The sequence below is a fragment of the Pseudomonas sp. N040 genome (assembly GCF_015637705.1).
GTDB lineage: Bacteria > Pseudomonadota > Gammaproteobacteria > Pseudomonadales > Pseudomonadaceae > Aquipseudomonas.
In genome coordinates, this window is the sequence record NZ_JADOBE010000002.1 from 231,454 (window position 1) to 287,616 (window position 56,163).

At 63.5% G+C, this 56,163-nt stretch carries 51 protein-coding genes and 1 tRNA gene (1 of these 52 only partly in view); 19 read left to right on the top strand and 33 right to left on the bottom strand.

Annotated features, from left to right (window positions below; all coding sequences use genetic code 11):
• Positions 1-42 precede the first annotated feature (42 nt).
• The 3 genes from ISX93_RS03935 to ISX93_RS03945 are packed head-to-tail and all read right to left on the bottom strand — an operon-like array spanning position 43 to position 3,124.
• A complete protein-coding gene (locus tag ISX93_RS03935; protein WP_195777405.1) occupies positions 43-1,260 on the bottom strand; it encodes an acyl-CoA dehydrogenase family protein in 1,218 nt (405 codons plus the stop codon).
• Between the two features lie 2 nt (positions 1,261-1,262).
• On the bottom strand, positions 1,263-2,348 hold the full coding sequence (locus ISX93_RS03940) for a phosphotransferase (protein WP_229732033.1): 1,086 nt from the start codon (positions 2,346-2,348) through the stop codon (positions 1,263-1,265).
• Positions 2,345-3,124, bottom strand: a complete 780-nt coding sequence (locus ISX93_RS03945) for an SDR family oxidoreductase (protein WP_195777406.1) — start codon at positions 3,122-3,124, stop codon at positions 2,345-2,347. Before ISX93_RS03945 ends, ISX93_RS03940 begins: the two co-directional genes overlap by 4 nt.
• Positions 3,125-3,362: 238 nt before the next feature.
• On the opposite strand from ISX93_RS03945, the gene ISX93_RS03950 reads away from it, so the two are divergent.
• Positions 3,363-4,709, top strand: coding sequence for a class II 3-deoxy-7-phosphoheptulonate synthase (locus tag ISX93_RS03950; protein WP_195777407.1), 1,347 nt, complete (start codon positions 3,363-3,365; stop codon positions 4,707-4,709).
• Between the two features lie 202 nt (positions 4,710-4,911).
• Positions 4,912-5,721, top strand: coding sequence for a ferredoxin--NADP reductase (locus ISX93_RS03955; protein ID WP_195777408.1), 810 nt, complete (start codon positions 4,912-4,914; stop codon positions 5,719-5,721).
• Positions 5,722-5,779: 58 nt separating this feature from the next.
• Here the strand turns inward: ISX93_RS03955 and ISX93_RS03960 are convergent, their stop codons facing one another.
• The 5 genes from ISX93_RS03960 to ISX93_RS03980 all read right to left on the bottom strand — a co-directional run bounded on the left by ISX93_RS03960 (position 5,780) and on the right by ISX93_RS03980 (position 11,489).
• Positions 5,780-6,184: a rhodanese-like domain-containing protein gene (locus ISX93_RS03960; RefSeq protein ID WP_195777409.1), complete on the bottom strand. Its 405-nt coding sequence runs from the start codon at positions 6,182-6,184 to the stop codon at positions 5,780-5,782.
• A gap of 48 nt (positions 6,185-6,232) precedes the next feature.
• A complete protein-coding gene (locus ISX93_RS03965) occupies positions 6,233-7,006 on the bottom strand; it encodes a hypothetical protein (RefSeq protein WP_195777410.1) in 774 nt (257 codons plus the stop codon).
• Between the two features lie 224 nt (positions 7,007-7,230).
• Positions 7,231-9,705, bottom strand: coding sequence for an arylsulfatase (locus ISX93_RS03970; protein WP_195777411.1), 2,475 nt, complete (start codon positions 9,703-9,705; stop codon positions 7,231-7,233).
• Positions 9,706-9,788: 83 nt separating this feature from the next.
• Positions 9,789-10,682, bottom strand: a complete 894-nt coding sequence (locus ISX93_RS03975) for a haloalkane dehalogenase (protein WP_195777412.1) — start codon at positions 10,680-10,682, stop codon at positions 9,789-9,791.
• Positions 10,683-10,724: 42 nt separating this feature from the next.
• A complete protein-coding gene (locus ISX93_RS03980) occupies positions 10,725-11,489 on the bottom strand; it encodes an SDR family NAD(P)-dependent oxidoreductase (protein ID WP_195777413.1) in 765 nt (254 codons plus the stop codon).
• Positions 11,490-11,607: 118 nt separating this feature from the next.
• Between ISX93_RS03980 and ISX93_RS03985 the strand changes: the two genes are divergently transcribed.
• Both ISX93_RS03985 and ISX93_RS03990 read left to right on the top strand, forming a co-directional pair.
• Positions 11,608-12,621: an AraC family transcriptional regulator gene (locus ISX93_RS03985; protein WP_195777414.1), complete on the top strand. Its 1,014-nt coding sequence runs from the start codon at positions 11,608-11,610 to the stop codon at positions 12,619-12,621.
• A gap of 47 nt (positions 12,622-12,668) precedes the next feature.
• Positions 12,669-13,070: a hypothetical protein gene (locus ISX93_RS03990; RefSeq protein WP_195777415.1), complete on the top strand. Its 402-nt coding sequence runs from the start codon at positions 12,669-12,671 to the stop codon at positions 13,068-13,070.
• Between the two features lie 400 nt (positions 13,071-13,470).
• Here ISX93_RS03990 and ISX93_RS03995 read toward each other — a convergent pair whose 3' ends face one another.
• From ISX93_RS03995 to ISX93_RS04005, 3 genes are all read right to left on the bottom strand, one after another.
• On the bottom strand, positions 13,471-14,685 hold the full coding sequence (locus tag ISX93_RS03995; RefSeq protein WP_195777416.1) for a winged helix-turn-helix domain-containing protein: 1,215 nt from the start codon (positions 14,683-14,685) through the stop codon (positions 13,471-13,473).
• An 8-nt stretch (positions 14,686-14,693) separates the two neighbouring features.
• Positions 14,694-15,188: a PaaI family thioesterase gene (locus tag ISX93_RS04000; protein ID WP_195777417.1), complete on the bottom strand. Its 495-nt coding sequence runs from the start codon at positions 15,186-15,188 to the stop codon at positions 14,694-14,696.
• Positions 15,189-15,266: 78 nt separating this feature from the next.
• Entirely contained in the window at positions 15,267-16,100 is an 834-nt protein-coding gene (locus ISX93_RS04005) for a crotonase/enoyl-CoA hydratase family protein (RefSeq protein ID WP_195777418.1), read from the bottom strand.
• A 102-nt stretch (positions 16,101-16,202) separates the two neighbouring features.
• Here ISX93_RS04005 and ISX93_RS04010 point away from each other — a divergent pair, with 102 nt between their 5' ends.
• Together ISX93_RS04010 and ISX93_RS04015 are read left to right on the top strand one after the other, a co-directional pair.
• Positions 16,203-16,796 (top strand): TetR/AcrR family transcriptional regulator, encoded by a 594-nt coding sequence (locus tag ISX93_RS04010; RefSeq protein ID WP_195777419.1) that lies wholly within the window; start codon positions 16,203-16,205, stop codon positions 16,794-16,796.
• A gap of 18 nt (positions 16,797-16,814) precedes the next feature.
• Positions 16,815-17,978: an aromatic ring-hydroxylating oxygenase subunit alpha gene (locus tag ISX93_RS04015; protein ID WP_195777420.1), complete on the top strand. Its 1,164-nt coding sequence runs from the start codon at positions 16,815-16,817 to the stop codon at positions 17,976-17,978.
• A 288-nt stretch (positions 17,979-18,266) separates the two neighbouring features.
• Here ISX93_RS04015 and ISX93_RS04020 read toward each other — a convergent pair whose 3' ends face one another.
• The 4 genes from ISX93_RS04020 to ISX93_RS04035 all read right to left on the bottom strand — a co-directional run bounded on the left by ISX93_RS04020 (position 18,267) and on the right by ISX93_RS04035 (position 22,181).
• Positions 18,267-19,811 (bottom strand): parallel beta-helix domain-containing protein, encoded by a 1,545-nt coding sequence (locus ISX93_RS04020; RefSeq protein ID WP_195777421.1) that lies wholly within the window; start codon positions 19,809-19,811, stop codon positions 18,267-18,269.
• Positions 19,812-19,814: 3 nt separating this feature from the next.
• Positions 19,815-20,999 carry a cytochrome-c peroxidase gene (locus tag ISX93_RS04025; protein WP_195777422.1) on the bottom strand — a complete coding sequence of 395 codons (1,185 nt, stop codon included), beginning with the start codon at positions 20,997-20,999 and terminating at the stop codon, positions 19,815-19,817.
• Positions 21,000-21,069: 70 nt separating this feature from the next.
• On the bottom strand, positions 21,070-21,702 hold the full coding sequence (locus tag ISX93_RS04030) for a c-type cytochrome (RefSeq protein ID WP_195777423.1): 633 nt from the start codon (positions 21,700-21,702) through the stop codon (positions 21,070-21,072).
• A gap of 245 nt (positions 21,703-21,947) precedes the next feature.
• Positions 21,948-22,181 carry a DUF1127 domain-containing protein gene (locus ISX93_RS04035; RefSeq protein ID WP_195777424.1) on the bottom strand — a complete coding sequence of 78 codons (234 nt, stop codon included), beginning with the start codon at positions 22,179-22,181 and terminating at the stop codon, positions 21,948-21,950.
• A 97-nt stretch (positions 22,182-22,278) separates the two neighbouring features.
• Between ISX93_RS04035 and ISX93_RS04040 the strand changes: the two genes are divergently transcribed.
• A complete protein-coding gene (locus ISX93_RS04040; RefSeq protein ID WP_195777425.1) occupies positions 22,279-23,130 on the top strand; it encodes a LysR substrate-binding domain-containing protein in 852 nt (283 codons plus the stop codon).
• On the opposite strand, the gene ISX93_RS04045 is transcribed toward ISX93_RS04040, so the two are convergent.
• The 3 genes from ISX93_RS04045 to earP all read right to left on the bottom strand — a co-directional run bounded on the left by ISX93_RS04045 (position 23,120) and on the right by earP (position 25,962).
• Positions 23,120-23,875: a sulfite exporter TauE/SafE family protein gene (locus ISX93_RS04045; protein ID WP_195777426.1), complete on the bottom strand. Its 756-nt coding sequence runs from the start codon at positions 23,873-23,875 to the stop codon at positions 23,120-23,122. The genes ISX93_RS04040 and ISX93_RS04045 overlap by 11 nt on opposite strands.
• A 334-nt stretch (positions 23,876-24,209) precedes the next feature.
• Positions 24,210-24,785 carry an elongation factor P gene (efp, locus tag ISX93_RS04050; protein WP_195777427.1) on the bottom strand — a complete coding sequence of 192 codons (576 nt, stop codon included), beginning with the start codon at positions 24,783-24,785 and terminating at the stop codon, positions 24,210-24,212.
• 43 nt (positions 24,786-24,828) lie between these two features.
• Positions 24,829-25,962 (bottom strand): elongation factor P maturation arginine rhamnosyltransferase EarP, encoded by a 1,134-nt coding sequence (earP, locus tag ISX93_RS04055; protein ID WP_195777428.1) that lies wholly within the window; start codon positions 25,960-25,962, stop codon positions 24,829-24,831.
• A 197-nt stretch (positions 25,963-26,159) separates the two neighbouring features.
• On the opposite strand from earP, the gene ISX93_RS04060 reads away from it, so the two are divergent.
• From ISX93_RS04060 to ISX93_RS04090, 7 genes are all read left to right on the top strand, one after another.
• Entirely contained in the window at positions 26,160-27,140 is a 981-nt protein-coding gene (locus ISX93_RS04060; RefSeq protein WP_195777429.1) for an AAA family ATPase, read from the top strand.
• A gap of 10 nt (positions 27,141-27,150) precedes the next feature.
• The gene (locus ISX93_RS04065) at positions 27,151-28,104 is read left to right on the top strand and encodes a DUF58 domain-containing protein (protein ID WP_195777430.1); all 954 of its coding nucleotides are present in this window, start codon (positions 27,151-27,153) and stop codon (positions 28,102-28,104) included.
• On the top strand, positions 28,101-28,595 hold the full coding sequence (locus tag ISX93_RS04070; protein ID WP_195777431.1) for a DUF4381 domain-containing protein: 495 nt from the start codon (positions 28,101-28,103) through the stop codon (positions 28,593-28,595). Before ISX93_RS04065 ends, ISX93_RS04070 begins: the two co-directional genes overlap by 4 nt.
• Complete coding sequence (locus ISX93_RS04075) at positions 28,582-29,586, top strand: vWA domain-containing protein (RefSeq protein WP_195777432.1); 1,005 nt, start codon at positions 28,582-28,584, stop codon at positions 29,584-29,586. The genes ISX93_RS04070 and ISX93_RS04075 overlap by 14 nt, the downstream gene beginning before the upstream one ends.
• On the top strand, positions 29,586-31,208 hold the full coding sequence (locus ISX93_RS04080; protein WP_195777433.1) for a vWA domain-containing protein: 1,623 nt from the start codon (positions 29,586-29,588) through the stop codon (positions 31,206-31,208). Before ISX93_RS04075 ends, ISX93_RS04080 begins: the two co-directional genes overlap by 1 nt.
• Positions 31,205-32,566: a BatD family protein gene (locus ISX93_RS04085; RefSeq protein WP_195777434.1), complete on the top strand. Its 1,362-nt coding sequence runs from the start codon at positions 31,205-31,207 to the stop codon at positions 32,564-32,566. Before ISX93_RS04080 ends, ISX93_RS04085 begins: the two co-directional genes overlap by 4 nt.
• A gap of 142 nt (positions 32,567-32,708) precedes the next feature.
• On the top strand, positions 32,709-34,325 hold the full coding sequence (locus tag ISX93_RS04090) for an arylsulfatase (protein ID WP_195777435.1): 1,617 nt from the start codon (positions 32,709-32,711) through the stop codon (positions 34,323-34,325).
• A 90-nt stretch (positions 34,326-34,415) separates the two neighbouring features.
• Here the strand turns inward: ISX93_RS04090 and ISX93_RS17285 are convergent, their stop codons facing one another.
• The 6 genes from ISX93_RS17285 to ISX93_RS04120 all read right to left on the bottom strand — a co-directional run bounded on the left by ISX93_RS17285 (position 34,416) and on the right by ISX93_RS04120 (position 41,961).
• Positions 34,416-35,888 carry a wax ester/triacylglycerol synthase domain-containing protein gene (locus ISX93_RS17285; RefSeq protein ID WP_195777436.1) on the bottom strand — a complete coding sequence of 491 codons (1,473 nt, stop codon included), beginning with the start codon at positions 35,886-35,888 and terminating at the stop codon, positions 34,416-34,418.
• Entirely contained in the window at positions 35,888-36,853 is a 966-nt protein-coding gene (locus tag ISX93_RS04100; protein WP_195777437.1) for an alpha/beta hydrolase, read from the bottom strand. Before ISX93_RS04100 ends, ISX93_RS17285 begins: the two co-directional genes overlap by 1 nt.
• Before the next feature lie 2 nt (positions 36,854-36,855).
• Positions 36,856-38,361, bottom strand: coding sequence for an acyl-CoA synthetase (locus ISX93_RS04105; protein ID WP_195777438.1), 1,506 nt, complete (start codon positions 38,359-38,361; stop codon positions 36,856-36,858).
• A gap of 29 nt (positions 38,362-38,390) precedes the next feature.
• Positions 38,391-39,815, bottom strand: a complete 1,425-nt coding sequence (locus tag ISX93_RS04110) for a wax ester/triacylglycerol synthase family O-acyltransferase (protein ID WP_195777439.1) — start codon at positions 39,813-39,815, stop codon at positions 38,391-38,393.
• Complete coding sequence (locus tag ISX93_RS04115; RefSeq protein ID WP_195777440.1) at positions 39,812-41,344, bottom strand: wax ester/triacylglycerol synthase family O-acyltransferase; 1,533 nt, start codon at positions 41,342-41,344, stop codon at positions 39,812-39,814. The genes ISX93_RS04110 and ISX93_RS04115 overlap by 4 nt, the downstream gene beginning before the upstream one ends.
• Before the next feature lie 527 nt (positions 41,345-41,871).
• Positions 41,872-41,961: transfer RNA gene (locus tag ISX93_RS04120), tRNA-Ser, on the bottom strand.
• A 216-nt stretch (positions 41,962-42,177) separates the two neighbouring features.
• Here ISX93_RS04120 and ISX93_RS04125 point away from each other — a divergent pair.
• Complete coding sequence (locus tag ISX93_RS04125; RefSeq protein ID WP_195777441.1) at positions 42,178-42,867, top strand: crotonase/enoyl-CoA hydratase family protein; 690 nt, start codon at positions 42,178-42,180, stop codon at positions 42,865-42,867.
• Between the two features lie 113 nt (positions 42,868-42,980).
• Here the strand turns inward: ISX93_RS04125 and ISX93_RS04130 are convergent, their stop codons facing one another.
• Complete coding sequence (locus ISX93_RS04130; RefSeq protein ID WP_195777442.1) at positions 42,981-43,667, bottom strand: hypothetical protein; 687 nt, start codon at positions 43,665-43,667, stop codon at positions 42,981-42,983.
• 283 nt (positions 43,668-43,950) lie between these two features.
• Between ISX93_RS04130 and ISX93_RS04135 the strand changes: the two genes are divergently transcribed.
• Positions 43,951-44,673: a lysophospholipid acyltransferase family protein gene (locus tag ISX93_RS04135; RefSeq protein ID WP_195777443.1), complete on the top strand. Its 723-nt coding sequence runs from the start codon at positions 43,951-43,953 to the stop codon at positions 44,671-44,673.
• A 64-nt stretch (positions 44,674-44,737) separates the two neighbouring features.
• Entirely contained in the window at positions 44,738-45,778 is a 1,041-nt protein-coding gene (locus ISX93_RS04140; protein WP_195777444.1) for an RNA methyltransferase, read from the top strand.
• A gap of 180 nt (positions 45,779-45,958) precedes the next feature.
• Here the strand turns inward: ISX93_RS04140 and ISX93_RS04145 are convergent, their stop codons facing one another.
• The 3 genes from ISX93_RS04145 to ISX93_RS04155 form a co-directional block, all read right to left on the bottom strand.
• Positions 45,959-46,468, bottom strand: coding sequence for a DUF1993 domain-containing protein (locus ISX93_RS04145; protein WP_195777445.1), 510 nt, complete (start codon positions 46,466-46,468; stop codon positions 45,959-45,961).
• 51 nt (positions 46,469-46,519) lie between these two features.
• Positions 46,520-47,491 carry an alpha/beta fold hydrolase gene (locus ISX93_RS04150; protein ID WP_195777446.1) on the bottom strand — a complete coding sequence of 324 codons (972 nt, stop codon included), beginning with the start codon at positions 47,489-47,491 and terminating at the stop codon, positions 46,520-46,522.
• Between the two features lie 219 nt (positions 47,492-47,710).
• Positions 47,711-48,541 carry an undecaprenyl-diphosphate phosphatase gene (locus tag ISX93_RS04155; protein ID WP_195777447.1) on the bottom strand — a complete coding sequence of 277 codons (831 nt, stop codon included), beginning with the start codon at positions 48,539-48,541 and terminating at the stop codon, positions 47,711-47,713.
• 166 nt (positions 48,542-48,707) lie between these two features.
• On the opposite strand from ISX93_RS04155, the gene ISX93_RS04160 reads away from it, so the two are divergent.
• Positions 48,708-49,313 carry a hypothetical protein gene (locus ISX93_RS04160; protein ID WP_195777448.1) on the top strand — a complete coding sequence of 202 codons (606 nt, stop codon included), beginning with the start codon at positions 48,708-48,710 and terminating at the stop codon, positions 49,311-49,313.
• 79 nt (positions 49,314-49,392) lie between these two features.
• Here ISX93_RS04160 and ISX93_RS04165 read toward each other — a convergent pair whose 3' ends face one another.
• The 5 genes from ISX93_RS04165 to ISX93_RS04185 all read right to left on the bottom strand — a co-directional run bounded on the left by ISX93_RS04165 (position 49,393) and on the right by ISX93_RS04185 (position 55,829).
• A complete protein-coding gene (locus tag ISX93_RS04165) occupies positions 49,393-50,829 on the bottom strand; it encodes an aldehyde dehydrogenase family protein (protein ID WP_195777449.1) in 1,437 nt (478 codons plus the stop codon).
• 148 nt (positions 50,830-50,977) lie between these two features.
• A complete protein-coding gene (locus ISX93_RS04170) occupies positions 50,978-51,817 on the bottom strand; it encodes an FAD/NAD(P)-binding protein (protein WP_195777450.1) in 840 nt (279 codons plus the stop codon).
• Positions 51,814-52,827 (bottom strand): 4Fe-4S dicluster domain-containing protein, encoded by a 1,014-nt coding sequence (locus ISX93_RS04175; protein WP_195777451.1) that lies wholly within the window; start codon positions 52,825-52,827, stop codon positions 51,814-51,816. Before ISX93_RS04175 ends, ISX93_RS04170 begins: the two co-directional genes overlap by 4 nt.
• A complete protein-coding gene (gene fdhF / locus ISX93_RS04180) occupies positions 52,814-54,907 on the bottom strand; it encodes a formate dehydrogenase subunit alpha (protein WP_195777452.1) in 2,094 nt (697 codons plus the stop codon). Before fdhF ends, ISX93_RS04175 begins: the two co-directional genes overlap by 14 nt.
• A gap of 217 nt (positions 54,908-55,124) precedes the next feature.
• On the bottom strand, positions 55,125-55,829 hold the full coding sequence (locus ISX93_RS04185) for a TetR/AcrR family transcriptional regulator (protein ID WP_195777453.1): 705 nt from the start codon (positions 55,827-55,829) through the stop codon (positions 55,125-55,127).
• A 167-nt stretch (positions 55,830-55,996) separates the two neighbouring features.
• Here ISX93_RS04185 and ISX93_RS04190 point away from each other — a divergent pair, with 167 nt between their 5' ends.
• Positions 55,997-56,163, top strand: the 5' end (the start) of a protein-coding gene (locus ISX93_RS04190) for a coniferyl aldehyde dehydrogenase (protein ID WP_195777454.1). 1,276 nt of this gene lie beyond the right edge of the window; 167 of the gene's 1,443 nt are visible here — the first part of the coding sequence; the start codon lies at positions 55,997-55,999; its stop codon lies off the right edge, out of view.

Here is a 56,163-nt window from a genome sequence, read left to right on the forward strand (position 1 = left end):
CCACCCTACGCCCACCCACGCCCACCGTACGAGTCTCGGCCTTTACTGGTAGCGCGCCAGTTCCTGCTTGGCGATGGCATTGCGGTGCACTTCGTCCGGGCCATCGGCAAAGCGCAGGGTGCGCGCCTGGGCATAGTGGAAGGCCAGGTTGAAGTCATCGGAAACACCCGCCGCGCCGTGCACCTGGATCGCCCAGTCGAGTACCTGCAACGCCATGTTTGGCGCCGCCACCTTGATCATGGCGATTTCCTTGGCGGCTACCTTGTTGCCCACGGTGTCCATCTTGTGCGCGGCATTCAGGGTCAAAAAGCGCGCCTGATCGATCAGGATGCGCGCATTGGCGATGCGTTCACGGGTTACGCCCTGCTCGGCAATCGGCCGGCCGAAAGCCACCCGGCTCAGGCTGCGTTTGCACATGGCCTCCAGCGCGCGCTCGGCCATGCCGATCAGGCGCATGCAGTGGTGAATACGCCCCGGCCCAAGGCGGCCCTGGGCGATCTCGAAGCCGCGCCCTTCGCCGAGCAAAATACTGGAAACCGGCACCCGCACATTGTCGAAGGTGAATTCGCCATGGCCGTGCGGTGCATCGTCGTAGCCGAACACCGGCAGGAAGCGCGTCATGCTCACGCCGGGCGCATCGATCGGAATCAGGATCATCGACTGCTGCTGATGGCGGTTGGGATTGTGCGGGTCGGTCTTGCCCATGAAGATCAGCAACTTGCAGCGCGGGTCAGGCGCGCCGGTGGTCCACCACTTCTTGCCGTTGATGACGTACTCGTCACCGTCACGGACGATGCTCGCCTCGATATTGGTGGCGTCCGAGGAAGCCACATCCGGCTCGGTCATGGCAAACGCCGAGCGGATCTCGCCGGCCAGCAACGGCACCAGCCACTGCTGCTTCTGTTCTTCAGTGGCGTAACGCTCCAGCGTCTCCATGTTGCCGGTGTCCGGCGCATTGCAGTTGAACGCTTCCGGGGCGATCCAGGAACGGCCCATGATCTCGCACAGCGGCGCATACTCCAGATTGGTCAGCCCTGCCCCGCGATGGGATTCAGGCAGAAACAGATTCCAAAGGCCGGCGGCGCGCGCCTTGACCTTGAGTTCCTCCATGACCCTGGTCGCCACCCAGGCATTGCCGGCGCGGCGGTTGGCCTCGACCTCGGCGTGATACACCGCTTCGGCCGGGTAGATATGCTCTTCCATGAAAGCCGTCAGGCGCGCTTGCAGATCCTGCACTTTGGCTGAGTAATCAAAATCCACGGTCAGTCTCCTTGCTGTTGGGCACAAGCCCAGGCGATATCGGCAATTTGTTCGGCTTTGCGCCCCATGACCACGGCGTCGTCACTGGAAGCATTGCCCTGCAGTCCGCGCGCCCACACACCATGCAAAATGGCGGCAATGCGGAACATGTTGAAAATCAGGTAGTACTCGTATCCGGGAATGTTGTCGCGACCGGTGCGCAGGCAATAGCTGTGGATGAATTCGGCTTCGGTGGGAATGCCCAGCGCGGCGAAATCCTCACCGCCCATGCCGCGAAATACATCGGCCGGCAGGCGCCAGGCCATCATCAGGTAGGCGAAATCGGACAGTGGATGCCCCAGCGTAGAAAGCTCCCAATCCAGCACCGCCAGGACCCGTGGTTCGCTCGGGTGCCACATCAGGTTATCCAGGCGGAAGTCGCCATGGGCGATGCTGGTTTCATCGCCTGTAGGCAGATGCCTGGGCAACCAGTCGATCAGCTTGTCCATCGCTGCAATGCGCGGTGCTTCGCTGGTGGCCAGGTAGTTCTTGGCCCAGCGCGCCACCTGGCGCTCGACGTATTGACCGGTTTTGCCAAAGTCACCCAGCCCGACCGCCTGATAATCGACGCTGTGCAGCGCGGCGATCACCCGGTTGATCTCGTCGTAGTGCGCCGCCCGCTCGGCTGGGGCCATGCCCGGCAGCGCCGGGTCCCAGAGAATGCGCCCGCTGATGTACTCCATCAGGTAGAAGGCGGTGCCAATGACCTCGGGGTCTTCGCACAGGCCATACATCTTCGGCACCGGCACATCGGTGCCGGCCAGCGCCTGCATCACCCGGTATTCGCGGTCGATCGCATGGGCCGACGGCAGCAGCTTGCCCGGCGGTTTGCGGCGCAGTATGTAGCACGTGCCGCTGTTGCAGCTGACCCGGTAGGTCGGGTTCGACTGGCCGCCCTGGAACTGCTCGACCGTCAGCGCCGCAGCATCGCCCTGAAAGCCCGGCACATGGCTGTTCATCCATTGCGCGAGCCCGGCAACATCAAAGGGATGCACCACGCCGACCAACTTGGCGCCCGGATTGACTGCTGGCTGCTCATTCATGCTCATACCGCCGTGCAGCCGCCATCGACTGCAATGGCCTGACCGGTGATGTAGTCGGAGGCCTGCGAAGCCAGCAGTACGGCGATGCCCTTGAGATCATCCTCGTTGCCGAGGCGGCCGGCCGGATTGAGGTCAATGTATTTCTGCTCGATCTTGTCCAGCAACCCGGCGGAAATCTTGGTCAGGAAAAAGCCCGGGCAGATCGCATTGACCTGGATGTTGTACTTGCCCCACTCCGCTGCCAGCGCCTTGGTGAAGTTGACCATGGCGCCCTTGGCGGTGTTGTAGCCAATGGTGCCCATGCCCCAACCGGGCGGATTGCCACCCAGACCGGCAATCGAGGCGATGTTGATGATCTTGCCGGCACGGCGCGGGATCATGCTGCGCTTGCCGATCTCGCGGCTGAGGAAATACTGCGCATTGATGTCCAGGTCCATCACCTTGTGCCAGGCCTCATCGGTCATGTCCTCGGCCGGCGCACCCCAGCTGCAGCCGGCGTTATTGACCAGAATGTCGACCTGGCCGTAGTGACCAAGGATGGTCTCCGCCAAGCCTGGAATGCCGGAAAAATCGGACAGGTCATTGCGTACCGTCAGGCACGGGATGCCGAGCTTGTCGAAATGCGCCTGCGCCTCGTCCAGTTCCGACTGTTTGCGCGCTGACAACGCAATGCTGGCGCCACGCTCACCCAGCGCCTCGGCCATCTGCAGGCCGATACCGCGGGAACCACCGGTGATCACAGCGACCTTGCCAGTCAAATCAAACAGTTGCTGAGTGTTCATGCATACGCCCTCTTGAAAAGATAAGTTCCGCATAGCGGAACCTTGTATTGATATGCGGAACATAGTACCGAGTACCCTTCCCGCCTGTAAATCACCGCCGGTCAAGAACCATCACCGGCAGGTTGGGTGAGTGGTTACGCGGTTGCAATGCAACGCCTCTATCGCAGCCATGCGCGCTTCCATCCCTGGTGATCGGTTAAGATGCCTGCCCGTCGTAAACGCCAAAGCCGAGAACCCCATGCCGCACACCTGGACCCCCGAAAGCTGGAGAGCCAAGCCGATTCAGCAGCAGCCGCAATATCCGGATGCAGCGCATCTGGAAAAGGTTGAAAGAACCCTGGCCGGCTTTCCTCCGCTGGTGTTTGCCGGTGAAGCACGGGAATTGCGCCGGCAATTTGCCGAGGTCAGTGAAGGACGGGCGTTCCTGCTGCAAGGTGGCGACTGTGCAGAAAGCTTTGCCGAGTTCTCCACCTTGAAGATCCGCGACACCTTCAAGGTGCTGCTGCAGATGGCGATCGTCATGACCTTTGCCGCCGGTTGCCCGGTGGTGAAAGTCGGGCGCATGGCCGGCCAGTTCGCCAAGCCGCGTTCGGCCAATGACGAAACCATCGACGGCGTGACCTTACCCGCCTACCGCGGCGACATCGTCAACGGCATCGGCTTCGATACGGCCAGCCGCGTACCCGATCCCGAGCGCCTGCTGCAGGCCTATCACCAGTCCACCGCCAGCCTCAATCTGCTGCGTGCATTTGCCAGCGGCGGCTTTGCCGACGTGCATCAGGTGCACCAGTGGAACCTCGACTTCATTGCCAACTCGGCACTGGCCGAACGCTACAGCCAGCTGGCCGACCGCATCGATGAGACCCTGGCGTTCATGCGCGCCTGCGGCCTGGACAGCGCCCCGCAACTGCGCGAAGCAAGTTTCTTCACCGCCCACGAAGCCCTGCTGCTCAACTACGAGCAGGCCTTCGTGCGTCGCGACAGCCTGACCGGCCAGTACTATGACTGCTCGGCGCACATGCTGTGGATCGGCGACCGCACCCGCCAGCCGGACGGCGCCCACGTAGAATTCCTGCGCGGTGTGGGCAACCCGATCGGCGTCAAGGTCGGCCCGACTACCAGCAGCGAAGACCTGCTGCGCCTGCTCGACATCCTAAATCCGGACAACGACCCCGGCCGCCTCAACCTGATCGTACGCATGGGCGCCGGCAAGGTCGGCGAGCACCTGCCGCGGCTGATCCGCACCGTGCAGAACGAAGGGCGCAAGGTGCTGTGGAGCTCCGACCCGATGCACGGCAACACCATCAAGGCCTCCAGCGGCTACAAGACCCGCGACTTCGCGCAGATCCTCGGCGAGGTCAAGGAGTTCTTCCAGGTCCACCAGGCCGAAGGCAGTTACGCCGGCGGCATCCATATCGAGATGACCGGACAGAACGTCACCGAATGCATCGGCGGCGCCCGACCGATCAGCGAAGCCGGCCTGGCCGACCGCTACCACACCCACTGCGACCCGCGGCTGAATGCCGACCAGTCGCTGGAACTGGCTTTTTTGATTGCTGAAACGCTGAAACAGGCACGTGCCTGATCCCCTTGTCGTAGCAACCCAGACGAAGCCACGGTGCAGCGTCGGGTTTGCTGCGCTGGCACCGGTTGAGCAGTCCGCAGCTCACAGCCGGTAGCAAAAACCCTGATGGATTTTTCTGCTGCACACCGCAAAATGACCAGACGCCACCCTGCGTTGGCGCAAGTGTTCACCGCCTTCCAAGGGTTAACCAAGAGGTGCACAAATGGTCGACACAAGCGATCCCGGGGCACAGGCCAAGGCGCCCAACCCCGAGGAAAAATGGACGGTCGAGAAAGTACTGTCGATCCATTACTGGACGCCGTCACTGGTTTCGTTCCGCACCACCCGCGCTAGCGGCTTCCGCTTCACGCCGGGGCACTATGCCCGGCTGGCCCTCGGTAGCGATGAGGCGCTGGTCTGGCGGCCCTATTCGCTGGTGTCTGCCACCGATGACGACTACCTGGAATTCATTGCCGTGCTGGTGCCGGGCGGTGCCTTCTCGCAGCATCTGGCGAAACTGGCTGTCGGTGACGCGATAAAAGTCGACAAAGCCTGCTTCGGCTTTCTCACCGTCAACCAGCTGGCGCCGGGGCGCGACCTCTGGCTGCTGGCCAGCGGCACCGGCATCGGGCCGTTTCTCTCGATCGTGCGCGACCCGGCGGTGTGGCAGGCGTTCGAGCATCTGATCGTGGTACATGGTGTGCGCCACTCCGCCGACCTCGCCTACCGCGAGGATTTTACCGCCCTTGCCCGGCAACCCCTGCTCGCCGGGGCCAGAGCGACACTCAGCTACTTCCCGGCGATCACCCGCGAGCCGGGTGCCAGCCAGCTGTCCGGGCGCATCCCGCAACTGCTGGCCAATGGCCGGCTGGAGCAGGCGGCGAACCTGCCGCTGAGCCTGGCCGACTCGCGGGTGATGGTCTGTGGCAATCCGGACATGGCGTTCGAGGTGCGCCAGCACCTGAGCGCGCTGGGCTTCGCCACCGGTCGCCGCGGGGTCCCCGGGCAGATGGCGTTCGAGAAGTACTGGTAGGGTGCTGCCGGCATTCTGTTGCGCCCGCGCCACCTGCCCGGCCAACCCCGGCAACTGCTCAGCGCTGGTGCTGGGGCTTCTCGCCGACCGGCAAACCGGCGTCCTTCCAGGCCCTGAAGCCACCCTCGACGTGGCTGACCCGCGTCAACCCCATGTCCTGCAAGGTCACGGCTGCCAGGCTTGAGCGCCAGGCCGACTGGCAATAGAGCACGAACTCCTTGTCCGAACCGAAGACCTCCTTGTAATAGGGACTCTCCGGGTCGACCCAGAACTCCAGCATGCCGCGCGGCGCGTGGAAGGCCCCCGGGATCATGCCCTCACGCTCCAGCTCGCGCACATCGCGAATATCGACGAACACCACCTCCGGATCGCCGTGCCTGGCAGCCGCTTCTTCGAGCGTCAAGGTGCGGATTCTGGCGCGCGCCTCCGCGAGTAATTGCTTGTAGCCTTTGGCGAGCGGCATGCGACTTCCTCTTTGCAGTATCCGAACAGCCTGATTGCTGCCTCGTGCCTAGCCTGCCACATGCATCAGCCATCCGGCGATCGCGTCCCAGGCCGCGGTCGTCGAGAGCGGCGCGCGCAGCAACTGCTGGACCAGCACGCCGGCGCCGGCCAGCAGATAGACCGGATGCGGGCGGCCGCGGCTGCGCCAGTCATGAATGATCCCGGCGATGATGAACAGGTCAACCAGCAACGCCGGTATCAGGGTAACGTCGACCGGCGGCACCGGCGCTGCTCCGCTTGCCAGCGGCGGTGCCAGAAAGGTCAGGAACCAGCGCGCGACCGGCGCGTCCAGCATCGAGGCGGTGGCCACCAGCATCAGCCGCTTGTGCACCTCCTTGTGCTGGATGTTGCCGATGGCCAGGGCAAACAGCACGGCGAAGGTGAGGATGCCGGACACGGGCACGATCATGAACGCCTTGCCTTCCTGCAGAAAACCCAGGGCCGCCACCCGCTCGGCCCCGGCCACCCCCACCATCAGGCCGAACAGCGTCATCGCCGTGGCCAGGGAGATACCGAGCAGGCCGATTTCCCGGTGGCGCAGCGTCCGTCCGCTCGCCACCAGCCAGGTCTGCCAGGCGTACAGCAGCGTCCACAGGAAGAACACGCTGGCATGGATGTGCACGATCGGCGCCGCCTGGAATGTGCCGCGCAGCAGTGGCACGAAATAGGTCGGGGTGAAGCCGAGGAAGGCGACCGCGACGAAACACCAGGCCGTCCAGACATGGAAGTAGCTGCCGCGCACCTGAACCGCAGCCTGCGCACCTGCTGTGATTGTTTTCATGCTCGATCCCCCGCCTTCGGCCAGCCTGCCACCACCTATGGGGCAGGCACCGCCGGGATTTGCCGGCAAAGCATCAGATGGTTTAGTTGCCCTTGCTGAAGATTGCAACGGCTCGCCGGCACCACGTCCGGCGAACATTGCCTGGCGCACCTCAGCGGTCAAACGGGCGGCGGGCCCGCCCTGCCGGGGCAAGGCTGTGCCACGACAGGGAGGATCCGGCCGGCCTACTGCGCCGCGGGAGGGTCGAGCTTGAAAGTCAGCTTGTCGAGCTTGCCGGTGAAGGTGAACGGCACATCGTAGCGGTATTCCACCATCGCCAATCCGGAACGCGTGTCCATACCGACATCGAAGGTTTCATCCTCGGGGAAGGTAATCGGCGTGCCGTGTTCCATTGAGTTGCGCGCCACTTCCTGACCGTCCACAAACAGCACACCGGTACCCGCCTTGCCCAGGCCAGGCTCAGCGACCTTGTAGTCGAAGACGATGGTGTGCTTGCCCGGGCTCAGCTCAGGTCCTTCCCAGACGGTGCGCTTGAGGTCGAGAAGGTTGTAGAGGAACACCACCTTGCCGCGACCGATGCCCAGTTCGCCCTTGCTGAGGAACAGGCCGTAACCGCCGAAGCGCCCGCCCTGGGTGACGATCATGCCCTCGGCACCGCCCTCGGGAATCTCGACTTCGGCGGTGATGCTGTAGGACTTGTTGAGAATGCTTGGCGCACTGCCGCCCGGCACGCTGGCCAACACGCCGGAGTAGGTAAAGTCGGTGCGCCCGGCAGTCAAGCTCGGCCGCGGCGTGTTCCAGCGCGCAAGGGTGGAGTTGTCCAGCGGCAACACGTTGTACTTGGCGGCCTCGACATAGAACAGGTTCTCCATCTGCTTGAGCTTGTCAGGCATCTTCGCCGCCAGGTTGTTGTTCTGGGTGGGGTCCTCCATCACGTTGTACAGCTCCCACTGGTAGCCGCTGATCACATCCGGTGCAGGCTTGGAGCTGAGCACCCAGGGTATGGTCACCGGGGTCGTGGCGGCCACCCAGCCCTCGTGATAGATGGCGCGGTTGCCGAGCATCTCGAAGTACTGGGTAGTGCGTCGGCTTGGCGCCTTGGCATTGGCCTTGTCCCAGGTGTAGGCCAGGCTCACGCCTTCGATTGGCTCCTGCTTGATCCCGTTGATGGTCTTGGGTTGCGTTATGCCGGTGGCTTCAAGAATGGTCGGCACGATATCGATCACATGGTGGAACTGCCGGCGGATAGCGCCCACATCAGTGATATGCCCCGGCCAGGAAATGGCCAAGCCCTGCGCCGTACCACCGAAGTGCGACGGCACCTGCTTCATCCACTTGAACGGTGTATTGAAGGCCCAGGCCCAGGCCGCCGAGTAGTGCGGGAAAGTCTTGTCCGAACCCCAGAACTCGTACCAGAGGAACTGGTCCTTGACCGGCACCTCGATGCCATTGAAGGAAGTGAACTCATTGGGTGTGCCATTGACCATGCCTTCGGCACTGGCGCCATTGTCGCCGCTGATATAGATGATCAGGGTGTTGTCCAACTGGCCAAGATCTTCGACCGCCTGCACCACGCGGCCGATCTCATGGTCGGTATACGCCTGATAGGCGGCGTAGACATCCGCCTGCTTGATGAACAGCTTCTTCTCTTCAAAGCTCAGCGAATCCCAGCGCGGCAACTTGGCGCCACCGTAGATGTCCTGACCATCCGGCCAGGGTGTCAGCTCGGCATTTTCCGGCATGATGCCCAGACGCTTCTGGTTGGCAAAGATGGTCTCGCGCAGCTTCTCCCAGCCCTGATCGAACAGGTGCATGGAGCTGATCTTGTCGATCCATTCCTTTGTCGGATGATGCGGTGCATGCACGCCACCCGGCACGTAATAGACGAAGAAGGGTTTATCCGGTGCCAACTCCTTGAGCTGCTTCATGTACTGGATGGCCTCGTCGGCCATGGCCGTTTCCAGGTTCCAGTCCGGGTTGCCCTGGAAGGGATAAATCGGCGTGGTGTTGCGGAACAGGTTGGGCTGCCACTGGCTGGCATCGCCACCGACGAAGCCATAGAAATACTCGAAGCCCATGCCGTTGGGCCATTGATCGAACGGACCGGCCTGACTGCTGGCAAAGAATGGCGTGTTGTGGTCCTTGCCGAACCAAGAGGTGGCGTAGCCGTTTTCCTTGAGGATGGTGCCGATGGTGCCTTTCTCGACCGGGATGATCGAGTCATAGCCGGGAAACCCGGTGGCGATTTCACCCACCACGCCAAAACCCACCGAGTGGTGGTTGCGCCCGGTGATCAGCGCCGCGCGGGTTGGCGAGCACAGCGAGGTGGAATGGAAGTTGGTATAGCGCAGTCCGTTCTGCGCGATGCGATCCAGCGTCGGCGTGGGAATCACGCCACCGAAGGTACTCGGTGAACCGAAGCCGTCGTCATCGGTCATGATCAGCAGCACGTTCGGCGCGCCCTTCGGTGGTACCACCCGTGGCGGCCACCAGGCCTTGGAGTCTGCCGCCTTTTGCTTGATTACCCCGCCGAACTTCGGGTCTGGCGGCGGCAGCTGCTCACCACTGATGGTGGTGGCGGCTGCAGCCGAGCCCAGCTCACCGTTGACCACCACTGGCTGCGCCAGACCCAACCCGCAGAAGAATAAAAACACAACCGATGAAACCGCGCGGATTGCCTTCAGCCTGAATCTGTTCATTTCAACAACTCCTTCTGCCGCTAGCGGGTGTCGCCGTTCGATCTTGTTTGGTGCGCAGAACTGAAGGTCCGAGTCTGAGCGCCTCAGGCGCGCCCTGTACAGGCTGCGATGATCAATCCGGCAAAGCCCTGCGGATCATCTTCCTGAATGAAATGCCCGCCACGCAGGGTTGGATGCTTCTGTTTCTGCGCCCCCGGAACCTCGCGGACAAACCGCTCGCCCTGACCACGGGTGATCGGGTCGCCGTCGCTGTAGCAGGTGATGAACGGCTTTTTCCACTGCTGATAGACCTTCCAGGCGGCGCGGTTCTTGGCCGCCTCCGGATCATCGAAACGAACCGGCACCAGGGAGGGATAGACGCGCACCGCCGACTTGAAAGTGGCATCCGGGAAAGGTGCGTCGTAGGCGGCCACCTCGGCCGGTGTCAGCTTGCGTTTGACGCTGCTTTGCAGGATGCGGCCAATCGGGAACCACGGGCTGAAACGGGCAAATTTTTCCCAGATACGCCAGGCCAGCGACATGGGCGCCTCGCCAGTGGGCAGGCCGCCATTGGAGAGCAGGACGCGGGAGAAGCGCTCGGGGTTTTCCGCCGCCAGACGCAAGCCGATCAACGAGCCCCAGTCCTGACAAACCAGCGTGATGTCACGCAGATCCAGGGCTTCAACCCACTGCAGTATCCACGCGACCTGCCCGGAGAAACTGTAATCGCCCTGCTCGGCCGGTTTGTCCGACTTGCCAAAGCCGATCAGGTCCGGGGCCAGCACGCGCAGGCCGGCCGCGGCCACCGGCGGGATCATGAAACGGTAGAGATAGGACCAACTCGGCTCGCCGTGCAGCATCAGCACCGGCTTGCCGTCGCGTGGGCCTTCATCGACGTAATGCAGGCGCAACCCGGGCTCGACCTCATGGTAATGCGGGGCAAAGGGATAGTCAGTCAGCTGGGCGAAGCATTCATCCGGGGTGCGTAAGACGTTCATCGATGGCTCCTTGCAGTTTGCGCTCGGTTGATTGATGGTTGATCAGTAATGGGCAAAACGCTCGGGCAAGTGACCTAGAAACGGCTTGACGAGCTTCCACGGAAACGCCGGCACCACGCCCGACTCGACTTTCTTCTCGATCAGGTCGGCCATTTCCCGTGCGGCCTGGCTGGCCGGAATGGCAAAGGGCATCTTGCTGATATCGACACCTTCGACGATATCGGTGGCAATGTAGCCCGGCAGAATGCTGGTGACAGTGATGCCCTTGGCACGCAATTCGATGCGGGCCGCCTTGAGGTACATCGAGAACCCGGCCTTGCTCGCACAGTAGGCGGCCTGCCCCGTCATTGGCTGCAAGGAAGCCAGCGAGGAAATGCCGATCACATGGCCTTTGCCACGGGTAATGAAGTGCTCGGCAGCAGCGGCCACAGTGGCAATCGCCCCGGACAGGTTGGTGGTAATCAGGTTCAGCTCTTTGGCCAGATCATTGGTACCGCCACCGATGTCAGTCATGTCGTTGACCCCGGCATTCACCACAATGCTGTCGACACCACCCAGGCGGGTGAACAGGGTCTGCAGTGCCGGGCTTACCGTATCGGTCTGGCAGACATCGAGAATCGCCAGCTCCACCTTCAACTTGTTATTGATGGTGGAGTGAATTTCTTCACGCAGTTCTTCCAGCAACGGCAAACGGCGTGCGGTCAGCCCCAGGTTGTGGCCACGCCGGGCCATTTCCAGCGCCAGTTCACGGCCAATGCCAGAAGAGGCTCCGGTAATGACAATCGTCGGTTTGCTGCTTTTGTTCATGGAGAAGTCCTCGGGTGCTGGGATTTGATAATGAGTCTGGGCTGTCACCCCACCCGGGTCGAGGACACTCGACGACAAAAAATGGACATTCGACGACAGTTACACGATGCTACTTCCCATGACTACGACGCCCCCCCTGCTTGTCCGAGCCCGCGCCCTTACCGGCTTCAGTGAACTGGTCACTGAACTGGGCGGCAACCCCGCAGCCTTGCTGCACGAGGCTGGAATTGATCTGCAGCTATTGGCTCGCCCCGAGTCCAGCCTCGGCATGGCCAACTTCCTCGGATTGCTCGAAAACGCCGCCGCGCAATTGGATGCCCCCGACTTCGGCCTGCAACTGACGCTGCATCAGGACTTCTCCGTACTCGGCCCGATTGCGCTGGTGGCTTCGCGCGCCGAAACCCTGGGCAGTGCCTTGATTTCGATTGCGCGCAATTTGCCTTACCACGTGGCGCGTACCTCGCTGAAGGTAGAAGACGGCCCGGAAGCCGGTCAGACCTGGCTGCGCTATTCCCTGCCGACCGAAGTTGGCAGCGGGTACCGGCAAACCGTGGAAATGTGCTGTCTGCTGGCAGTCAAGGCCATGCGCATGCTCAGCGGTGCACATGGACACGACTGGCGAGTGATCTTTGCCCATCCACCTGGCACGACCGCAGCCCGCTACCAGGCGTTGTTCGAATGTGCCGTGGAATTCCAGCAAGCGGGGCATGGCGTGATCTTTCCGCACGCGTTGCTGGAGCACCCGATCAACGGCAGCAACCCACAAATCTGTGCTGAAGCCGAACGCTTCGTAAGGCATCTGATCCGGCGCAACCCGCTGGACCTGGCGTGCCAGATAGAAGAACTGATTGCCCGGCAACTGGCCGCGGGCGGCTGCAGCCTGGCCGACATTGCCCGGCAACTGTCGATGCATGAACGCACCCTGCAACGCCGGCTGGATGATCAACAGATCCGCTTTGCCGACATCCTCGATCGCGTCCGCCAGCAGCAGGCGCGTGAGTATCTGCGCCAGCCGGCCCTGCCGTTACCGGAAGTGGCCAGCCTGCTCGGTTACAGCGAACAGCGTTCGCTCAGCCGCGCCTGCCGGCGCTGGTTTGGCACCACACCCGGCGCCTTGCGCGCACAGTCCTGATGGCCGCAATAGGCAAGCCCAACCGCCGCTGGCTATGATGTGTGCCCATGACCGTCGCCCTGCCCATTCGCAACCCCTGCCCGCCCGGCACCTGCATCTGCGGGCGTGATGCGTTGCTCGACGCACCCACAGCCGACCTGCGCAGCCTGCGCCTGACGCTGATGGAAGAGAAACGCCTGCTTGAGCGGCTGGAGAACATCCAGAGCCTGCAAGACCTGGAGCACATGCAGAGACGGCTTTTTGATCAACTGGGCATTCGCCTGGAGATCGCCCCGAAGGCCAGCGAAGTGCGCAGCCTGCGCGGCATCGGCATCCACATTCCGGAACGCCCCGGGCTCTGCCGCAAGATTCGCCAGTCCATTCCCGCCGCGGTGCGCAAAAGCCTGGAGAAACGCCCGGAGATTGTCTACCGGCTGCTGGATGCCCACGACCTGTTCCGCGACAGCTGAAAATTCCTGCATCGAAGCAGAACACTTTGCCCACAGGCGCTCCCCCATGGTGCATGGCAGACCGCCTCGGCGCCGGCTGAATTTTCAGATGAATTTGATAACGAATTGATAGTTATGGGCTTTCATGAATCGCACGAAAACTGGCACGCCCCATGCTATGTACTAACTGCCAGTTCCCGCAGCATGCAGTACGGGTTGCTGACTTAAAACCTGATCTGTCTTACAAGGAGAATCGCAATGGATACCAATGCCGCTAGCGCTCCCAGCGCAGACGTCACCCTGGTTTGTTCCCCGGCCTTCCTGCTGTTCCTGAACGACTATTTCGAATCGATGTACTTTGCCAATTAACCGTTTTCCACTGCGGGTTGCGCCATCAGGACGTGGCGCCCGCAGTGCGTTTTTACACAGTCCCGGTTTGTAGCAACGCGTTCAACCTTTGTCCTTCCGCCTTCCGGCAGTTGAGCTGCACATGCTGCAACCCCAGCCAATTCGCCAGGGCACGGAGTTGCCCGGCCAGCTCGAGCAGCGCTGTCTCACTCAAGCCCATTTCCTCTTCATGGACTGCATGTACGGCCAACACCCCCTTGGCTCGTTCGGCACGCAGATCGACACGCGCAACCAGTTGCCCGTCATGCATGAACGGCAACACGTAATAGCCGTACACACGCTTATGCGCCGGGGTGTAGATCTCCAGCCGGTAACGGAAATCGAACAGCCGTTCGGTGCGTTCGCGCGCCCAGATCAGCGAGTCAAAGGGTGACAGCAGCGCCGTCGGTTTGAGCCCGCGCGGCACTTTCGGCTCGCCACGGCACCAGGCGGTTTGCCGCCAGCCTTCGACCCGCACGGCCTGCAGTTCACCCGCTTCGGCCAGTTCGGCCAGACGCAGGCGGGTATCGGCAGCATCCAGGCGAAAGTAATCGCGCAGGTCCTGCTCGCTGGCCACGCCCAAGGCAGCGGCCGCATGCAGCAATAACTGCCGCTGGGCAGCGGCTTCATCCGGTTCAGCTTGTTCAAGGATGCGATGCGGCAGCACCCGCTCGGGCAGATCGTAGAGGCGCTCGAAGCCACGCCGCCCGGCCACCGTCACCTCGCCGGCGGCGAACAGCCATTCCAGCGCATGCTTTTCCGCGCTCCAGTCCCACCAGGGGCCAGCGCGCTCCGCGCGTTTGGACAAACTGCCAGCACCCAGAGCACCCTGCTCGCGCACGCACTGCAAAACCTGCCGAATCAGCGGCTGCTGCTCACGGCCGAACTGCGCCATTTCCTTGTAGATGCCCTGCCCGGCCGCAGCCCGGCGCATGCGCCAGCGCAGCAGCGGATAGAGCTGCATCGGCAGCAGCGAGGCTTCATGCCCCCAGTACTCGAACAAGCTGCGCTGGCGGCCGCTGCTCCAGGCCTGCAGGTCAAGCCAGTCCATGGGGTAGTCGCCCAGACGGGAGAACAGCGGCAGGTAGTGCGAACGCACCAGCGCGTTCACCGAGTCGATCTGCACGACGCCCAGTCGTTCGATCAGGCGCCGCACCGCCAGCGGTGTGGCGGCCTTGCTTCGGTTGCTGAAGCCCTGCGCAGCCAGCGCCAGGCGCCTTGCTTCGGCGCGCGACAGGTCAAGCGGCATGCGCCGGCTCAGGCCTGCCGACCGTGGGCGGCATCGGCCAGCTGGCTGGCATCCACGCGCACGAAGGTCGAATCGCCGATGGCAGTCAATTGCTCGCCGGCATACAGCTCGCAGATCACCCGGGTCTTGCGCCCGACCTCGCCTTCCACCCGTGCGCGCAGCTGCAGCGGCACGCCCATGGGCGTCGGCTTGAGGAAGCGGATGCCCAGATTGCCGGTCACGCAGTGGATCGGCGGCAGGCTGCCGGGTTCGCGATGTTCCGCGCGGTAGTGGTAGGCCATCGCCGTCCAGTTCGAATGGCAGTCCACCAGCATGGCAATCAGGCCGCCATAGACCAGATCCGGCCAGCCGCAGTACATGGGGTCGGGCAGATGCTCGGAAAGCACGTGCACACCGTCCTCGGCCCAGTAGCTGTGGATGTGCAGGCCATGCTGGCTGCTGCAACCGCAGCCAAAACAGACGCCTTCGGGCGCGGCGGCTTCTTGCAGGGAAATCGGGTGCATGCTGTTTCCTCGAAGGTTCAATGACCCCGGCATGCTAAGCGCCCGGCCAGCCGCGGACAACGCCCGCGCGCAAGCGCCTCACGGAATCGGCGCGCCGGAATCGCGCTCGCGCACCGCCTGGGCAAACCCGACATCCTCACAACGCGCCTTGAAACGCACGCCCTCCGGACTGTGGCGGGTAATGCCGTCAAACAGCGTGGCGAACATCTGCGTGGTCTCCAGCCCCATGTTGTGGAAGGCCTGGTTGATCATCAGCTTCTGCATCATCAATTGATTCTTCGGAATACCCTGCATGCGCGAAGTCAGTGCCTCGACCGCCGCATCCAGCTCGGCACCCGGCACGCTCTGGTAGACCAGCCCGAGGCGCTGGGCCTCGCGGCCGTCGATCAGGTCGCCCGTCAGCAGCATGCGCTTGGCCTTCTCCGGGCCCAGTCGATAGACCCACATGGCGGTGGTCGGACAGCCCCAGACCCGCGCCGGCGGATAACCGATCACCGCCTCATCGGCCATCACGATCAGGTCGCAGCACAGGGCGATGTCGCTACCGCCGGCCACGGCCGGGCCGTTGACCTTGGCAATCACCGGCTTGTAGCTGCGGAACAGGCTCATGAACTGCTCGGTGAATTTCTTCATCAGCGCGTAGTCGACCATCGGGTCCCAGGGCATCTCCTGGCTGCCATACACGCCACGCGGGTTCTCGGCAAAGTCCTTGAGATCGTAACCGCTGCAGAAACCGCGACCGGCGCCAGTGAGTACCAGTACATGCACGTTGTCGTCGGCATTGGCCCGCGCCACGGCGGCTTCGAGGTCGCCCGGCATGTTCTGGTCAATCGCGTTGAGGCGCTCGGGCCGGCTCAGGGTCAGGGTCGCCACACGGCCCTCGACCTGGTAATGCACGCTGGATTGGGACACGAAAGGCACTCCTGGGAAGAAATTACGAGGACAGGGCTTGGCCTGCGCCGGCAAATAAGTAAAATGAATTCACTTTTTAATCAAGTCCAATTTGCGACCGCCATGGCCAACCTTTCCCCCAAAGCCCGCAACACCCGTGGCAGCCTGCTGGAGGCCGCACGCAGCGAACTGCTCGAACAGGGCGGTGCCCTCGAGGTCAGCCGGGTGGCCGAGCGCGCCGGCGTGTCAGTGGGGCTGATCTACCGCTACTTCGGCTCGCGCGCCGGGTTGCTGGCGGCAGTCGCCGAGGACTACTACGACCGCTACCAGGCCCGGGTGATGGCCGCCGACCCGCTGCCGGAAAGTGCCGACTGGTGCAGCCGCGAAGAACAGCGGGTGCTGCGCGCCGTGCAGTTCGTCTACGGCGAACCACTCGCCGCGCTGGTGCTGGTCAGCCTGGCGCGCGAACCCGAGGTGGCCGCGCTGGAGGCGCGCTGCATCGCCGATAACGTGCGTCAGGGCGCCGACAATATCCGCCGCGGCCAGGCCGCCGGCCAGCTGGATGCCGCTCTGGATGCGCAACTGGTCTCGGCGATGATCCTCGGCGGCCTGCACCAGGCCCTGCTCGAAGCCCTTGGCCGCACCCCGCGCCCGCCCGCCGAGCAGCTGGCACAACAACTCTGGCATTTCATCCGTGGCGCGCTGGCGCCGCTCTGACCGACACGCGAGGCCACCATGCAGCACGCCACCCAGGTTGAACTCCTCAAGCGCACGCTCGCCCTGATGGAACATGGGATTTCCGACTGCGCAGAGACCCCCTCCTCGCTTAGCGCCAGCACCTACCTGGACGAAGCGCGCTTCCGCCGCGAACGCGATCAGATCCTGCGCCGCGAACCGCTGCTGGTAGCCCGCTCCAGTGAAATTCCCAACGGCCACTTCCTCACCCGCGACCTGCTCGCCCCGCTACTGCTGACCCGCGACAACGACGGCCAGCTGCGCGCCTTTCTCAACATCTGCAAGCACCGCGGCACCCAGCTGGTGAGTGACTTGAGCGGACCGAACCGGGTGTTCGTCTGCCCTTACCATGCCTGGTCCTACAACCCTGACGGCCAGCTGCGCGGCATGCCGCATGCCTATGGCTTCGAGGGCATCGAGCGCGGCTGCCTGAACCTCACCGAGGTGCCGGTGGCCGAACGCTGGGGCGCGGTCTGGGCCAGTCACACGCCCGGGCCGGCACTCGATCTGGACACCTTCTTCGGCGAGCAATTGCTGGCCGACTTCGCCAGCTTTGGTGTCGAGTCGCATGTGGTGTTCGACCCGCGCGACATCACCCGCCCGGTCAACTGGAAGCTGACCATCGACACCTTCCTCGAGAACTACCACGTGCAGAAGGCCCACCAGGCCACCATCGACCACCTGTTCTGGCCCAACCTCGGGCTGTTCGAACGCTGCGGCCGGCACATCCGCAACTACTACGTGAAGCGCAACCTGCGCGACCTGCTGGATCAGCCGGAAAGCGCCTGGAACCTGCGTCTACATGGGAACCTGCTCTATTACCTCTGGCCCAACACCCTGGTGCTGGTCGAGCCTGACCATATTGACTTCACCAGCGTGTTCCCCGCCGGCCCGCTCGGTACCCGGGTGCTCAGCCACACCCTGCTGGCCACGGAGCCAGCCAGCGAGAAGGCCCTGCGCTACTTCCAGAAGAACAACGAGATCCTCTACAACGCGCTGGAGGAAGACTTCGGCATGGCCGCCCGGGTCCAGGCCGGCATTCAGGCCGGCGCCAGCGACCGCCTGTGGCACGGTCGCTTCGAGCCGGCGCTGAAGTGGTTTCACCAGGGGCTGGACACCGCCTTGGGTGAGCTCAGCGTCAGCGATGTGGCAGGCAATCATTAGCGCCGGGACTTGGCGGCTCGATTGCATGGCCGCTGGCTTGCCTGTTGCGGCTCATCTGACCGATTGAGTGGGTAACCCGCTGTGTTCATTCGCAGGAGCCCCCAAATTGCGTAGGGCGGGTGCAACCCGCCGTTGCCGCGCGTTGCACCCGCCCTACCAAACTGCAGCCATGCAGTCATCGCCAGCAAGCTGGCTCCTGCAACGAGCGCAGACCAGACGGATAACCCCTCCTGAACCCCCACCAACGAAAACGGAGCCCGCAGGCTCCGTTTTCAGTTGCACACAGGCTTACTGGTTCTGGTTCAGTGCCTGGTCGTGGAAGATCCCGTGGTTGTCCACGCCAAGCATGAACTTGGCCACGGCCAGGCGCTGCTCGGCCGACAGGTAATCCTGCGCGGGCATGGCCGGGTAGTCTTCACGCTTCTTCTCCGGTTTGGCGATGTAGTCGGCAATGCCTTGCGGATTTTCCATATAGAGGGCCTGGATCGTCTCGACCGGTGGGCCGATCATGCGCATGCCGTAGGCGTGGCAGCCAGTGCACACACCAAAGTAGGTCAGCTTGCCCTTGTCCAGCTCGGTGATTGCGCGCGGCGGTACAGGTTCCGGGAGCAGGCGGGTGATCACCTCGGCGGTGGTGGAGAAGCCGCAGGTACCGAAGTCCTTGAGGCCCATGTTGACGTACTGCTCACGGTTGAGGATGCAGCTCTCGCGGCTGTTGCCGACGTTGACGATATCGACGTTGGCATTGGTCAGGGTGGCCACTTTCAGTGCCTTGATCTCGTCGATCGGATCGGTGCCGTTGTTGTACATGACGTTGTTGAGGATGGCGACCTTGTCCGACTTCGGATCGGTTTCCGGATCGCGGGTGATGTTCGGGAAGCTGTCGTGGTCGGTGATGATGATGCCGGTGTTCTTGTTGCCGGAGATGATGTTGTTTTCCATGGTCACTTCATCGGCGGCCATGATCACGATGCCGGTACCCGAGGGCACACCGGACACCATCGAACCCGGCGCGCCGAAGTTCACATGGTTGTTGTTGGTGATGAAGTTGTTGCGGATGATCAGGTCGAAGGTGGTCTTGATCGGCAGGCCCGGGGTGATGAAGGTCAGGATGCCGCCGGCGTTGTCATACACCAGGTTGTTCTCGATCACGCCGTGGCGGGAGTTCTCGAACTCGATACCGGCGACACTGGCGTACACCTCGTTGTTGTTCACATGGATGTTGTCGCTCATGCCCACGTAGATCGCCGCATCCTCGATGCCACTGACCACGTTGTTGCTGATCAGGCCGTTCTGCCCCAGTTGCGGGAAGATGCCGTAGACGCCGGTATCCACCACGCGGTTGTTGCGGATCAGGAAGTTGTTGCCGGCCTGGCCCATGATGCCGTTGCCCTTGTAGTGGGTGATCAGCAGGTTCTCGACGGTGATGTTGTTGCCGGAATAGAGGATCGCATCGTTGAGCTTGCGCTCGCCTTCCATGGTCGGCCACTGGCCCTGCTCGATCACCCCGGTAATCAGGATGTCGTCCTTGTCGATGTACACGGTCTCCTTGTAAGTACCCGGGTAGACCCGGATCACGTCGCCAGGCACGGCGACGCGGACGGCAGCCTGGATGGACTCGCCATCCTTGACGTCAAGCACCTTGCCCGTGCCACTGGCGCCCACCGACTTGGCCAGCGAGCCAACGTCAGCAGTCTTGTGCTCGGTCTTGGCGTAACGGTCGGCACCACCCACGATGGTGGCGCTGTTGTTGCCGGCGAGTTGCGTGCCGAGGTAGACACCACCGCCCAGCAGTGCGGCGGCGATGGCCACGCTTAAGAGTTTCTTGCCCATTTTTTATTCTCCGGTTGGTTCAGCAACGCTGACTGTGGTTGTAGCAGAATTGGCACCATCGTGCAGGGCCGGCGGCAACTTGCCGATCGGCTGCAAGCCTGAGGGGACGCGCTCGGGTATCGCAGGGGTGAAGGATTCGTCGGTCAGCGCACGCATGAAGTCGACCAGGCGATCCAGTTCATGCTCAGCGAGTTTTGGTTCCCAGATATGCCAGTGCAACTGGACCCTGGCCTTCTCTTCTTCGGGCAGGGCATGCCCGCGGCCCTTGGTATAGAACTCGGCGGCATCGCGCAGATTGCCGAAGGTGCCGGAGTGCATGTAGGGCGCGGTTTGCGCGACATTGCGCAGCGACGGCACCTTGAAGCCACCGCGCCAGTCCTTGTTATGCGACGGCTTCTCGGCCCCCGGATCAAACGGCCGGCCATCCGGCTCGGGTACCCCGATCACGGCGATCTGCTGGTTGGTGAACAACGGTGGCGTATGGCACTCGGAACAGCGCGCGACAAACGAGCGATAGATGTTGAAGCCTTCCAGCTCCTTGGCGTTCAAGGCATCGGCAGAGCCATGGGCATAACGGTCGTAGGGACTGTTCAGCGAGATCAATGAAGTCTGGAAAGCCGCCAGTGACAGGTACAGCTGATCAAGGGTAACGCCCTGCTGTTGCTGCCCCGGATAAGCCTGGGCAAACAACCGGCGATACTCGGCACTGCCGTTCAGGCGCTCGAGCAGCAACTGCGGCGAACTGGCCATCTCCACCGGAGAAAACAAGGGCCCCTGCATCTGCTCTTCCAGCGAGGTGGCCCGGGCATCCCAGAAGAAATGCGTGAGGAACGCCATGTTCCACAGGCTGGGAGCGCCACGCTGACCTTCCAGCCCATTGCTGCCGATGCTGCGCTTGAGGCCGTCGGCAAAACCCAGCTTGGGATGATGGCAACTGGCGCAGGAGAGGGTCTGGTCGCCCGACAGCACGGGGTCGAAGAACAGGTTGCGGCCCAGGTCAATCTGCTGCGGACTGAAACCCTCGCGGTGTGGCGGCAGGGAGGTCTGCAGACCGCCGACGCCCTTGTCGTACAGCGAGTCGTACTGGTCGTACAGCGTATGCAGCTTGCAGGTGTTGTCCGCCGTGGTTTCGAAGCCGGCCGGGCAGATGCTGGCCAGCTCTATCGGTGTGTCGGCAGCACTAGCCATGGACGCAAGCCCGCTCAGAACAACCGTACAGCAGAGCCGTGAAGTAATAAAAAATCGCACCCGCAAGCCCTTACTTGGCGCCAAGCGTATTCAGGTACGCCAGCACATCCTGCAACTCGGTTTCGTTGAGGCTGTTGGCCATCATCCTCATTTGCCGGCCAAAGCGATCCTGCTGCTGGTAGCCGCGCTTGCCCTGCTTGAAGTGGTTGAACTGGGTCTGCAGGTAGACATCACTCTGCCCGGCCAAACGTGGCGAATTCAGTGCAGGATTGCCCTCGGCCTTGCCACCATGACAGGACCCGCACTTGGACTGGTACAGCTTGGCGCCCTGGGCGGCGTCACCGCCCGTCAGGGCTGGCGTTGCCTTGGCGGCAGGCAGGCTGGCCAGATACTCCGCAACGGCAGTTACCGCCGCGTCATCGGCCAGGCCCTTGGCCATTGGCGCCATCTGCGCACCACCGCTGTCGCCGGCAGCCGTACCACGCAGATCGGTGCGGAAATTCAGCAACTGGCGCTGCAGGTAGGCAGCCTGCTGGCCGGCCAATGCCGGCGCCTGCAGCGCCGGATTGCCCTGCCCGGCGGCACCATGGCACGCGACACAGGTAGCCTCGAACAGCGCCTTGCCCGGCGCCGTATCGGCAGCATTCAACGAAGTGGCTGCGGTCAGCCCGAGCAGCAGCGTTGCACCAAGAAACTGTCGCATAGGAGTGTCACCGGAAGAAATGGAGCGACCCAGAACAGTCGCGAAGTGCAGGCAGAATATATGGAACTATCGTACCAATCAAGCCTGAAAACTGCTGTTGCCGACGGCTGCACGCTGGCCGGGCATGCCTTGTGGCCAGCTCGAAGGTAGTGTGTTGCAGGGTGCCTGCAGGCTACTGGCGGATAACGACGGTTGTGGTGAGTGGTTGCACCGTGCAACCGCTCGCCACAACCGGGCATTGCGGGTTATTTGGCCAACGGATCGTCCCAGAACGGCCGTTCGCTTTCCTGCATGGCATCCGCCCGGCTCAGGCCGATGTCGTGCAAGGCCCGCTCGTCCAGCAGCGCCAGGCGCCGGCGTTGCTCGGACAGCTGCCACCAGCGGCGCAGCTGGCGGTAGGCGGCGCGCAGTGGCGCCCAGAACTGGACGATACGCCGGCCGCCTGAAGTGAACGCGAAGGATGCGGATTGATCTTTCATTTGCTTGCCCTCCCTGTGGGGTTGGCGCCAGTCTCGCGCCGGGGCTAACATCAATCCAACGAATGTTTCTTATGCGACCCATCTTGGAATTTGATACATGAGCCACCCCAGCATCGACAGCGAACTGCTGCGCAGTTTCATCGCCATCGCCGATCACGGCAGCTTCACCCGCGCCGCCAACGCGGTGAACCGCACCCAGTCGGCGGTCAGCATGCAGATGAAGCGCCTCGAGGATGATGTGCTCAAGCGCCCGCTGTTCGAGCGCGACGGGCGCGGCGTGCAACTCACCGCCGAGGGCCAGGTGCTGCTCGGCTACGCGCGGCGCATCCTCAAGCTGCAGGGCGAGGTGTTCAACACCCTGCGCCAGCCACACATGGTCGGGGCGGTGAAGATCGGCACCCCGGACGACTACGTGATGCGTTTCCTGCCCGGCATCCTTGCGCAGTTCGCCCAGGCCTACCCGCTGGTGCAGGTGGAAGTGCACTGCGAGCCCTCGACCCAGTTGCTGCAGCGCCAGGACCTCGACCTGACCATCGTCTCCCGCGAGCCGGGCAACGAGATCGGCCAGTTGCTGCGCCAGGAACGCTTCGTCTGGGCCCAGGCCCGCGGGCACAACGTGCACGAATGCAACCCGCTGCCGCTGGCCATGTTCAACGCCGGCTGCTTCTGCCGCGCCTGGGCCTGCAATGCACTGGACGCCCGCGAGCGCGCCTACCGGGTGGCCTACACCAGCCCCAGCCTGTCGGCGATCCTGGCGGTGGTCAGCGCCGGACTGGCGATCACCGCGCAGATGGAAAGCATCATCACCCCTGACCTGGAAATCATCGGCCCGGAACAGGGCCTGCCCGAACTGCCGCTGACCAGCATCGTGCTACTGCGCAACCCGCGCAGCCAGTCACCGGTGACCGAGACGCTGGCGGCGCAGATCGCCGAGGGCTTCAGACTCTGAACCCGAGCAACAGCGCACAGGCCAGCAGGAAACCGCAGAACAGCTGGCGCAAACGGCGATCCGGCAGGGCATGTGCCAGCTTCACGCCCCAGCTGATGCTGGCCAGCCCGCCGATGGCCAGCGGAATGCCGAGCGCCCAGTCGACTTCGCCGTGAACGGCATAGGTGAGCAGGGTCACGCTGGTCGCCGGCAGCGCCAGGGCCAGCGACAGGCCCTGGGCCAGCACCTGGCTGAGGCCGAAGATCGCCGTCAGGCTGGGGGTGGCCAGCACCGCACTGCCCACCGCGAACAGCCCGCCGAGCAGGCCCGAAGCCGCGCCCAGCGGGATCAGCCAGGGCCAGGGGTGACGCAGCTGCTGGCCGCCGTCGGGCAACTGGCGATACAACCGCCAGAGGTTGAACGCCGCCAGCGCCAGCAGGAAGCCGACGAAGGCCAGGCGCATGCTGCGCGCCTCCAGCTGCAGTGCCAGCAAGGACGCCAGCCAGGCACTGCCCAGCCCGGACAGCCCCAGTGCCAGGGCGTACCGCCGGTTGATCGGGTTGTGCTGGTGGTAGCGCCACAGCGCCAGCACCACATTGGGCACCACCATCACCAGCGCCGTGCCCTGGGCCAGTTGCTGATCGAGGCCGAACAGCACACCCAGCGCCGGAATCGCGACCAGCCCGCCACCAATGCCGAACAGCCCGCCGAGCGTACCGAGCGCGGCACCGAGCAGCAGATTCAGCAGCCAGCTTGCAATGTCCATGCAGCCTCCCGTGGCTGATAAAAACGCAGTGCGTAGGGTGGGCGTAGGGTGGGCTTTAGCCCACCATTTGGCGCTGCCTGGTTTGGTGGGCTAAAGCCCACCCTGCGTTTTGCGCCCACCAGGCAACAGGTACAGCGCCAACAAAAAGGCTATGTCCCTGTTATGTGTTGCTAGCCACTTTCGCTTTCTGTAGGAGCCAGCTTGCTGGCGATAGGAGCTGTCTGCCAGCGATCGCCAGCAAGCTGGCTCCTACAAAAAGGTTCCGCAACACGTAACGGGTACATAGCCAACAAAAAACCCGGCACATGGCCGGGCTTTCAGGACTCGCGCAGGTTTAAGCCTGTGGAGCCTGGGTGCGACCCTTGTAGGAGCCGTCACGGGTGTCGATTTCGATCCAGTCGTCGATATTGCAGAAATCCGCAACCTTGACTTCGGTGCCGTTGCTCAGCTTGGCCGGCTTCATCACCTTGCCGGACGTATCGCCACGGGCGGAGCCTTCGGTGTAGGTGATCTTGCGCACGATGGTGGTCGGCAGGTCGACGGAGATCACCTTGCCTTCGAAGAACACCGCTTCGCAGACGTCGGTCATGCCTTCTTCGATGAACGGCAGGACGCTTTCCAGGTCTTCGGCACGCAGTTCGTAGGAGTTGTACTCCGGATCCATGAACACGTAGTCGTCACCGCTGATGTAGGACAGGGTCACTTCCTTGCGCTCGAGGATCACCGGCTCCATCTTGTCGTCGGCTTTGTACACGGTCTCGGTCTTGGAGCCGTTGATCAGGTTCTTCAGCTTCATCTTGACGATGGCGCTGTTGCGGCCGGACTTGGTGAATTCGGCTTTCTGGATAAGCCAAGGATGGCCGTCAATCAGGGCCACGCTGTTCGGCTTCATTTCTTGTGCGGTTTTCATACGCTAATCCGTTTGGAGGGGGAGACAAAAAACAGGCCGCGTATCATAGCCAATTTGTACAAAAATGCGCCAGCCCCGCCGCCAGATCTCTCTGCGCAGCCTGTCGGGCCGACCAGTCCAGCGCGTGCCGGCGCAGTTCCGGCCAGTGCGTCTGCAGCGCCGCCCAGCTCTCGCCGGCCGGCAAGGCGCTGTTCCAGGCCTGCCAGAACTGCCCCAGCGCAGTTGCCGCAGGGCCGGAAAGCCCGGGCAGATAGCGTTGCAGAAAGGCCTCCAGCTTCTCCAGGTGGGTTTCTTCCGCCTGCTGGTACAGGTGCCAGAGCAGCGGCTTGCCGGCCCACAGGGCGCGCACGAAGGAATCCTCGCCGCGCACCGCATTGAAATCGCAACTCCACAACAGCCGGTCGTAATCGTCCTGGCTGACGAATGGCAGCACCTGCACGCGCAGGTTGCCGCGCCTGGCTTGCGCTCCGGCGGCCAGGCCGGGCTCACCCAGCCAGGCCCACACATCGCTCAGCGCGCGTCCCTCGGGAACCAGCAGCAGCACCGGCCGGTCACCCCTGGCCAGTTGCTGCAACCAGCCGGCGATGCTGGCGCACTCGTAGGTGAACAGCGAGTAGAGCTGCTCGTCTGCCGCCGGCTGCACACCCAGGCCGGCGAGGAACGCCTGGCGCTGCGCGGCATCCTGCTGAAAGGCGTCGCGCCGCTGCAGCAGCCCCTGCTCGCGCAGCAAGCCACCGGTGTCCGCGGTAAAGCCGGGAAAATAGAAGAATTTCTGCAAGCCGCCCGATTGCAGCGAAGGCAGGGCATGGCAGCCAGCCACCCAGTCCTCGGCGCTCAGGTACTCCAGGTTCAGCCACAGCGGCTTGCGCGCCCGCGCCTGCATGGCCGCCAGGTACGGCGCCGGCAGGCTGCAGGCAAAGGCCTCGAGTACCACGTCGGCAACCGCGACCGGCTGCCAGACGGCCGGCCACTGGCAGACCTCCACGCCGCTGCAGAACTGCCGGGCGGCGTGCGGGTCCGCACCCGGGCACAGGCGCACGAAGGCCGCCAGCTGGTCCACCCACAGGCGCACCTGCAGGTCATGCTCGGCAACCAGCTGCCGCGCCAGACGCCAGGTCACGCCGATGTCGCCGTAGTTGTCCACGACCGTGCAGAAGATGTCCCAAGCCTGGCGCATTGCTGATTTTCCGTTGAATGGCTGGGCGCATTATGCCTGCAGCCAACGTGTTGTTCCCGTTCCCCCGAAACCATGCAGGAGGCGCATCAAAGCAACCCACTCAATGCATTTGAAGTTTGCCAGTGCATTTGCCACTCTTGGCCGATGCTTGCCGGCCCGAGCCGCCCGGCAACGCCCCCGCACAAAAGGATCAGAGCATGAGCGTTCGCAGCAGCATCCTGGAACTCCAGGACAGCATCAATCAGGCGGTGCTGGGGCAGGAGGCCGTGGTCCGGCAGATTGTCCTGGCCCTGCTGGCCAACGGCCATGTGCTATTGGAAAGCCTCCCGGGGCTGGCCAAGACCCGTACCGTGCGTGCCCTGGCTACGCATCTGCATGCGCAGATGAGCCGCATCCAGTTCACCCCCGACCTGCTGCCCTCGGACATCACCGGCACCGAAGTGCTGCACAGCGAGGGCGGCAATCACCTGATCCAGTTCCAGCCAGGCCCGCTGTTCGGCAACGTGATCCTCGCCGACGAGATCAACCGCGCGCCAGCCAAGGTACAAGCCGCATTGCTCGAAGCCATGGAAGAAAGGCAGATCACCGTCGCTGGCAAGAGCCACCTGCTGCCGGATCTGTTCATGGTGCTGGCGACGCAGAACCCGATCGAACAGGAAGGCACCTACCCGCTGCCCGAAGCGCAGATGGATCGCTTCCTGATGAAGATCCTCATGGACTACCCACAACCCGCTCAGGAAGCGGACGTGCTGCGCCTGCTGCGTGGCGAAGAAACGGCCAAGGCCAAACATGCTGCGAGCACTCCGGGACTGGTCCTGGAACAGCAGGTGCTGTTCGATGCGCGGCTGGAGCTGAGTGGCATCCATGTGTCTGCCGGCATCGACGGCTACATCATCGACCTGATCAACGCCACTCGCCATCCGGCCGCCTATGACGCCGAGCTGGTGCGCTGGATCCGCATCGGTGCCAGCCCGCGCGGGGCCATCAGCCTGGATCGCGCCGCCCGCGCCAATGCCTGGCTAGAAAGCCGCGAATTCGTCACCCCGGACGATATTCGCCAGGTCCTGCACCCGGTACTGCGCCATCGCCTGCAGCTGAGTTACGACGCGGTGGCCGACGGCATTACCGCCGATCAGGTACTCGACCGCCTGCTCGACAAGGTGGCCATTGCGGCCTGAGTGAGCGGCCATGCCCGAACTGAACGCACGTGTCACTGACGGACTGGTCTACACCTCGGTAGCCCGGTTGCTGCGCCTGGAGCAGCCGGCCCACCAGCTCAGTTTTACCAGCCGCCAGCCGCTGTCGAGCATTCTCGCCGGCCAGCACAACTCGCGCCTGCGCGGGCGCGGGCTGAACTTCGAAGAACTGCGCCGCTACCAGCCCGGCGATGACCTGCGGCATATCGACTGGCGTGTCAGCCTGCGCCAGGGCAAACCATTTATCCGCAGTTTCAGTGAAGAACGCGATCGCCCGGCATTGATCCTGGTCGACCAGCGCATGGACATGTTCTTCGGCTCGCAATACAGCCTTAAATCCTGCACTGCCGCAGAACTGGCTGCGTTGGCTGCCTGGATGGTCTTCCACAGTGGTGACCGGGTCGGCGGCCTGGTGTTCAACGACGAAAAGATCGAACGCATCGCCCCGCTGCGCAGTCGCCAGCGCATTGAACAATTGTGTGCCGCCATCGTCCGCCAGAACCATGCACTGGCCGCCGACAATCCGGCCCTCGACAGCAGCGCCCAGCTCGACAAGGTGCTGCGCGAGTGCCTGTCACTGGCCGGTCACGACCACCTGATCTGCATCATCAGCGACTTTGCCGGCACCACTCCCAATACCCTGAAATTGCTCCGCGAACTGGCTGCCCACAACGATGTGATTGCCCTGCAAGTGTATGACCCGCTGGCACTGAATATCCCGCAGAACGGCCAGTTGCTGATCACCCAGGGCGAATTGCAGGTCGAGCTGGCCGTAGGTCGTCGCCATGTCCATCAACCACTCAGCGCCTTCAGCAGTGGCCGTCTGCGTGATGTCGCCGAGTTGTTGCGGCGCAGCCAGATCCCGCTGCTGATGATCAGCACCGGCGAAGCGGCGTTGCCGCAGTTGCGCTTCGAACTCGGCAAGCTTGGCGGGACAAAACGATGAGTGCTGCCGCCAATATCTCCCAGCTGCAAGTCCTGCCCCTGCCAGAGCCGGTCAGCTATTTCCCGCAGACCTGGGGCTGGCTGGCACTCTTGCTGCTCCTGCTCGGTACGGCAGTGTTGTTTGGCGGCCGCGCGCTCTGGCGCTGGCGATGCAACCGCTACCGGCGCGCCGCGCTGACGCAGCTGGTGCAGTTGCAGGCCGCGCTGACCAGCAACACTGACCGCAGCCCCTTGCGTCAGCTGCCCGACTTGCTCAAGCGCACCGCCCTGTCGATCCCCGGTCAGGTCGGGGTCAGCAGTCTCGGCGGCTGTGACTGGCAGCGCTTCCTTGAACAGTGCTGCCCTGCCCCGCTGCCAGCGGATTTCAGCGCACAACTGGCGATGCTCAGCTACGCACCAGATGCCCAGCTGCAGGCCTTGTCCGAGCAACAGATCGCAGACTTGCTGGGCGTCAGCCGGCAATGGCTGGAGCAGCACCATGTGGCAGTTTGACTACCCCTGGTTGTTTGCCTTGCTGCCGTTGCCGCTGCTCGGCTGGCGCTATCTGCCTGCCTACAAGGAAGCGCGTCAGGCTTTGCGCACGCCGTTTTTCGGTGCCATGAGCCAGGCCCTCGGCATTGCCCCGCAGCAATCCGGGGTGCGTCAGAACCGCTGGCAACTGTCATTCAACCTGCTGGTCTGGGGCTTGCTGCTGATCGCCCTGGCCCGTCCGGTCTGGGTAGAACCGCCGCTGCAGCAGACCAAACCAACCCGTGACCTGCTGCTGGCCATCGACATCTCGCAGTCCATGGAAGCCAAGGATTATCTGGGTCAGGACGGCATCGCGGTGGACCGCCTGACAGCGGTAAAGCAGGTGGTGCAGACCTTTATCGACCAGCGGCCGGATGATCGTCTGGGGCTGATCCTGTTTGGCGGTGGCGCCTTCGCCCAGGCACCGCTGACTCTCGACCACGGCAGCCTGAAGCTGTTGCTCGACCAGGCCGGCATAGGCATGGCCGGCCCCAGCACGGCGATCGGCGACGCCATCGGACTGGGCATCAAGATGCTGGACAAGAGTGAGCAGCCGGACAAGACGCTGATTCTGCTCACCGACGGCAACGACAACCACAGCGTGATTCCGCCCGATCAGGCTGCTGCGCTGGCTGCCAGCAAACACATCCGCATCCATGCCATCGGCATTGGTGACCCGCAGGCCAGCGGCGAAAACCGTGTCGATGCCAAGGCGCTGGACAAGATCGCCAACGCCACCGGCGGGCGCAGCTTCATGGCCACTGACAGCTCCGCACTGGCCGGGGTCTATCAGACCCTCGACCAGATCACCCCGCATGAAGTGCAGCACCTGAGCTTCCAGCCCAAGCGCGACCTGTTTGTCTGGCCGCTGGGCGCCGGCCTGCTGTTGCTGACCCTTTATCACGGGCTGGCTGCCTTGCGCGGACGCCGGCACTCAAGGCCCCGCGTAGCTGCCAGCAGTGAGGCCGGCTGATGGAAATCGACCTCAACCAGCTGCACTTCATCCGCCCGCTGTGGCTGCTCCTGCTGTTGCCGGCGGCGCTGCTGCCGTGGGCCTGGCAACGCCAGCGCGGTGGCATGCAGCGCTTGCGCGCGGTGTTCGCCCCGCATCTGCTCAAGCATCTGGTCGTCAGACCTCAGGACCAGCAACGCCTGCGTCCGGTCTGGTTACTCGGTGCACTGCTGGCCCTCGGCGCCGTGACCGCCGCCGGACCGACCTGGGAACTCGATCGTCCGCCCTTTCTCGAAGACCAGGCGCCGCTGATCCTGGCCGTCGACCTGTCACCCTCGATGGATGCCGGCGACGTCGCCCCCAGCCGCCTGGAAGCCGTGCAAAACAAGTTGCGCGACCTGCTGCAGCGCCGCGCCGGGGCACGCACCGCATTGCTTGTGTATGCCGGGTCGGCGCATCTGGTCCTGCCACCCACCGATGACCCGGAACTGCTGGAAACCTATATCCAGGCCCTCTCCACCAACCTGCTCGACACCTCGGGCAAAAACGCGCTGGCTGCCACGGAAGAAGCCATACGCCTGCTTGCCGCGGAAAAAAGTCCGGGCACGCTGGTGTTGATCAGTGACGGCGCCGACACCAGCCAGCTGGATGCGCTGCGCCAGCAACTCAAAGCCTCGCCCGAGGATTTGCAAGTGCTGGTGCTGGCGGTCGGCAACCAGAGCGGCGGGCTGATCACCGACGCCAACGGCGCGCCGCGGCTGGACAGCAGCGGCAAGCCGATCATCAGCGAATTCGACAAGCCGGCGCTGGAGCAACTGGCCGATGCCGCCGATGCGCCGATCGGCAGCCTGACGCAGAACACCGATGATCTCGACTGGATCCAGTTGCATGCCCAGCAGCACTTCCGCGCCGCCAACCCGGACAACGCCGAGCTGCACTGGAAAGACATGGGCTACTGGTTGTGCTGGTTGTTGCTGCCGCTGGCCTGGCTGGGCATCCGCAAGGGCTGGAGCGTCAGCTGGATGCCGGCGCTGTGGCTGGCTGTCGGCCTCAGTCTGCCCTCCGGACAGGCACAGGCAGGCTGGCTGGCCGATGCGCTTTTCACCCCGGATCAACAGGGCCGCTGGTATTTCGAAGAGGAGAAGTTGCCGCTCGCCGCAGAGCATTTCAACGATCCCTACTGGAAAGGCCTGGCGGCCTACCAGGCAGCCGAATTCAATGACGCCCTGGCCAGCTTCGCGCGCATGGCCAACGGGCCGGCCGAGCAACGGCCGGTGGCCTATTTCTACATTGGCAACAGCCAGGCGCGCCTGCATCGCTATCCGCAAGCCATGACCGCCTACGCCGAAGCCCTGCGCCTGCAACCGGAGTTTCCCCAGGCGCGTTTCAACCTGGAGCTGGTCACTGAGCTGCAGCGACAGTTCGAGATCGACCAGCAGTACGCGCCCAAGGATGATGAAGGCACCGAGCAGTACGATGACAAGGGCGAGCCTGGCAAAGGCAAGGACGCGATGGTGACCGCGCCGAAGCCGACTGCCGCCGAGGTCTGGCTGCGTAACCTGAGCACCTCTCCGGCGGGCTTTCTGCGCAAGAAGTTCAAGCTGCAACAGGCAGCCGCCCAGCCGGCAGGAGGCACGCCATGAGGTATGTGCTGCTGCTCGTCACCCTGCTCGCCTGCATGAGCCACGCCCTGGCCGAACCGCTGGTGCGCGTGGACGCCCGGCTGCAACCCGCTGCGCCCTATCAGGTAGGCGGTACCCTGCGCCTCGAGGTTGATCTGCTGACCAGCACCTGGTTTACCCAGGCACCGCAACCGGCACCACTGGATCTGCCGGGAACACTGATCACCCCGCCCAATGGCCAGGCCGACAGCCTGACCCTGAACATCGATGGCTCCACCTGGTTCGGCCTGCGCCTGACTTACCTGATCAGCCCCACCGCGCCCGGCCAGTACGAAATCCCGGCACTGCCTTTCAGCCTCAATCTGGGTCAGGCAGCAGCGCCGATCAACGTCAGTACGCGCGCGCTGAGTTTTACCGTGAGCGGTGCAGCGGCTACAGGCACCCAAGGCAACCGGCTGGTGGCCAGCCAGGTACGCATGAGCCAGCAGGTTGAGCAGTCGGCTGATCCGCTCAAGGTCGGTGACCGCGTGACCCGGCGCATTCGTATTGAAGCCGATGGCGCACAGGCCATGCTGATACCCCCGGTCGGGTTCAGTGACATTCCCGGACTCAAGCGCTACCCGCAGCCACCCACGGTCGGCCCGCTGGGCAATGGTCGCGGCAGCATCGACGGTGGCGTCCGCATCGACAGCGTCAGCTATGTGGTTGAGCAAGCCGGGGATTACCGCCTTCCCGAACTCGAACTGAACTGGTCGGTTAGCCGCAGCCTGCGCGAGCAGACCAGCCAGGTGCCGGCAATCGAATTCGAAGCACGGCGCAGCGGCGACTACCAGTTGCCGTTCTCCCTCGAAGCCGATCTGGAAAAACTCGGGCGTGGCCGCCTGATCCACATTTCGCGGCCGCTGCTACTGGGCATCGGCAGCATTCTGCTGCTGGGCCTGATCGCCTACCTGGGACGCCAGCGCCTTCATGAAGCATGCACCCGGGTGCAAGGCTGGCGAAGCCGCCGGCAGGCCACCTGGCATGCCTCCGAGCGCTGTGCCTGGCGCGACCTGCAGCGCGCCCTGCGCAGGGGCCCCATGCCGCTGGCAGAGTTGTACCGCTGGCAATTGCGCAGCCAGGGTCACGCCGACCTGCAAGCACTGGCCAGGCAATTACCCGCGGCGGCCGCCACCTGTTTGCAGCAGGCGCTGACTGACCAGTACAGCGCGCAACATTGCGCACCGGTCGACCTGCAGGAGCTGCGCCACGGCTTGCAAAAGCTGCGCAAGCACCGCATTCGCCGCGCCCGTGCCGTGGCCAACGATTTTCAGTTACAGCCACTGCGGCCCTGGACTGCAGAGACGCCAGGCAGACCGGGGCATGACACCCACACCTGACCTGGACAACGGCACGATGAATGGCGGGAATGTCATTTGCGCTTTCCACCGTTCATTGCCACGCTCAGCCTGCTTTGTGAATTCAACAAGAACAAACCGGGTGCCCGCCACCCAATCACACGCCACCCTGGAGAATCTTCCGATGCCTCTCAAACGAAACTTGCTGCCCAGCCTGGCCCTAGTGGCCGCCTCCTGCCTGTCCCTCGCCGCGGCGGTCCAGGCCGCCGACAAGCCAAACATCCTGGTGATCTGGGGCGATGACATTGGTGTGCACAACATCAGCCTCTACAACCACGGCATTCAGGGTTTCCGCACGCCGAACATCGACCGCATCGGCCAGCAGGGTGCCTTGTTCACCGACGCCTATGGCGAGCAGTCCTGCACCGCCGGGCGCTCTGCGTTCATCCTCGGCCAACACCCGTTCCGCACCGGCCTGCTGACCGTCGGCTTTCCCGGCAGCGACCAGGGCATTCCGGACTGGGCGCCGACCATGGCCGACGCGCTGAAGGACCAGGGCTACACCACCGGGCAGTTCGGCAAGAACCACCTTGGCGACCAGGACAAGCACCTGCCCACCGCCCATGGCTTTGACGAGTTCTTCGGCAACCTCTACCACCTGAATGCCGAAGAAGAACCGGAAACCTACTACTACCCGAAAGACCCGGAATTCCTCAAAAAATATGGTCCGCGCGGGGTGATCCACTCCTTCGCCGACGGCAAGATCGAGGACACCGGCCCGCTGACCCGCCAGCGCATGGAGACTATCGACTCGGAAATCCTCGCCAACACCAAGAACTTCATGGAAAAGGCGGTCAAGGCCGACAAGCCGTTCTTCGTCTGGTTCAACAGCACGCGCATGCACGTCTGGACCCATCTGTCCAAGGAGTGGCAGGGCAAGACCGGCAAGGGCCTGTATCCGGACGGCATGGCCGAGCATGACGCCATGGTTGGCGAGCTGCTGGACAAGCTGGATGAGTTGAAAGTCGCCGACAACACCATCGTCATGTACAGCACCGACAACGGCGCCGAGAAGTTCACCTGGCCGGATGGCGGCACCAGTCCGTTCCATGGCGAGAAAGGCACCTCCTTCGAGGGCGGCCACCGTGTGCCGTTGCTGGTCAAGTGGCCGGGTGTGATCAAGCCGGGCACATTCTACAACGACATGATCGCGCACAACGACTGGATGCCGACCTTCGTTGCGGCTGCCGGCAACGACAACCTGGTGGCTGACCTGGCCAAGGGCACCAAGGTAAACGGCAAGGACTACCGCGTGCATCTGGACGGCTACAACTATCTGCCGTACTTCAAAGGTGAAGTACCGAAAGTACCGCGCGAGTCGTATTACTACTTTGGTCAGGGTGGCGAGCTCAATGCCGTGCGCTGGAACGACTTCAAGGTCAGTTTCGCTGCGGTCAACGGCGACATCGCCACCGGCACACGCACGGTGACCAACTGGGCAACCGTGACCAATCTGAAGGAAGATCCCTACGAAACCGCTCCCTACGAATCGCTCATGTACATGCGCTGGGCAGCCGACATGCTGTGGATCGGTGTACCGATTCGCAAGGAGCTGGAAGCCTTCATCAACACCTTCCCGCAGTACCCGTTCCAGGAAGGCCAGAGCATCAATCCGGCCAACTTCAACTACCAGACCTACAAGGCCTCGCAGATGGTCAAGCAGCTAGAAGGGGTCAAACCGCTGCTGGAGAAGATGAAATCCCTGAGCAACCTGACCAGCTGGGGCTCGAAGGGCGAGTAGCACGACAGCTGGCAACAGCATGAACAAGGGGGCGATGATCGCCCCCTTGTTCATTGCAACGCCGCAGGACGATTGCCTGCGCTTCGCGCTTCAGGCGCTGCGACTCTGGCGCTCCTCGCTCAGAAAACGCTCGACCTGCGCAACCGCGGCGTCCAGGCAACTGCGCATGACCCGCGGGTCGGGCATCATGTGCCGGTCGGAGACGAACGTCAGGCCGATGCGGTCGCAATAGGTGCTGGCGCTGAACATCAGCCCGCAGCCACTGTAGAGCGGCGGAATCCCGCTGAAACCAAGCAGGCGCGCGCCCATCAGATAAAGCGGCTTCTTCGAGCCGGACATCTCAGTGACGCCGCAGTTACCCGCCGACAGTACTTCCCGGTGAACACTGTTTTCACTGTTGGCATTCTTGCCCAGCCAGGCCATCAGCGGTGCCGGCAGGTTCTCGTAGAGCGAGCGCAGCCTGAAGCCGGTCAGTTCCTGTGACTCGATGCTGTGCACCTCGGGTTGCGTGAGGTAAATCGCCTGCAGCCGCGGCAGCGGAAAATCCATATCGGTATTCAGTGCAATCTGCGTGACGGCAATATTGTTGCCGATCAGGGCATGCCCGCCGGCGTTGCGCACATTCACGGCCAGCATGGCCTGCAGCGGCAGCTCGCCCAACTCGCCCAGACCTTGCAGGTAGGCACGCATGGCTTCGCCGCAAATGGCCAGGACCGCGTGGCTCACGGTTGCCCCGGGAACCAGCGCGGCATAGCGCTCGAGCAGGGCCAGATCGTAGAAGCCGCCCTCGAATACCCGCGAGGAGCTCAGCGGCGCAGCGAAACGCGTCGTCGGCGCACCCGAGACACTTTCGCCATCGACGGCCCGATGGGCCAGCCGGATCGCCAGGCCGGCTGCCACCTTGCCCAGGCTGCCCCAGTTGGTGATCAGTTGCGCAGCGAACTGGGCACTGCGCCGCGTGTTGTTGATCAGGCCACGCACAACCATTTGCGAAGGCGACGGCGCCAGCGCCAGCAGGTGTGAAACCTGTTGCTGCGAGGCTTCGTGCTGGCGCCTGTCCGGTTTGTGCAAGTGCAGGGACTGCATCAACTCCTGGGCGGTGAATTCATCCATGGCGCCGTGATGAACCTTGAGATAGAGGGCAAACGAGTTCGGCGGACAGCCCTCGACATTCTCCAGCCCTTCAATGACATACAGCTCCCAGAGGGGCCGACTGAGATCCAGCGGCCGCGAATGCAGGCGTGAAACCAGGATGCAGAACTGTCGCCAGTCGCCGGGTTTGGGCAAAGCCAGGTGACGCACATGAAAATCCAGATCGAACTTGCGGTCTTCCTCCCAGTAGGGGTAGTCAATATTGCCCGGGGTGCGTCTAATCTTCCGCCGGAAAACCGGTGCCGAGTTCAGCCGGTTGGAAATGTGCTGGCGGATCTGGGTAAAGCGCACCACGCCATCCCCCAGAGTCGACTGGTCATACAGGTAGATCAGGCTGATGTGGGTGGGACTTTCCGTTTTCTCCAGGAAGAGAAAGTTCGCGTCTTCACTGTCGACTTGGTAAACGGCCACTAGGCGGACTCCCGCAGGTTGACTTTGTGTCTCTTGGCAAATTTCACCGGGATCTTCTGCCGGATGAAATCGGCAGCCTTGCCCAGCGCATCGTGGCTCTCCGGCAGGAAAGCAAACGCCTGCCAGACATGCGGCACCTTGCGCCAGATATCCACCTTGACCTCGACCTGGTAGGTATGCCCGCGCCGCGCCATGCGCAGGCTGTCGTCGAGCAGCATCTCGGAGTCACTGACCTGCACATACAGGGGCGGCAAGTCGTGGTAATCGCCGAACAGCGGGGAAACCCCCGGATCATCAATGGCGTAATCACCCACGTAGAGCACCCGCGGATTGATCGCGCGTTGATGGGCAGCCGGCAAGGCCTTGTCGCTGGCCGCATTTTTCCAGCGCGAAGCTGCGCTGTCGCTGACGTCCAGCAGCGGTGAAAGCATGTAGGCGCAAGCCGGGGTGGGAAGCCTCGCATCCCGTATCGCCAGCAACAGCGACAGGGTCAGGCCGCCGCCGGCGGAATCACCGGCAATGACAATCTGTTCAGCGGCATAGCCTTTCCTGAGCAACCATTTGTACGCCAGCAGCGCATCGTCCAGACAGGCCGGGAATGGATGCTCGGGCGCCAGCCGGTAATAGGCCATCAGCGCCTTGGCGTCCGCCAGGCGGCACAAGCGGCTGACCATGCCCGTATGGGTGTTGGGCATGCGCAAGATGTACGCGCCACCCGGCAGGTAGAGGATCACCCGCCTCTTCGGCTTGTCGTCGTGGCAGACCCACTCTGCCTCGAAGGGCGCTCCCGGAATATTGACCTTCCTGCGCACAGTACCACCCGGAATAGCGAGCCGCCCCACCGTCAGATCCATCACTTTGACCATGCTCCGGACGCGGTCAACCGAACCGAGGAAACGAAACAACGGTTTCACGCTCAAGCTCAGTTGCAGGTTGAGCAGGTCGGTCTGCCAGCTTTGCATCATGCTCAGGTACTCCTGATGTACTGGTCGCGCAGCACCCGCTTGAGGATCTTGCCCGACGGGTTGCGCGGAATGCTTTCAACAAACAGGACTTTCTTCGGCAATTTGTAGCGCGCCAGCCTTTCCCCGCAGTAAGCAATGATCTCGGCGTCGTTGGTCTTGGTCTGGTCAGCCACCACAATGGCGCAGACAATTTCGCCCCACTTCTCGTCGGGCAGACCGATCACGGCCACTTCGCCAACCCCGGGTATCCCGATGATCACGCTCTCGATCTCGGCCGGATAGATGTTCTCGCCGCCGGAAATGATCATGTCCTTGATGCGGTCCTTGATGTACAGGTAGCCCTCGTCGTCGATCTCGCCAATATCGCCGGTGCGAAACCAGCCATTGTCGAAGGCCTCGCGGGTCGCGTCGGGGCGGTTCCAGTATTCCTTGAGCAGGAAATCCGAACGCAGCACCACCTCACCTTCGCCCTTCTCGCTGATCACGCCATGCTCGTCGCGTACGGCAAGATCGGCAAACATGCAGGCACGCCCGGCCGAGCCAACCTTGCGCAAGGCATCCTGGTTGAGCAGCAGGGTGCCGCCACCGCAGGACTCGGTCAGCGCGTAGCCTTGCACCACCTGCATGTTCTTCGCGGCGTAGATCTTGATCAGCGCCTCGGGCATCGGTGCGCCACCGGTGATGAAGTAGCGGAAATTCGGCGCATCCAGTTCGGCGAACTGCGGCACCTGACGCATGAAGTTGAGGATCGCCGGAACCGCGCCGCCAATCGATACGCGCTCATCGACGATCAGTTGCCAGACCTTCATCGGATCGAACTGCGGCATCGAGATCAGGCTGATGCCGCGCATGGCACAGAAGATCACCGTGGTCAGCGCTGCCACATGGAACATCGGCAGCGGCAGCAGTATGCGGTCCTCGTAGCGCACATCCACGGTCATTGACCAGGCGCTGGCGGCGGCATTCACCGAGTCATGGGTATGCACCACGCCCTTCGGATTGCCGGTGGTTCCGGAGGTGTACATGATGAAGACGTTGTCACTGCCGCCGGCAACCACCGTTGGTTCGCTGGCATCGGCCGCTTCCAGGCGGGCCTGCAGCGAGGTCGCCGCAACCCACTCGCGAACCGTGCACGGATGGCTGCTGCCGGCACGGATGGCCGCTACCGTCTCGGCAAAGACATCACCGTAGACCAGCACCGCGCTGCCGCTGTCGGACAGGATGAACTCCAGCTCCGCTGCCGTCAGCCGGGTATTCAGTGGTACGGCCACCGCGCCGATCTTCGCCGCCGCATAGAACAGGCAGCAGAACTCCAAGCTGTTGGGCATCAGCAGCGCGACGCGATCGCCTTTGCACACATCGAGCGTGCGCAGCACGCTGGCGCACTGGTTGACCCGCGCATTCATCTCCCGGTAATTGACGCGCACCCCGGTCGAAGGCTCGACATAGGCCTCCAGCTGGGGAGATACAGTTGCTCGCTGCTTGAGCATGACGCCGATATTTTTCATGTGGGTCTCCGACCTTCTTGGATTTGGAATTACGCACTTGCCTTGGATGAGCGGCGCGGGGCCTTTGCCTTTGGCCCTGAAACCTCAGTCTGCAGCATGCTCAAAGCCTGCTGGATCAGCGTGGTCAGGCGATAAGGGTCATGCACGGCTTCGGGCGCGGCGCCAACGGCCAGGCAGATGTCCTGGTTGACGCTGGCAAAGGTGATATTCAGCCCGGCACCGGGCGGCAAGATCGGCAGGCCATGGAAAGCCACCATGGGAGCGCCACCGAGATACAGCTGCTCAGCCGGGCCCTTCATGTTCGAGATCACCAGGTTGGCACTCGGCGCCTTGCCGAACAGTGGCAGCGTATCGATCAGCGCCAGACTGCCCATCAGCATCATGCTGTAAACCTGACGCACCGGCTTTTGCATGCCGCGGCCCTTGGCCTTGGCCGATTGCGTCGCGGCATTTATCTGCTGCAGACGCTGGCTGATCGCGGCTTCGGGCTGGCCCATGGCAATCAGCTCGATCGCCGCCTGGTTACCGCCGCTGCCGCCTGCCTCGTCACGCAGCGACATCGGCATCAGTGCAACCAGCGGTTTGCTGGTGTCGGCCTGATGTTCACGCAGGTAATCATGCAAGGCCTGATCGATCAGGGTCATGACCACATCATTGAGCGAAGTGCCGGTGGCCTTGGCGAGGGCTTTGACCTCATCCAGTGGCAGCTCGATGTTGGCGTAAACCCGGGCGGCCGATTTGGCGGTCTGGTTGAACAGGCTGCGCGGCGCCGTAAACGGCAGGGAAGCCCCTCTGGGCTTGAGATTGAGCGATTGCGCGCCGAGGCTGACCACTTCGCTGCCCATGCCGATCAGATCATTGGGCAGTTTGACCAGACGCTGGAACAGCGCCTGCACCTTTTCCATCTGCGAGGCAGTGGGCCGCACGCGGCGCGGCTTGTCGACCTTCTTCTCGGGCGCCATCCACGGTGCACCCAAACGCTTGTTGCGCGACGAATCGCTCAGCGCATTGCGCATCACCTGCAGGCCACCTTCGCCATCGATCAGCGCATGGTGCACGCGGATCATCACCGCGAAGCGATCACCCTGGATGCCGTCGATCACGTAGCACTCCCACAGCGGGTGGCCGCGATCGAGCAGGCTGGTATTGAGAAAGGAGATGGTCTCGTAAAACTGTTCCATGCTGCCCGGCGCTGGAATCGCGATATAGCGCACGTGGTAGCTCATGTCAGGCGTCACGGTTTCCCAGGCTGCGACCCCCTGCCCCAGCCACTTCAGCTTGCGATTGAACGGCGCAACGGCCTGGCTGTTGCGATACGCCTCGACCAGCTTCGGCACAAAGGTGGCCTTCTGCGCGGCGGGCTTGGTGAACATCATGAAGGCGGTCATGTGCATCCTGCGGGTAGCGTTTTCCAGCAGCAGGAAAGACAGGTCCAGCGGGTTTATCCTGATCATGCGACGGTCTCCGCAGGCATGCAGTTGTGGTCGACCAGAGCTTCCAGTGCTTCAAGCTCTGCGACAAAGTAGTTGAACAGTACCCAGCCATCGGCGAGCACCGCAGGGTCCGTGAGGATGCACAGATTGGCTTTGCCGGCATAACTCCAGAGGGTCATGTTGAGCGCCGTGCCGTCCATGATCATGCCGGTGGAAAACCAGTTCTCTACCTTCCACTTATCCAGGAACAGCGGCTCTCTGGGGCCGGGTACATTGGACAAGCCCACGTTGCCGAAGAAACCGATGGCGCCCTGTTTTTTCTTGATCAGGTAACGTGTCAGGTTGATAGCCCAGTTCGGCAGAATGTTCATCAGGGCATTGATGTCGGCACCGGCCGCCTTGACCTCGGCCATGTGTTCCTTCATCGCGTCGTTTGCTTCTTGAGTCGCCAGCAAGCGCTTGAGCGGATCGGCAATATCAGAGCGCAACCAACAGAAATCGGCCGAGGCGAAATTGCCCAGGCCCTCCATGCCTTCCGGGCGCTCCCCGGCGAACGGCGTACCGGCGATCAGCGGACGCTGATTGGCATCGAAGTTTTTCGAGAGCAACAAATGGCGGACCGCACCCGCTGAGCAGGCGACGAAGACATCATTGATAGTCACCTTGAAATGCTTGCTGACGGCCTGCAGCCTGCTGAACGGAATGCTTTCGCAGACAAAGGTGCGGCCCGCACTGAGCACCACATTGATGGGCGTCTTGTGCATCTGTGTAAAGTTGGGATGGGCCGGCTTGCCGGAAAGCCTGATGCTCCGTTCAAGCGCCCGCTTCTGCCGCAAACCACTGACCACCCTGGGCAGATTGCTGAACATGAAACCCGGCAGATCACGCAGAGAAGTGGCAAAACGGCGCAGCCAGGATGGATAAGGCTCGGGATTCCAGGCTGGAATATGCTTCAGGTGATCCGCCGGCAGGGGCCGGTAGAACTGCTTCAGCATCCAGCCGGCACCGACACCATCCACATAGGCATGGTGCACGATCATCACCAGCGCCACCTTGCCGCCCTCCAGGCCCTCGACCACCCATTGCATCCACAGCGGGCGATCACGGTCCAGCTTGTAGGCGTAGACCTGCGACATGAATTGGCAAAGGGCCTTGTGGTCCCCGGGAGATGGGCAGGCGACTCGGCGCAGGTGGTAAGCCAGATTGAAATCCGGGTCCTCGACCCAGTAGGGATGCCCCAGCCCCAGCGGCGCAGGCGCGTACTTCCAACGGAACAGCGGGACCAGATGTACCCGGCTTTCGATATCCCGTGCGTACTTCTCGAAAGACCAGCCGTCCGGGTCCGTGCTCGGATCGATGATGGCGATCTTGAAGGTATGCATGTAGACCCGCGACGTTTCCATCCCGAGCATGAATGCATCTGCCCCACTCATCCTTTTCATGCGTGCACCTCGTACGGATTGCGGCTCAGTCTCTATGCAGAATGGCGGATCCACAGTACGGCACTTGCCAATCCGAAGCACCCTGGCAAGGGTACTGCCGTGCGGCATGTGCCCAGCAGCTCGCCCTGCACTCGGAACCTGGCTTCCATCTGCCGGAAAAGACCCTGGACAGAGCAGTTAGTCTAGCTGCCCATGCACGCCCAGGCAGCACTTCCGGCCGATTCGTTGTGAAACCGCGACCAGCCCGACACCGCAGACCCTGTGAAAACCCCGCGAGCGAAGGTCAGGCAAGGCGAAAACAGGCAAAAAAGCGCAGTTTACGCGGTGAAAATGAGCCTTTTGGGCCTGCTTTGAACGCCGCATAGTCAAGCACAGCAGTTTTTGCACAGCCTGACCGGCGACCTTCGCACGCCCAATGGCTGCAGGTTAAGGCCAAACATGTAATCAGTTCAAATTTAAACTCTTGCTGGCCACGGGTGGCGACCGCTGCGCAAGCAACCTGCGGCGACCGGAAGGGAGAACCAGGCTCAACTCCACGACCAGGAGCGTGGCGCGCCAGGACCGACGACTCATGACGCCTGGGGCAACTGCCGCGTGAACGAAAAAGCCCCGAACGAGTCGGGGCTTTTTGTATATGGCGGTGAAGAAGGGATTCGAACCCTTGATACGATTTCTCGTATACACACTTTCCAGGCGTGCTCCTTCAACCGCTCGGACACTTCACCGGTGCTCGCCGGACCGCAGTCCTTCGAGGCGCGCCAATTTAGCCGAAAGGCCTGCCGAAGGCAAAAGGTTTTTACAGCAGATTCATGCTGTTATGCCGCGAATTGGGCAGAATCGCAGGCTGCCCTGACAAACCAGGCCGGCACCCCGTCGGAAACCTTTACCGCATGCCGGGGCTTGCGTATGGTCAGCGCCACTTCAACTTGAGGAACTCTGCCATGACTGATCTGGTCGCCTATCAACTCGAAGACGGTATCGCCACCCTGACCCTGTGCAACGGCAAGGTCAACGCGGTTTCCCCGGACGTGATCGCCGCTTTCAATGCCGCGCTGGATCGCGCGGAACAGGATCGTGCAGTGGTGATCATCACCGGCCAGCCGGGCATCCTGTCCGGCGGCTATGACCTCAAGGTCATGACTTCCGGTCCGGCCAACGCGATTGCGCTGGTGACGGCCGGTTCGACCCTGGCGCGGCGCATGCTCGCCCACCCGTTCCCGATTATCGTGGCCTGCCCGGGCCATGCCGTTGCCAAGGGCGCATTCATCCTGCTCTCGGCGGACTACCGCATCGGCGTCGATGGGCCGTTCAGCATCGGCCTGAATGAAGTACAGATCGGCATCACCATGCACCATGTGGGTATCGAGCTGGCGCGCGACCGGTTGCGCAAGACGGCCTTCCAGCGCACGGTGATCAACGGCGAGATGTTCAACCCGCAGGCGGCGCTGGAAGCCGGCTTCCTCGACAAGGTGGTTGCCGTCGAGGAACTGCAGGCTGCGGCCCTGGCTGCCGCCCAGCAACTGAAGAAGATCAACATGACCGCCCACCGCAACACCAAGCTGAAAGTGCGCCAGGCCCTGCTGGATAACCTCGATAAGTTCATCCAGCTGGATAGCCAGGGCACGCTCTAGTTTTCCCGCGGCCATCAACGAACAAGCCCGGCAGTGCCGGGCTTGTTCGTTTCACGGGGCTGGCCGATCACGCCGCACAGCTGACACTCGTGCTGGCGCTGTCGACCTGACGACTACTGGTCAGTGGAGCCATCGGTACCGGAATCACCATCATCGGTGCCGTCGTCGCCATCATCCGAGTCGTCGTCACCATCGGTAGCGCCGTCATCGTCGCTGTCGTCATCGCCGTCAGTGGCACCGTCATCGCCACTGTCGTCGCCGTCGGTCGCGCCGTCGTCACCGCTGTCGTCATCACCATCGGTAGCGCCGTCATCCGTGTCGTCATCATCGTCCGTTTGTGCGTGCAGGCCATAAGCCCGATCAGCCGCCGGGGTGGTACCCACCACCGCCGCCGCCTTGGCGGTGCCGCTCAGGCCTTCGGTATGCGCCGCTGCGGACGTAGCCTGGCCATGACCGGGGCCATCTTCGTCACCCGCAGAATGGCCGGGAGCATCACCAGAGCGACCGGAAGTACCGCCGTCATCGCCGCCGTGCCCGGAGTTGCCGCCCTCGCCACCATGGCCACCACCCTGGCCACCGCCATTGCCACCGTGGCCGCCACCATCGCCGCCATTTCCGCCACCGCCGCCGTTACCACCGCCACCGCCGCCACCGCCACCACCACCACCACCACCACCACCACCACCGCCGTCACGGGCGAAGGCGCTGGACGAGCCGACGACGTCGGCCGGTATCAGGGTCAGGGCATTGCTCAGGGTTGCCGCAATCGCAATTGCCAGCAGGGTTCTATGCATGTTCATGTGAATTACCTCATGTGAAAGGCAGCCTTACCGCAGCACCTTTTTGCAGAATAGTTCTTGGGCGACTGAATGGTCATAAAGCTGACAACTGGTCGCCAATCGATTAGGCACTCTGCCGCCTGGATTAGCCAGCGGCCGCGCGCGTGGCTGAGCGGATTTGTGACCCATGGCTACAAAGCAGGTTGATCTGGTTTGCATCTGCCGGAAGGCATGCGCTTGAGGCCGGTTTGTGCTGCACAGTGAACACCCGTAAACTGCGCGCCCCTTTGCCGCGAGCCAGCCCATGCTGTTTATCCTGCGTATGTTCCTGATGGGGCTGCTGTTCGTCATCGCCGGCGTGCTCGGCCTGCTTCTCGGCCTCTGCCGCCCGTTCAATCCGGACAACAGCCGGATCTGCGCCCGCCTCTACTCCCTGCCCGCGCTGTTCATCCTGCGCCTGAAACTGGATGCCGACGTCCAGGGCCTGCTGGAGCACCAGCGCTCCTGCGTGATCATTGCCAATCACCAGTCCAACTACGACCTGTTCGTGGTCGGCAGCGTGGTGCCGCGGCGCACCGTGAGCATCGGCAAGCAGAGCCTGAAATGGGTGCCGTTCTTCGGCCAGTTGTACTGGCTAGCCGGCAATGTGCTGATCGACCGCGGCAATGCGCAACAGGCCAGGCAGGCCATGCTCACCACCAGCGAAACCCTGCAGCAGCAGGACACCTCGATCTGGGTCTTCCCCGAAGGTACGCGCAACCTCGGCAAGGGCTTGCTGCCATTCAAGAAAGGCGCGTTCCAGATGGCGATTGCCGCCGGTGTACCGATCATCCCGGTGTGCGTCAGCAACTATGCGCAGGCGATGCGCCTGAACAGCTGGAATGCCGGCGGCGTGATGATCCGTTCGCTGCCGGAGATTTCCACCCGGGGCCTGACCCTGGCCGACATGCCGCAACTGATGGAGCGCTGCCAGGCGCAGATGCAAACCTGCATCGAGCAGCTGGACCGGCAACTGGCCGGCGCCTGAGCGACACGACCGGCCGCTGCGGTGTTTTCCCGCCAGCCGAACGCAGTGGTAGCATGCGCGCCCCATGCGCATCTTCGACGTTAACCAGCAGCTTGCCGAACTCGGCGCCAAACCCCTGCATATCGGGCGGATCAGCCGTGCCTGGCTGCGCGGCCTGCCGCTGGATACCGGCACGCGCCACCAGCAGGCCGAGAACTTCCTGCCACTGAGCGTGCGCAATGGCCTGCCGGCGCTAACCGGGCAACTCGACGCACTGTTGCGCCTGCGCTCGGAACACCCGGCCGGCGACGGCTCGGCGCGCCTGCTGGTCGAACTGGCCGACGGCCAGATGGTCGAGAGCGTGCTGTTGCCACGTGGCGGCCTCTGCGTGTCCTCGCAGGTGGGCTGCGCGGTGGGTTGCGTGTTCTGCATGACCGGCAAGAGCGGCCTGCTGCGCCAGCTGGGCAGCGCCGAGATCGTCGCCCAGGTCGCCCTCGCCCGGCGCTTCCGCCCGGTGAAGAAAGTCGTGTTCATGGGCATGGGCGAACCGGCGCACAACCTCGACAACGTGCTGGAGGCCATCGACCTGCTCGGCACCGAGGGCGGCATCGGCCAGAAGAACCTGGTGTTTTCCACCGTCGGCGACCCGCGGGTGTTCGAGCGCCTGCCGCAGCAACGGGTCAAGCCGGCCCTGGCCCTGTCGCTGCACACCAGCAATGCCGAACTGCGCCAGCAGCTGTTGCCACGCGCGCCGCGCATCGACCCGGAAGAACTGATGGAACTGGGCGAGGCCTATGCCCGTGCGGTGGATTACCCGATCCAGTACCAGTGGACGCTGCTAGCCGGGATCAACGACAGTCAGGAAGAAATGGACGGCATCCTGCGCCTGTTCAAGGGCAAGTACGCGGTACTCAACCTGATTCCCTACAACAGCCTGGAAGCCGACGAATTCCAGCGCCCGGCGGGTGAGCGCATCGTGCAAATGGTGCGCTACCTGCACAGCCGCGGGGTGCTGACCAAGGTACGCAACTCCGCCGGCCAGGACATCGACGGCGGCTGCGGGCAGCTGCGGGCCCGCGCCGTGGAGCTGGTCAATACCAGCCGGTTGCGGCGACCGCAGGGCTAGTTCACCTGCGCTCCTCGCCCGCATCGGGCCAGGAGCGAACAAGAACATCAACGTGCGGGTAGGAGCGAGCTTGCTCGCGATGCTCTTGTGCGGCCTGGATCGCGAGCAAGCTCGCTCCTACCGATAATGCCTAGCCCTGAAAAATGCTGCCTTGATCCGCTCCAGTAACCAATGGACCAATCAGGCCGGGCGCCCGATAAAATCCATCTTGCCGATATCCAGGCCGTTGTGGCGCAGGATGGCGTAGGCCGTGGTCAGGTGGAAATAGAAGTTCGGCTGGACGAACTGGAACAGGTAATCGCGACCGCTGAACTTCAGCTCCATGCTCGGGAAGTTCAGGACAATGGCCTTGTCCTCGCTGCCGTCGATCTGCGCCGGGGTGAAGCTGGCGAGAAAGTCGATGGTCTTCTGCAGGCGCGCCTTCAGCTCGGCGAAGGTCTCCTCGGTATCCGGGTAGCTGGGAATAGCCACCCCGGCCAGTCGGGCAGCACAGCCCTTGGCCGAATCAGTGGCGATCTGCAACTGCCGCTTGAGCGGGAACATATCGGGTGCCAGGCGCATATTGAGCAGCACCGCAGGGTCGATTTTCTTCTCGGCGGCCCAGCTTTCCGCCTTCTCAAGAATGCTCGCCAGATTGCCCAGCATGCGCAGGAACTGTGGAACGGAGGCTTGGTACATGGTCAGTGACATGATGATCTTCCCTTGATGAATGGAGTGAAACCCAGCCTAGCCAATGACAGGCTATGGCACCGGAAAATGTTCGCTCAGAAACGCCAGCAACTGGGCATTCACCTGCTGCGGAGCCTCGCACTGCAACCAGTGCCCGCAATTCTCCAGCACCCGGCTGTGCAGTTGCGGCACCACTTTGGGCATCTGCTGGATGGTATAGGCCTCCAGCACCCCCACCGGGTCCTGGTCGCCCAGCAGGAACAGGGCCGGCTGGCTGATGCGCGCACCGTGCAGGTGCGCGGTGCGCTGCCAGTTGCGCTCGAAGTTGCGGTACCAGTTGAGCGGGCCGCGAAAGCCATGCGCGATATAGGTCGCCACATAGCCGGCAAACGCCTCCGGCTCGCACCAGGGCGGCGGCTGATCAACTTCCTGCAGACCATCCAGCAGCCCCGCCGTCGGCGGCTTGTCCTGCCAGAACAGCTCCTTGCCCACCGCCGCCGACCAGTTGTGCATCATCAGGCGCAGGGTGCGCGGGATATCGGCGTCCAGTTCCTGTTCGGCCACGCCGGGCTCCTGGAAATACAGGATGTAGTTGAAGCGCCCGGCATACACCCGCTTGAGCGTGTCGATGATCGGGCTCTTCGGCCGCCCGCCAAAGGGCACCGACATGCCGACCACCGCGCGCACCCGCTGCGGCTCGAGCAGCGCCAGGTGCCAGGCCACCGGCGCGCCCCAGTCGTGGCCGACCATGCACACCTGCTGCTGGCCGAGCAGGTCCATGGCTGCCTGGATGTCGCCGCACAAGGTCAGCAGGTCATAGTCGGCAATTGCCGCGGGGGCACTGCTCTGGCCATAGCCGCGCATTTCCGGCGCCAGCACCCGGTAACCCGCCTCGGCCAGCGCCGGCATCTGCTTGCGCCAGCTCAGCCAGCACTCGGGAAAACCGTGCAGCAGCCAGACCGGCGGGCCGTCCAGCGGGCCGCAGCTGTAGAGGCTCAAGTGGATGCCGTTGACGGCAAGCAACTGGTGTTCGATGGCGTGCATAAGGAAGCTCCCGGGTGACCCGGCCACTATCAGGCCGTTGAAAAAATACCTGCGTTGCCGATACGGCGTTGAAAACAGGCTCGAAATGCTCATTTACCACTCGTAAACTGCGCTTTCTCGCCTGTTTTCGCCTTGTCTCGGCTGCCTCGCCAACATTTTTCAACGACCTGGATAGGAACACGCGGCTGGCGGCGCGCCCTCCATCCAGCCGCTAAATGATCAGCCTTGCGCCGTGGCCCAGTCGATCAGGCCGAACTGCCAGGTCGCCAGGATCAGCAGGCCGAAGCCGATGCGGTACCAGGCGAACAGTGCATAGCTGTGGTTGCTGATAAACCGGAGCAGGACCCGCACGGCGATCATGGCGAAGATGAACGAGGTGACGAAGCCGATGGCGAACACCGGCAAGTCGGCCGGCTGGAACAGTTCCTTGTACTTCCAGGCCGAGTAGAACGACGCTGCCACCATGGTCGGCATCGCCAGGAAGAAGGAAAACTCGGTGGCCGCCTTGCGCGACAGGCCGAACAGCAGGCCGCCGATGATCGTCGAGGCCGAGCGCGAGGTCCCCGGAATCAGCGCCAGGCACTGGGCACAACCGATCTTCAGCGCGTGCTGCCAGCCCATGTCGTCGACAGTTTCGGCCTCGACCAGGTGCTGTCGCCGTTCGGCCCAGAGAATCACCAGCCCGCCGACCACCAGCGCCGCGGCCACCGTCAGCGGATTGAACAGGTACTGGTGGATCTGCCTGGAAAACAGCAGGCCGATCAGCGCCGCCGGGATGAACGCAACCAGCAGGTTCACGGTGAAGCGCCGGGCATCGGGCTGGCTGGGCAGGCCGACCACGACCGAGAGGATCTTCTGCCGGTACTCCCACATCACCGCCAGGATCGCCGCCAGCTGGATGATGATGTTGAAGGCAATCGCGCGCTCGCCGCGAAAATCGATGAGGTCCGCTACTATGATCTGGTGACCGGTGCTGCTGACCGGCAGAAACTCGGTCAAGCCTTCCACAATGCCAAGAATGAGCGCCTGGAAGGCGGTCCAGAAATCCATGTAAGCCCCTTTGTTCAGCCATGCCCGCCTGATTGCGGCGCTGCGCATCCTAGCAGACCCGCCCGGCGGCTGGCCAAATCGACAGCGGGGGACTTGCGCCGGCCGGCACTCGCTGTCAGCCTTGCCGGCCGCAAGAATGACCAACGGCAGGAGTAGGGATAACCGCATGGAGCATCAGGAAGTCCGCTTTGGCCAGACGCAAAACCAGGATCTGGTCTGGGATCTCGACAACATGGCCCGGCGCGAACTGGCCGAGCGCTTCATGAAGCTGTTCGAGAACCGTCTGTGCGTCTACTCCGAATCGGTGCAGCAGATCTACACCAACTACAACCTGCACTTTCCGTCGGAACACGGCCGCAAGATGGTCGTGCTGCCCACGCCGTATGCCTTCCATGACACCCTGCACGGCATTGACCCGGCAGCCGTCAGGAAAACCTGCCTGTGCGTGATCCCCGGCGTGGTGCTGGGCAAACCCGGCCTGCTGCTGACCAACCAGATGCAGGAAGGCCAGCCGACCCCCAAGACCATGCCGTTCAAGCCGGCCCTGGCGCAAATCATCGGCAACCAGCGCAAACAGGGCGAGGTATTCCTGCCGATCCTGCGCAAAGGCGACCTGCGCGAGTTCAATCAGCAGCTGCCCTACATCAACCTGCATCGCCTGCAAGTGGCGCAGCTGAAGGGGCTTTCGACCTTCCAGCGCGAAGACATCCAGCGCACCATCACGCAGAAACTCATGGCCCTGTATCGCGCGGCCGATACGCTGACCTGCTGAGCCACTGGCTGCGACCGCCTGGCGCCACACAGCAAAACGGCGCCCAACGGGCGCCGTCCGGGCCGGCAACGGCAACCACTCAGAGCGGCTCGTTGCCCATGATGGCCTTCACTTCGAGGAATTCCTCGATGCCGTGCGCGCCCCACTCGCGGCCCACGCCGGACTGCTTGTAGCCGCCGAAGGGCGCGGCCATGTCGCCGTCATCGCCGTTCAGGTGGACCATACCGGTGCGCAGGCGCCGTGCCACGTTGCGCGCATGCTCCAAGGTGCCGCCATACACATAGCCGGACAGCCCGTAGATGCAGTCGTTGGCGATGCGGATGGCGTCTTCTTCATCCTGGTAGGGAATCATGCACAGTACCGGGCCGAAGATTTCCTCGCGGGCGATGCACATGCCGTTGTCGACGTTACTGAACACCGTCGGCCTGGCATAGAAACCGCGGGTCAGCCCTTGCGGACGCCCGACGCCGCCACAGACCAGCTTGGCGCCCTCGTCGATACCGGCCTGGATCAGTTGCTGCACGCGCTGGTACTGGCGACGGTGGGCGATCGGCCCGATAGTGGTCTGCTCGTCCAGCGGATCACCGACGACGATCTGCGCCGCGGTGGCGGCGGCGATCTTCTCTGCCTCGGCCAGCTTGGCTGCCGGCACCAGCATGCGCGACGGTGCGTTGCAGCTCTGACCGCTGTTGCTCATCATCTGCCGCACGCCATTGCTCACGGCCTGCTCCAGCGGCGCATCGTCGAGAATGATGTTGGCCGACTTGCCGCCCAGCTCCAGCGACATGACCTTGATGGTGTCGGCGCCGGCCTTGGTCACGGCCGCACCGGCGGCGGTCGAGCCGGTCAGCGAGACCATGTCGACCAGCGGGTGCGAGGACATGATCGGCCCCAGCTCCGGCCCCAGGCCATGCACCATGTTGAACACCCCGGCCGGAACCCCGGCCTCATGCAGGATCTCGGCAAACAGCTGGGCCGAGGCCGGGCCGTTCTCGCTCGGCTTGAGCACCATGGTGCAACCGGCCACCAGCGCCGGCGCCACCTTGCAGGCCACCTGGTTCATCGGCCAGTTCCACGGCGTGATCATCGACACCACGCCCACCGGCTCGCGGCGAATGATCGTGGTGCCATGCTGCTTCTCGAAGGCGAAGGTCTTGGCCAGTTCGAGGGTGGTGGCCAGGTGCCAGAGGCCGATCGGCGCCTGCACATTGATGGAAATCCCCTTGCGCGGCGCGCCCATGTCCGAGGTGATGGCATCGGCCATCTCTTCCATGCGCTTCTGGTAGCCGGCAACTATCGCCTGCAATAAATCGAGACGGTCATCGAGCGATGTGCGCGAAAAGCTGTCGAACGCCGCGTGTGCCGCTTCAATGGCACGGATCGCATCGGCTTCGTCGCACAGGCTGACAAAGCCGGTGACTTCTTCGGTAGCCGGATTGACCACCTCGAACGGCTTGCCACCGTTGAGCGGAGTGACCCACTGGCCGTTGATGTAGGAATGAGTGTAATTGCGCATGTCATGGTTCCTGGATAGCGGTTGACCGGAGCAGCCGGAAAAAATGCCCAGAACAAATAGCACGAATCGGCTGTTTTTGCTGCCCGCCGCTCGGCGGATGCTGCCAGGCAGGGTGGAACAGGCTGTCGCCGTTTTCCACCCTGTTCGCTCAACAGGAATGCAGCGGCGGCTCAGCGGACGCTGCCGCACAGTGCGCGATCAATTCGAGATACTGGTCGTAGCGGTAGGTCGGCCCGTCCACGCAGGCATAGCTGGAACCGATGTAGCAGTGCCCGCACAGGCCGACACCACAATGCATGCGCCGCTCCAGCGAGAGCCAGATGGACTCGGCCGGCATGCCCCGGCGCAGGCACTCGCGCGCCGCGGCCAGCATCAGCGGCTCCGGCCCGCAGCACAACAGCAGGTCCGGCATGCCACTGGCGAACACCTCGTCGAAATGCTGCAGCGGCGAGCCTTCGCGCTGCCCGGGCGCGGCGCGGTCGAAGGTTTCGATAAACGGCATGGCTTGCTGCCAGCGCGCCCGTTCGCGACCCAGCACGCGCGCCTCGGCATGGCGGGCGCCATAGACCACGCTCAGCTGGGTCGGTTCGGGCTGGCGACTGGCCGCATCGATCACCCCGGCCAACGGCGCCAGGCCACAGCCCCCGGCCACGGCCAGTACCCGCCGGGCCTTGAAGAACGCTGGCCAGCCGCTGCCGAACGGCCCGCGATAACCGAGCACCGCGCCCGCGTCCAGTTCGAACAGGGCGCTGCTCAGGGCGCCCATGCGACGGATCAGCGCGCTGAAACAGCCCTGCGCATCCGGTGTACTCACATAGGTAAAGGGCGCCTCGCCGAAACCCGGCAGCACCAGCATGAAGAACTGCCCGGGCAGTGCCGCCAGATCGGCGGCCGCAGGGGTTTCGAGGCGAAAGGTGAAATGCCGGGAATCCTCGCCATCGGCGTAATGCTCGAGCAGGGAGAGCCTGCGCGGAATCAGATCGATCATGCCTGTGCCACCTTGTGCATCACGCCATGCACGCCAATGCCGCCCGGGCAGACACGGTCGCAGCGGCCGCAGCCGACACAGCCGTAGTGCTCGAAGCGGGCCTTGAAGTCATCGCCGAACTTGTGGAACCAGAAGCGCTGCACCCGCGAACCGGGGGTGGCGCTCGGGTTGTGCCCGCTGGCTTCCTTCTGGAAGCCCTGATACAGGCAGGAATCCCAGACCCGCTCGCGCTGGACGCCGCCGGCGGCGGATGACTGATCCAGCGGGGCGAAGCAGGAACAGGTCGGGCACACCGTGGTGCAGCCGGAACAACCCAGGCACTGCAGCCCGAGCCGCTCCCAGGTGGCCGCTTCGATCAGCCCGGCATTCAACCGTGCCACGCCTTCGACAATGTCCGCCTGCGCGCCCTGCTGCTGCGCCACCTGCGCGCTGTTGCCCTGGCGCTCGGCTTGCCAAGCACCCGAGGCTGGCGGCAGCGCCAGGCCTTCGATCGCCGCCGTGCCGGCTGCGGACGCCACCAACAGCAGCCAGGGCCCGCTGGCACGCGGCAGCAGGATCAGGTCCGCCGTGCCGGCGCGCACGTCCGGACCGCTGTCGACCGTCGTGCAGAAACCGCCGGCACAGCTGTCCAGGCAATCCACCCCGACCAGCAGGGTCGCGTTGCGCCGGGTCTGGTAGAACGGGTCTTCGGCAAAGAAGCGATCCTGGTAGGCCACCGCCCGCAGGTCGCAGGCATGCAGGCCGAACAACACCTGCGGCGCTACCTCCGGCAACGCCGAGAGGAACTGGCCGCCGTCGAAGCGAAACAGCAGCTCGCGCTCGGCAAAGAAGAAGCTCTTGGCGGAAAAGCTCGGGGTCGCGGCATCCGCACAAAACGCCGCAGGATCCTCCGCCGTGACGCTTTGCCAGTGCTGCCCACCCTGCCCGTCAGCACGCACTTCATAGAGTTTGCGGCGCACTGCCAGATGCGCGCGCAGGCGCTCCGGCCGATCGAGTTCAAAGGCTTGCATGGGCGACCTCGCTGGCATCGATGCGGTTATGCGGCGCGGCACCGGCAGGCAATGGCTCGATCGCCACGGCGCAGGCCTTGAGTTCGGGCATCTTGCTGACCGGGTCCATGGCATCGTTGGTCAGGCGGTTACAGGGGGCTTCGCGGAAGTGATAGGGCATCGCCAGCATGCCGCGCGGCAGGTCATCGGTCAGCTGCAGGCGCGCTTCGACAGCCCCGCGCCGCGAGCTTACCCGGACTGCCTGCAGATCGGCATAGCCGTGCTCGGCGGCATCCAGCGGATTCATCAGCACCAGCCCCGCCGGCGTCTCGCGCTCGAGCAGCGGCGACTTGCGCGTCATCGAGCCGCAGTTGTAGTGGAAGTGGAAGCGGTGCGTGGTAAACAACCAGGGATACTCGGCGTCCGGACACTCGGCCGGCTCCACCTGTGACACCGGGATCAACCGCGCCCGGCCCAGCGGGAAGCTCTGCGCATGCAGCAGCGGCGAGCCCTGCGGATGCTCCGCATCACACGGCCAGTGCAGGCCATGGCGGGCATCCAGTTCGGCATAGCTCATGGCGGAAAAGATCGGTGCGACCGCAGCCATCTCGTCGAACACTGCTTCGGCGCTATCCCAGTCCATACCCGCATAGCCCATGCGCGCGGCGAGGTCACCAAGGATCTGCCAGTCGCAACGCGCCGTACCCGGGGCCCCGACGGCCTTGCGGATGCGCTGCACGCGGCGCTCGCAATTGGTGAAGGTGCCATCCTTCTCGACAAAGGACGCCGCCGGCAGCACCACATCGGCCATTTTCGCGGTTTCAGTCAGGGTCAGTTCGAACACCACCAGGAAATCCAGCGCCTGCAGCGAGCGCGCCACCTGGCGCTGGTCCGGATCGGTGACCACCGGGTCTTCACCGATGATCATCAAGGCGCGCAGGTTACCGTCCAGCGCCGCCCTGGTCATGCCCAGCGAGGTCAGGCCCGGGCGGGCGGGCATCGGCGCGCCCCAGGCCTGGGCAAACTTGGCCTGCACTGCCGGCGCATCGGCCTGCTGGTAGCCGGGGTAGACGTTCGGCAGGCAGCCCATGTCGCAGGCGCCCTGCACATTGTTCTGCCCGCGCAGCGGGTTGATCCCGGTACCCGGCCGACCGACCTGGCCACAGGCCAGCGCCAGGTTGGACACCGCAATCACGTTGTTGGTGCCGCTCTGGAACTGGGTAATGCCCATGCCCCAGGCGGTGAAGGCTGCCGGCGAATGGCTGAACAGCTCGGCCACGCGCAGCAGGTCGGCTACCGGAATACCGGTCGCCGCGCTGGTCTGCTCCGGCGTGATCCCGGCCAGGTGCCGGCGCAGCGGCGTGATGTCCTCGCAACGCTCGGCGAGGAAGGCCGCGTTCTCCCAGCCATTGGCAAAGATGATCTGCAGCAGGCCGTTGAGCAGCGCGACATTGCTGCCCAGGCGCAGTTGCAGGTGGATATCGGCCAGCCGTGCCAGGCGGGTCTTGCGCGGGTCGATGACGACCAGCTTGGCGCCGCGTGCCTGCGCCCGCAGCATGCGCGCGCCGATCATCGCGTGGTTCTCGGTGACATCCGCGCCGATCACCAGGATCAGCTCGGCCAGGTCGATATCGGCAATGCTGTTGGTCATTGCCCCGGAACCCAGGGTGCGCGCCAGGCCGGCCACCGAGGGGCTGTGGCAGATGCGCGCGCAGTGGTCGACGTTATTGGTGCCGAGCACCGCGCGGGCAAACTTCTGCGCGGCGTAGTTGTCCTCGTTGGTGGCCCGCGCGCAGCTGATCACGCCCACACCATCCGCGCCGGCCGTTTCCTGCGCTGCGCGAAACTCGCTGGCGATGCGCTCCAGCGCCTCGTCCCAGGTTGCCGGACGAAACTGCCCGTGCTCCTTGATCAGCGGCTCGCGCAGGCGATTGGCCGGGTCGATGGCGAAACTGGTCGACCAGCCCTTGGCGCATAGCTGGCCCTGGCTGACTGGATGCCCCGGCTGCGGCTCGACACCGACCACCCGCCCGTGCTCGACGCGCAAACCGATGCCGCAGCCGACGCCGCAAAACGTGCAAATGCTCGGTATGACCTGCATCGAAACCACCCCCGGAAAGATTCACCTGTATACAGGCTAGGCCGCCACGGCAAAAGCGCGGTTGATGCCGGTCAAAAAACTGCACGTGGAACCGCCCTGCGGTTCATTTATGCCAGCTCGACAGCTGCTTTGTAGGGTGGGTTAGGCCAGCGGCCGTAACCCACCCTACATGGCCGCAACACCGCGCTGTCCGGGGACCGAATCCCTGGCTGCGGGCTCAGGCCAGCACCGTGTCGATACCCGGCACGTCCGCCTGGTCAGCCGCGCCGGCCACCGCGGCCAGCACAATGCGCTCGATCACCGCACGGTTGCGCGCCAGCTCGGCCGGCGGTTTCGGCTGCGGCCAGAAACTCACGCTGCCAACGTGCTCGATGGCACCGATCAGGGTTTCCAGCATCAGCGGATGCAGCGGCTGGCTGCCGCGTTCCTCCGCCTTGACCCGCACCAGCTGAGCCATCTCCTCGATGATCTTCTTCTGGTGGAAACTGGCTGGCGACTCGGGATCATGCACTTCGCGGTAGATCGAGCCGACGATCGGCGCGTGGGAGCGGCACCAGTCGAAATAGGCGTCGATGGCGGCCGAAAGCATCGGCAGCAGGCGTGCCTGCGGCAGGATGGCCTGCAGCACCGCCACGCGCAGGTCATCGTTGGCCCGCTGCACCACCACCTCGATGACTTCGTGGCGGTCCTTGAACAGCCGGTAGAACAGCGGCCGGGAGATGCCCGCCTCCCGGGCGATCAGGTCCACCGAGCCGCCGCGATAGCCATGGCTGGCATACACCCGGGCGGCCGCGGCAATCACCACCTCGCGCAGTCCTTCGCCCTGCGGCTCGTCGGCGCGGGGCCGGCCGGGCCGCCGGCGCGCTCGCGCAGTGGCGGCCGGCTTGGCCGGCGGGGTACCTGGGTGGACGACTGGTGGCATGCTGGCGGCTCGTGAGGTGCACTGTTTGCACAATAGTACAACAGTGTTACATTATCCCGCGACAAACGTAACACTGCTGTTACTTAAAACAATCAAACACCTGTTTGCGCCCACGATCGGCCCCGCCAGCCCGCCTGCGAATTCCCGATCAACCCGGAGAGAAGCCCATGAACACCCTCACCAGCGCCATCGACCTGAGCATTCCCGAGGAATTCCAGAACGTCTTCACCGCCCAGCAGGCCGCCTACCGCAAGCAGATGAACCCGACCCTGCAGGAACGCCAGGCCGACCTGCGCACCCTGCACCGGATGATCGTCGAGAACAGCGACGCCAT

What these genes read in the sequence shown, in the direction of transcription:
- ISX93_RS04070 (WP_195777431.1), top strand. Translation starts at nt 28,101, where the DNA reads ATGAGTGCTGCCGCCAATATCTCCCAGCTGCAAGTCCTGCCCCTGCCA.
- ISX93_RS04150 (WP_195777446.1), bottom strand. Translation starts at nt 47,491, where the DNA reads ATGCACGCCATCGAACACCAGTTGCTTGCCGTCAACGGCATCCACTTG.
- ISX93_RS04145 (WP_195777445.1), bottom strand. Translation starts at nt 46,468, where the DNA reads ATGTCACTGACCATGTACCAAGCCTCCGTTCCACAGTTCCTGCGCATG.
- earP (WP_195777428.1), bottom strand. Translation starts at nt 25,962, where the DNA reads ATGCGCCAGGCTTGGGACATCTTCTGCACGGTCGTGGACAACTACGGC.
- ISX93_RS04170 (WP_195777450.1), bottom strand. Translation starts at nt 51,817, where the DNA reads ATGATCGATCTGATTCCGCGCAGGCTCTCCCTGCTCGAGCATTACGCC.
- ISX93_RS04185 (WP_195777453.1), bottom strand. Translation starts at nt 55,829, where the DNA reads ATGCCACCAGTCGTCCACCCAGGTACCCCGCCGGCCAAGCCGGCCGCC.
- ISX93_RS03990 (WP_195777415.1), top strand. Translation starts at nt 12,669, where the DNA reads ATGACCGTCGCCCTGCCCATTCGCAACCCCTGCCCGCCCGGCACCTGC.
- ISX93_RS04065 (WP_195777430.1), top strand. Translation starts at nt 27,151, where the DNA reads ATGCCCGAACTGAACGCACGTGTCACTGACGGACTGGTCTACACCTCG.
- ISX93_RS04015 (WP_195777420.1), top strand. Translation starts at nt 16,815, where the DNA reads ATGCAGCACGCCACCCAGGTTGAACTCCTCAAGCGCACGCTCGCCCTG.
- ISX93_RS04165 (WP_195777449.1), bottom strand. Translation starts at nt 50,829, where the DNA reads ATGCGCAATTACACTCATTCCTACATCAACGGCCAGTGGGTCACTCCG.
- ISX93_RS03995 (WP_195777416.1), bottom strand. Translation starts at nt 14,685, where the DNA reads ATGCCGCTTGACCTGTCGCGCGCCGAAGCAAGGCGCCTGGCGCTGGCT.
- ISX93_RS03965 (WP_195777410.1), bottom strand. Translation starts at nt 7,006, where the DNA reads ATGAAAACAATCACAGCAGGTGCGCAGGCTGCGGTTCAGGTGCGCGGC.
- ISX93_RS04175 (WP_195777451.1), bottom strand. Translation starts at nt 52,827, where the DNA reads ATGCAAGCCTTTGAACTCGATCGGCCGGAGCGCCTGCGCGCGCATCTG.
- fdhF (WP_195777452.1), bottom strand. Translation starts at nt 54,907, where the DNA reads ATGCAGGTCATACCGAGCATTTGCACGTTTTGCGGCGTCGGCTGCGGC.
- ISX93_RS04075 (WP_195777432.1), top strand. Translation starts at nt 28,582, where the DNA reads ATGTGGCAGTTTGACTACCCCTGGTTGTTTGCCTTGCTGCCGTTGCCG.
- ISX93_RS04160 (WP_195777448.1), top strand. Translation starts at nt 48,708, where the DNA reads ATGGAGCATCAGGAAGTCCGCTTTGGCCAGACGCAAAACCAGGATCTG.
- ISX93_RS04060 (WP_195777429.1), top strand. Translation starts at nt 26,160, where the DNA reads ATGAGCGTTCGCAGCAGCATCCTGGAACTCCAGGACAGCATCAATCAG.
- ISX93_RS04040 (WP_195777425.1), top strand. Translation starts at nt 22,279, where the DNA reads ATGAGCCACCCCAGCATCGACAGCGAACTGCTGCGCAGTTTCATCGCC.
- ISX93_RS04115 (WP_195777440.1), bottom strand. Translation starts at nt 41,344, where the DNA reads ATGCCGCACGGCAGTACCCTTGCCAGGGTGCTTCGGATTGGCAAGTGC.
- ISX93_RS03960 (WP_195777409.1), bottom strand. Translation starts at nt 6,184, where the DNA reads ATGCCGCTCGCCAAAGGCTACAAGCAATTACTCGCGGAGGCGCGCGCC.
- ISX93_RS03970 (WP_195777411.1), bottom strand. Translation starts at nt 9,705, where the DNA reads ATGAACAGATTCAGGCTGAAGGCAATCCGCGCGGTTTCATCGGTTGTG.
- ISX93_RS03950 (WP_195777407.1), top strand. Translation starts at nt 3,363, where the DNA reads ATGCCGCACACCTGGACCCCCGAAAGCTGGAGAGCCAAGCCGATTCAG.
- efp (WP_195777427.1), bottom strand. Translation starts at nt 24,785, where the DNA reads ATGAAAACCGCACAAGAAATGAAGCCGAACAGCGTGGCCCTGATTGAC.
- ISX93_RS04045 (WP_195777426.1), bottom strand. Translation starts at nt 23,875, where the DNA reads ATGGACATTGCAAGCTGGCTGCTGAATCTGCTGCTCGGTGCCGCGCTC.
- ISX93_RS03955 (WP_195777408.1), top strand. Translation starts at nt 4,912, where the DNA reads ATGGTCGACACAAGCGATCCCGGGGCACAGGCCAAGGCGCCCAACCCC.
- ISX93_RS03975 (WP_195777412.1), bottom strand. Translation starts at nt 10,682, where the DNA reads ATGAACGTCTTACGCACCCCGGATGAATGCTTCGCCCAGCTGACTGAC.
- ISX93_RS04020 (WP_195777421.1), bottom strand. Translation starts at nt 19,811, where the DNA reads ATGGGCAAGAAACTCTTAAGCGTGGCCATCGCCGCCGCACTGCTGGGC.
- ISX93_RS04000 (WP_195777417.1), bottom strand. Translation starts at nt 15,188, where the DNA reads ATGCACCCGATTTCCCTGCAAGAAGCCGCCGCGCCCGAAGGCGTCTGT.
- ISX93_RS04100 (WP_195777437.1), bottom strand. Translation starts at nt 36,853, where the DNA reads ATGATGCAAAGCTGGCAGACCGACCTGCTCAACCTGCAACTGAGCTTG.
- ISX93_RS04010 (WP_195777419.1), top strand. Translation starts at nt 16,203, where the DNA reads ATGGCCAACCTTTCCCCCAAAGCCCGCAACACCCGTGGCAGCCTGCTG.
- ISX93_RS04090 (WP_195777435.1), top strand. Translation starts at nt 32,709, where the DNA reads ATGCCTCTCAAACGAAACTTGCTGCCCAGCCTGGCCCTAGTGGCCGCC.
- ISX93_RS04110 (WP_195777439.1), bottom strand. Translation starts at nt 39,815, where the DNA reads ATGATCAGGATAAACCCGCTGGACCTGTCTTTCCTGCTGCTGGAAAAC.
- ISX93_RS04025 (WP_195777422.1), bottom strand. Translation starts at nt 20,999, where the DNA reads ATGGCTAGTGCTGCCGACACACCGATAGAGCTGGCCAGCATCTGCCCG.
- ISX93_RS03985 (WP_195777414.1), top strand. Translation starts at nt 11,608, where the DNA reads ATGACTACGACGCCCCCCCTGCTTGTCCGAGCCCGCGCCCTTACCGGC.
- ISX93_RS04125 (WP_195777441.1), top strand. Translation starts at nt 42,178, where the DNA reads ATGACTGATCTGGTCGCCTATCAACTCGAAGACGGTATCGCCACCCTG.
- ISX93_RS04080 (WP_195777433.1), top strand. Translation starts at nt 29,586, where the DNA reads ATGGAAATCGACCTCAACCAGCTGCACTTCATCCGCCCGCTGTGGCTG.
- ISX93_RS04140 (WP_195777444.1), top strand. Translation starts at nt 44,738, where the DNA reads ATGCGCATCTTCGACGTTAACCAGCAGCTTGCCGAACTCGGCGCCAAA.
- ISX93_RS04035 (WP_195777424.1), bottom strand. Translation starts at nt 22,181, where the DNA reads ATGAAAGATCAATCCGCATCCTTCGCGTTCACTTCAGGCGGCCGGCGT.
- ISX93_RS03980 (WP_195777413.1), bottom strand. Translation starts at nt 11,489, where the DNA reads ATGAACAAAAGCAGCAAACCGACGATTGTCATTACCGGAGCCTCTTCT.
- ISX93_RS04135 (WP_195777443.1), top strand. Translation starts at nt 43,951, where the DNA reads ATGCTGTTTATCCTGCGTATGTTCCTGATGGGGCTGCTGTTCGTCATC.
- ISX93_RS04105 (WP_195777438.1), bottom strand. Translation starts at nt 38,361, where the DNA reads ATGAAAAATATCGGCGTCATGCTCAAGCAGCGAGCAACTGTATCTCCC.
- ISX93_RS04155 (WP_195777447.1), bottom strand. Translation starts at nt 48,541, where the DNA reads ATGGATTTCTGGACCGCCTTCCAGGCGCTCATTCTTGGCATTGTGGAA.
- ISX93_RS03940 (WP_229732033.1), bottom strand. Translation starts at nt 2,348, where the DNA reads ATGAGCATGAATGAGCAGCCAGCAGTCAATCCGGGCGCCAAGTTGGTC.
- ISX93_RS04030 (WP_195777423.1), bottom strand. Translation starts at nt 21,702, where the DNA reads ATGCGACAGTTTCTTGGTGCAACGCTGCTGCTCGGGCTGACCGCAGCC.
- ISX93_RS03945 (WP_195777406.1), bottom strand. Translation starts at nt 3,124, where the DNA reads ATGAACACTCAGCAACTGTTTGATTTGACTGGCAAGGTCGCTGTGATC.
- ISX93_RS04085 (WP_195777434.1), top strand. Translation starts at nt 31,205, where the DNA reads ATGAGGTATGTGCTGCTGCTCGTCACCCTGCTCGCCTGCATGAGCCAC.
- ISX93_RS04130 (WP_195777442.1), bottom strand. Translation starts at nt 43,667, where the DNA reads ATGAACATGCATAGAACCCTGCTGGCAATTGCGATTGCGGCAACCCTG.